We start from the raw sequence: 49,717 nt of genomic DNA on the forward strand, positions 1-49,717 counted from the left end.
TATGGTCTACTTCCCGCGCCGGTCAACGATTACACGACGACTGTTATTCCGGTTCTCATCTCGGTGCCCGTGCTATGGCAGGTGGAGCGTTTCTTTAAGCGCACTATCCCTCAGGCTGTGGCGTTTTCTTTTGTACCGTTTGCAACCATGCTTGTCATGGTTCCGGTGTCGCTGTGTGTTACGGCGCCGGCAGGCAGCTATCTGGGCATGCTGTTGGGACAGCTTATGTTTATGCTTGGCAATTCCGGTGGCATCGTGTCGCTGCTCACGCTCATGGGGCTTGCCGCGGGCTGGGAGTTTCTTAAGATCGCGGGTGTCAGCAACGTTGTCCTATCGCTCGCCTATGCGCAGTTTATGAGTGTGGGAACGGATTCGTGCATCCTGATCGCCGCGACGATGGCAACGTTCGCCGTTTGGGGTATGCCCTTTGGCGCGTCGCTCCGCGTTGCGGATAAGGACGAGAAGGCGCTCATGCTGGGCTATTCAATCTCGGGTATTCTTGGCGGCGTAAGCGAGCCAGCGCTGTACGGATGCGGCTTTAAATATGGCAGGTGTCTGACGTGCATGGCCGTTGGCGGCGCCGTCGGAGGCCTTGTTGCGGCCGTAGGCCACGTTACGGCTTATACCATCGGTATGACGAATGTTCTTATGGTCATTGGCTTTGCCACGGGCGGCATCTCGAATCTGCTGTGGTGCTGCGCTGCCGGCGGCGCAGCATTTGCGGTGTCTGAGGCGCTGAGCTGCTGTTTTGGCGTGGTGCCGACAAAGATGCAGGCGGCAGAAGACGCAGCTGATTCGCCCGAAACAGTGGCGAGCGCTGCTGAAGCAAGCGCATAAATCTGTGCGACAAAAGGACGATTCCTTTGTCATATTCCAAGGCTGCGGCCCGTGTGGGCTGCGGCCTTTTTGTATCTGGAGGACAAAGTGGCTACACTACAATCCGTTTGAGCAATAGATATATAGGTAGTACCGTGGGGGCGGATGCAGATGGTCGAGTGGATTGTTCGTCGTGCGCAGGGCGACCGTGCACGCGTGGGAACGTTGACGGGCATGGTGTGTATTCTCGCCAATGTGGCACTATGCGCTGCGAAGGGTGCAATTGGCGTGCTGTCGGGATCGGTTTCAATCGTGGCGGACGCTATGAACAACCTGTCCGATGCCAGCTCGAACATCGTGAGCGTGCTTGGCTTTAAGCTGGCGGGCAAGCCGGCAGACCCCGAGCATCCTTACGGCCATGGCCGCTACGAGTATCTCTCGGGTCTGGTCGTGGCGGCGCTCGTGCTGCTGATCGGCCTTGAGCTTATCAAGTCCTCGGTTGAGCGCGTCATCCACCCCGAACCTGTCGAGTTCTCGCTTGCCCTGGTGGCAGTCCTTGCGCTTTCGATGGTCGTAAAGCTTTGGATGGCGGCCCTCAACCAAAAACTCGGCGATCGCATTGAGTCCGAGACGCTGCATGCGACCGCGCAGGATTCCAAGAACGATGTTCTAGCCACGGGCGCCGTGTTGGCGTGCGCGATTGTTTCGCAGGTGACGCATATCAATCTAGATGCATGGGTCGGCCTTGCCGTTGGCGCCTATATCGGCTGGAGCGGTTTTGAGCTCATCCAGGATACGGTGAGCCCGCTTTTGGGCCAGGCGCCCGATCCCAAGCTGGTCAAGCACATTCGAGACAAAATCATGAGCTACCCCGGCGTTTTGGGCGTCCACGACCTTATGGTTCACGATTACGGTCCGGGCAGGAAGTTTGCAAGTGCGCACGCCGAGATGGCGGCCGAGGCCAGCCCGCTGGAAAGTCACGACACGCTCGATAACATCGAGCAGTCGTTTAGGAACGAAGACGGTATGATCGTCACGCTCCATTACGACCCCATCGTGACCGACGATCCAAAGGTGGCGAGTATGCGTCTGCGCATCAACGCTATGGCTCAAGAGGTCGATAGCCGCCTCTCGATCCACGACCTACGCTGTGTTCCGGGCCCCACGCATACCAACGTGATCTTTGACTGCGCGCGGCCCTCGGATTTGACGATGAACGCCGAGGACCTAAAGCGCGCGTTGGCGAAACATGTCGAATCCGAATATCCCAAGTCGATTGCCAAGATCACGATCGACGAAGACTATGTCGGCCATACCCACGAGTAGGGCCGAGCCGATAAAGCAACTGATGCAGAAGGGGAGAGCATGAAGCGCCTATACCTACTCCGCCACGGTCAGACGGAGTTCAACGTCAAAAAGCTGGTCCAGGGCCGCTGCGATTCACCGTTGACCGACCTGGGCCGCAAACAAGCGGGAATGGCAGCCGCATGGCTCAAGGCCCACAACGTCGTTCCCGACAAAGTGGTCTCTTCGCCCTTAGGCCGAGCCATGGACACGGCAAGTCTCGTCGCAACCGAACTCCTCGGCCCGGATGCAGCAGTCGAGCCCTGCGAAGGCATCATCGAGCGCAGCTACGGCACCTTCGAAGAAGGCCCCCACGATGCCCTTCCCACCGACGTCTGGGACCCCGGCGAGGACCTGATCCCATTTGGCGGAGAAGGAAGCCATGCCCTGCAGGAGCGCATGGTGGGCGCCCTCACCAATCTCATGGGCGCCGAGGGCATCGAAACCCTCCTAGCAGTAAGCCACGGCAGTGCCAGCCGCCAATTCATCAAGGCTGCAGCCCCAGAGGGCTTCGAGCTCCCAACAAAACTCCCCAACTGCGCCATTATGATTTTCGATTTTGATGAGGCGGAGCCACAAGTAGAGGGCGAGCCAATGCAATGCAAGTTCACCCTCCAGCAAATAGTGGACCCCCAACAAAGTCATTAGCCTGAGCGAGCAGAGTTAAGCAGACATCAACGTGTCGTCTCCCGAGCACGGCGGAGGGCCGGAGAAATATATTAAGGTCATCGCGAGTTCCGCACGCAAAGGAGAGCACTTAATGTGCTCTCCGTCTTGCGCAGGACTGTAGAGCAGGGACCTTAATATATTTCTCCGGCCCTCCGACGTGCCCAGGAGCCATCCACGCACTTTACCTGCGTAAACAATGTGAGTGAAATATGAATCTCGATGGATACGCCCGCAGCCGTGTATACTAAACAGCTGTGTGAAACCAGGGGAGTATTCTGGCTGGACAAAATGCCTGCTTAATAGGGTTGTCAGGTAGTCCGGGCGCAATACAAGACTGGGGAGCACATCGTGTAAGTAGTGGTCCTCTAGGGGCGTACGCTCGGTGGTGTACGCATTGTCCCAAGACCACGCGAGAGTTGGGATCATATCTTGATCAGCATGATTCTCGGCCGCAAGATTGGCATGACCCAGGTTTGGGACGAGGACGATAACGTCGTTCCCGTCACGGTCATCCAGGCTGGCCCCTGCGCTGTCTCGCAGGTTAAAACTCAGGCAACCGACGGCTATGACGCCGTCCAGATCGGTTTCGGCGACATCAAGGCCAAGAACGTGAACAAGCCCATGGCTGGTCACTTCGCCAAGGCTGGCGTCGAGCCTGTCCGCTTCCTTCGTGAGGTCCGCGTCGAGAACGGCGAGGAGCACAAGGTCGGCGAGGTCGTCACCGTCGCTGATTTCGCTGATGTCGAGAAGGTCGACGTCATCGGTACCTCCAAGGGTAAGGGCTTCCAGGGTCGCATCAAGCGCTGGGGTCAGCGCCGCGGTCCTATGACGCATGGTTCTCACTTCCAGCGTCACCCCGGTTCTATCGGTCAGTGCGCCTATCCTGCGCGCGTCCTCAAGGGCGTCAAGATGGCCGGTCACATGGGTAACGAGCGCGTTACCGTCAAGAACCTTTCCGTTGTCCGCATCGATGCCGAGCAGAACCTCATCTTGGTCAAGGGCGCTGTCCCGGGTGCCAAGAATGGTCTCGTCGCCATCCGTATGGCCTAAGGGCCCAGCCCATTTAGCCCAGCGTCATACCAAGGAGAACACTTAAATGGCAAAGTTTGAAGTAAAGAACAGCGAGGGCAAGAAGGTCGCCGAGGCCGAGCTCGCCGCTGAGGTGTACGGCATCGAGCCGAACATCCACGTTATGCACCACATCGTCAAGTGCCAGATGGCCTCTTGGCGTCAGGGCACCCAGTCTGCTAAGGGTCGCTCTGAGGTTTCCGGTGGCGGCAAGAAGCCTTGGCGTCAGAAGGGCACCGGCCGTGCCCGCCAGGGTTCCATCCGTGCTGCCCAGTGGCGTCACGGTGGCGTCGTCTTCGCCCCCAAGCCCCGTTCTTACGCTAAGCGTATGAACAACAAGGAGGTCAAGCTGGCTATGCGCTCCGCGCTGTCCGCCAAGCTGGCCGATGGCGAGCTCGTGCTCGTCGACGACTACGGCTTCGAGAAGCCTTCCACCAAGGCTGCCGTCGCCATGCTCAAGGCTCTCGGCCTTGAGGGCAAGCGTCTGACCATCATCGTTCGCGATGAGGACGTCAACGCCTACCTGTCGTTCCGCAACATTCCCAAGACGTTCATCATCACTGCCGACGAGGCCAACACCTACGATCTCGTCAACAACAACGCCGTGCTGATGCCCGCCGACATCGCCGCTCACTTCGGGGAGGTGCTTGCATAAATGACCGCCCACGAGATCATCATCCGTCCGATCGTGTCCGAGCGTTCCTTCTCCGGTATGGAGCTGAACAAGTACACGTTCGAGGTCGCCAAGGATGCTAACAAGTATCAGATCAAGGACGCTGTCGAGGAGATCTTCGGCGTCAAGGTCGTTCGCGTGAACACCCTGACGGTCAAGCCCAAGACCAAGCGCGTGCGCTATGTCGCCGGCAAGACCCGTTCTTGGAAGAAGGCCATCGTCACGCTGGCCGAGGGCGACACCATCGAGGTCTTTGGCAACCAGGCCTAAGACTCGCTGTTGTTGAGTGAGCTCATGCCTCCCAAATAGGGGAGGCGAGAGCTCAAGGTTTTGGGCGTATAAAATGGACACGCCCGGAACCGTGTATACGTCCGGTGTCATCGCACCCGAGGCAGAACCTCGAATCCCTGTCTGCGATGGCTAACGGATTCCTATTGAAAGGGATTGTAATGGCTGTAAAGCACCTTAAGCCGACCTCCGCTGGTAGGCGTTGGCAGACGATCTCCGATTTCTCCGAGATCACCTGCACCAAGCCCGAGAAGTCTCTTCTCGAGCCCCTGCCCAAGAAGGCCGGTCGTAACAACAACGGCCGCATCACCACCCGCCACCAGGGCGGCGGCGTGAAGCGTCGTTACCGCGTGATCGACTTCAAGCGCAACAAGGACGGCGTGCCCGCCAAGGTTGCCACGATCGAGTACGATCCGAACCGTTCCGCTCGCATCGCTCTGCTGCACTACGCTGACGGTGAGAAGCGCTACATCCTGGCCCCCAAGGGCCTCGAGGTCGGTCAGACCATCATGTCCGGTTCTGACGCCGACATCAAGCCGGGCAACGCTCTGCCCCTCGCCGACATCCCCGTCGGTACGCTCATCCACGCCGTCGAGTTCCAGCCGGGCAAGGGCGCTGCTATCGCCCGTTCCGCCGGTAACTCCTGCCAGCTGATGGGTAAGGAGGGCAAGTACGCTATCGTCCGTATGCCTTCCTCCGAGATGCGCCGCATCCTCGTTACCTGCCGCGCCACCGTCGGTGAGGTCGGCAACGCCGATCACGCCAACATCGTCATCGGCAAGGCCGGCCGTAAGCGTCACATGAACGTGCGCCCGACCGTCCGCGGTACCGTCATGAACCCTGTCGACCACCCGCACGGCGGTGGCGAGGGCAAGAACCACACCTCTGGTCGTCCCTCTGTTACCCCCTGGGGTAAGCCGACGAAGGGCCTTCGTACGCGCAAGAAGAAGAAGGTCTCGAACCAGCACATCATTCGTCGCCGTAAGAAGTAATTTCGGATACCGAGTTTTAGGAGAAAGCACTTATGAGCAGAAGTCTCAAAAAGGGCCCGTTCGTGGAGACTCGCCTTCTCTCGCGTATCACCGCGATGAACGAGGCTGGCAAGAAGGACGTCGTGAAGACCTGGTCCCGCGCGTCCACCATCTTCCCCGAGATGGTTGGTCACACCATCGCCGTCCACGACGGCCGCAAGCATGTGCCCGTGTATGTTACCGAGTCCATGGTTGGTCACAAGCTCGGCGAGTTCGCGCCGACTCGTACGTTCCGTGGCCACAAGGCCAAATAGGGGGTTAACCGTAAATGGCAACTAAGTCTATTGAAACTGAGGCCACCGAGGTTCGCGCCGTCGCTAAGTACGTGCGTGTTTCCCCCAGCAAGGCCCGCCTGGTGGTCGATCTGATCCGCCGCAAGCCTGTCGCTCAGGCCTTCGACATCCTCCACTTCTGCGACCGCGCCGTCGCCGTGGATGTCGAGAAGGTTCTCCGTTCCGCCGTTGCGAACGCCGAGAACAACAACGGTCTGCGTGCCGACAACCTGGTTGTCGCCGCTGCCTATGTTGACGAGGGTCCGACGCTTAAGCGCATCCGTCCCCGCGCCAAGGGTTCCGCTTCTCGCATTCTGAAGCGTACTTCCCACATCACCGTCGTCGTTGCTCCTCGAAAGGAGGCGTAAAGCTGTATGGGTCAGAAAGTCTACCCCACCGGCTTCCGTCTTGGCATCACCGAGAACTGGCGCTCCCGCTGGTTCGCAGAGAAGGATTACGCTAAGACCCTCGGTAACGATCTCGAGATCCGCAAGTACCTCGAGAAGCGTCTTTCCCGCGCAGCTGTCTCCCGCGTCGAGATCGAGCGCGCTGGCGACAAGGTGAAGGTCATCATCCTCACCGCTCGCCCCGGCGTTGTCATCGGTAAGAAGGGTGCCGAGATCGATACCCTCCGCACCGAGCTCGAGAAGGTTGCTGGCGTCTCCAAGGGTCAGCTCTCCGTCGACGTTGTCGAGATCAAGCGCCCCGAGCTCGACGCCAACCTCGTTGCTCAGTCCATCGCCGAGCAGCTCGAGGGCCGCGTTGCCTTCCGTCGCGCTATGCGCAAGGCTGTCCAGTCCGCCCGCAAGGCCGGCGCTAAGGGCATCCGTATCCAGTGCTCCGGTCGTCTCGGCGGCGCCGAGATGGGCCGTCGTGAGTGGTACCGTGAGGGTCGCGTGCCTCTGCACACCCTCCGCGCCAAGATCGACTATGGCACGGCTGTCGCCAGCACCACCATGGGCGCTTGCGGCGTGAAGGTCTGGATCTACCTGGGCGAGAAGCTCCCGGGCCAGCCCGTTCCCAACCCTGCACTCGAGGGCTCTTCCCGTCCTCGTCGTCGTAACTCCGAGAGGAGGGGTCAGTAGTGCTTGCCCCTAAGCGTATTCTTCACCGCAAGGTGCAGCGTGGCTCCATGAAGGGCCAGGCCAAGGGTAATACCGAGCTGCATTTCGGCGAGTTTGGTATCCAGGCTCTCGAGGCCCATTGGATCACCAACCGTCAGATCGAGGCCGCTCGTATTGCCATGACCCGCTACATGAAGCGTGGCGGTCGTGTCTACATCACGATCTTCCCCGATAAGCCCATCACCAAGAAGCCTGCCGAGACTCGCATGGGTTCTGGTAAGGGTAACCCCGAGGAGTGGGTGGCCGTCGTCAAGCCCGGCCGCATCATGTTCGAGGTCAAGGGTGTTCCCGAGGAGGTCGCTCGCGAGGCTCTGCGTCTTGCACAGCACAAGCTTCCCATCAAGACCAAGATTGTTGCTGCTAAGAACGCTGAGCAGCGCATCGAGAAGGAGATGGCTGAGGAGGCCGCTCTCGAGGCCAAGTGGGCTGCTGAGGACGCCGCCGCCGCCAAGGAGGAGAACTAATGAAGCCCGCAGAGATTCGTGAGCTCTCGGACGCTCAGCTCGTTGAGAAGCTGAAGGAAATGCGCGCCGAGCTCTTTAACCTTCGTTTCCAGATGGCCACCAGCCAGCTGGACAACACCGCTCGCGTCAACACCGTGAAGAAGGACATCGCTCGCGTCCTCACGGAGCAGCGCGCCCGCGAGATCGCAGCGGAGAAGTCCGCTGTCGCCGAGTAGGACCTAAGGAGAGAACATGACTGATTCGCGTAACTCGCGTAAGGTCCGTACGGGTGTCGTTACCTCCGTCTCCGGTGCCAAGACCATTGTTGTCACCATCACCGAGCGCAAGCGTCACCCCAAGTACGGCAAGATGATGACCAGCTCCAAGAAGCTGCACGCTCACGACGAGGAGTGCACGGCTGGCGTGGGCGACACCGTCCGCGTTATGGAGACCCGTCCTATGTCCAAGATGAAGCGTTGGCGCCTCATCGAGGTCGTCGAGCGCGCTAAATAAGCAGTCGCTCTTACGACTTGTACGTTTCCGAAGATGTGCGTATGCCTGGCTTGCATACCACGGGCCGTATAAAGGCTGCGCACCTCTCTTCGGTTCTTAGTTCGGAGGAACATCTACCATGATTCAGATGCAAACCATGCTGAACGTCGCCGACAACTCCGGCGCTCGCAAGATTCGCTGCATCAAGGTGCTTGGCGGTTCCAAGCGTCGTTATGCAGGCATCGGCGATGTGTTCATCGGTGCTGTCCAGGAGGCTACCCCTGGCGCCAACGTCAAGAAGAAGGACGTTGTCCGTTGCGTCGTCGTTCGCACCGTTAAGGAGATCCGCCGCAAGGATGGCTCCTACATTCGCTTTGATGAGAACGCCTGCGTTGTCATCAACAACGATGGTTCGCCCGTCGGCACCCGTATCTTCGGGCCCGTCGCTCGCGAGCTTCGTGACAAGAAGTACATGAAGATCGTCTCGCTCGCTCCCGAGACCCTGTAGTTAGGGGAGATATATGTATATCAAGAAGGGCGATAAGGTCCAGGTTCTCTCTGGTAAGGATCGCGGCAAGCAGGGCGTTGTCCTGCGTGCTCTCCCCGCCGAGAACAAGGTCGTTGTCGAGGGCGTTTCGGTCGTCAAGAAGGCCGTCAAGCCCAACGCTGCCAACCAGCAGGGCGGTATCGTTTCGCAGGAGGCTCCCATCGACGCCTCCAACGTCAATCTCGTTTGCCCCGAGTGCGGTAAGGTTACCCGCGTCGGTCACGAGAAGGACGGCAAGAACAAGCTGCGCGTCTGCAAGAAGTGCGGTCACAAGTTCTAAGCTGCCCGCAACATCAAGTTGCTAGCAAAGGCCCGGATGCCACGGCACCCGGGCCTTTTTCTATCCCTACTCGATGGCTTCGGTTCTGCCGTCCCGTCATTCCGGTTGCATCCAGTTTTCGGTGCCGTCTCGAATCGAGTGCTGCCAGGTGACACCCTGTCGCGTTTCGTCGGCTTCGGGGACAAAAGTCGGGACAACTCCAAAAACTATTTTCGAACTCAGGGCTTTGAGTTTTTGTTTTTGTCCCAAAGGGCGCGGCGGGATGCCTTTGGAGGCTCGATAGCGCCGAAAACGCCCGTTTTGAAACTTAAATGCCTTTTCGCGTGCAAGCCGCCAGCTGCAATAGGAAGTGAATCAACGCAGGTGGCTTTCAAGCAGTTTGCAAAACTGCAGGTCGCAGGTTTTCATTGCCAGTAGGAGAAATGAGTAGTCTCAGGTGGCTTGCCCATGAGTTGACGAACGGGATTTGAGATTACGCTGACGTCCGGAAACGCTTCGAGCACGTCGTTACGTTTTTGGGATTTGGGCGTAGCCCCTGCACCCGCGAGCGCGGGCCTTAAGCCCGCCGAGAGGGTGACGCGTCGAAAACGAAGGGGAAAGAGAGAAGGGGCCGTCCCTATCATTCAGGTTGCGACCGAAGAAGACAAGGAGACCCCCTGAGCCTGAATGATGCCCCACAGGCCGCGTCCGACCGAGCTCAAGCCGAGCTTTTCCTGACGTCCGCCTTCGCGTTGATGATGGCTGGATCGGCTATGGATTGGCAACACTTATTTGGACGATTCCGGGAGGGACGGCCCCGCCTCCCTGAACTCGACCGGCGACATGTAGCCCAGCGTCGAGTGGATCCTGAAGTTGTTGTACCAGTGCACGTAATCCAAGAGCTTGGCTCGGCGCTCGTGCGTCCCTCCTCGGTCCTTCGGAGTGGCCGACGATCTCCCCGTTGCAGAGGTCGACGAGCAGGCAGACGTAGTTCCACGACGCCCCGACGCGCACGCAGGCCAAGTCGCTGCATATATGGGTGCACGGCGCCCTGCCGCCGAAGCCGCGCGCGACGACGTTCGACACGTCGGCCTCGTTGACCGCCCCGGGGTGCACCTTGAACCTCTTCCTGCCGTATGCGCCGGCCAGGCCGTTCTCCCTCATGATGCGGCAGACGCGGCGCCGGCTGACGGTAACGCCCGACCTCCCGGGCGACGCCTTGATCTTGCGCGATCCGTTCCGGCCCTTGCTGGCGGCGTGCGCCGCCGCGGCCGCCGTCGCCCCCGACATTAAGGTCCTCAAGGGCCGCGTCGTCTCCGGCGACCAGTTCGTCTCGCCCGCGGAACAGAAGGAGCGAATCCTCGCGACCTTCGGCGGCCTGTGCTGCGAGATGGAGGGCTGCACCATCGCGCAGGCCGCCTATCTCAACGGCGTGCCCCTCGTCGTCGTGCGCGCCATCAGCGACAAGCCCTGCGCCGAGGGCCGGGTCGTCGACTACAACACCTTCGAGAAGAAGGCCGCCTGCGACTGCGCCCGCATCGCCGCGCGCATGGTTAAGCTTTAGGCCCTGCGCGCCGGGGCCCTTCTTTATGTTGGGACCCCGGCGCGCCGGGGCCCTTTCCAAAGCGAAGTGTCGAGCCGAAGTGTTGAGCGTCGGCCCTGAATGTTCAATGGCCGTTGTTTTCTGCCCCTCAAGTGGTGGACTTTTCCTCGGAGCTGTTGATTCCCCCACGCGCCCCCTTCCGTTCTCTGTTCTCCCCTTATACTCCTTGTACGAGGAGGTAAGAAGTCATGGACAAGACCACACAGGACAGCTTGGCAAAGAAACCCGTCGACATGAGGGACAGGATTCTCGAGCATCTCGAGGCCCTCACCTCTGCCGTCTCCCTCGACGACCTTGCCCGTCTGTCCACCTCCGACATCGCCGAGACACTCATCATCTCCAGGAGCCTGGCGAGCCAGTACCTCAACGACCTTGTTCGCGCCGGTCTTGTGGTTAAGGTGGCGGGCAGGCCTGTCCGTTATTTTCATCGCCGCGCGTTCCAGAAGCGTTTTCAGGTAAAGCTCTCTGCAAGCGAGTACGCCTCGCTCGCCGACCTCATCCAGGCGACGGGAATCGCCGATCACCGCGACTTCGCGCGTGCCGTGGGCTTCGACATGAGCCTCAGCTCCGTTGTCGAGCAGTGCAAGGCTGCGGTTCAGTACCCTCCGTTTGGCCTGCCCATCCTCTTGAGCGGCGGCGTGGGTGTCGGTAAGTCTTTCCTTTCTCGCCTTGTGTACGAGTACGGCAAGAACCAGGGCTTGCTGTCCCGCGACTCCTCCTATGTGCGCATCGACTGCGCCGGGGTCCCGGACGCCGCCTCGTTCAACGGGCTTCTTGACGAGTCGATCGCGAATGCGCGCGGGGGTGTGGTCTTTGTCAACGGCATCGAGGCACTCTCTCCCTCTGCGATGGAGCACTGCCTTGCGACGGCCCTCGGGCTCGATGCCTCCCAGGATGCGCCGCGCGCTCGCCTCGTTCTTTCGACGACGCTATCCGCCGATGACCTGAAGGTTTCCTCGGCCTACAGCAAAATGCCCATCTGTGCCCGCGTCCCCTCACTCAAGGAGCGGACCCCCGAGGAGCGCGAGGATCTCATCTTGAGCTTCCTGCGCAGCGAGGGGTGCCGAATCGGTTCTGATGTGAAGATCAGCCGCGGCGCATACCGTTGCCTCGTGAACGCGGACTTTTCCGATAACATCGCCGGCTTGCGCGCCTGCGTGACGAACTGCTGCGCCAAAGCGTTCCTCAATCGCGAGGGCGACTACGTCGTCGTTCGCCCGTATCTTCTTCCCAGCGGGCTCCTCTCCTCCGCGCAGATCGATCAACAGCCCGACGATGGCGTTCTGATCGACGCGTCTCTGGATGCCGCCGAGAGCACAGGGCCGGTCGAGCAGGCGCTCGATGCCCTGTGCTCCCTCGATGAGCGATTCTGCGCCGGAGAGCTCTCTGTCTCCGAGCTTGTCTCGCAAGCTGTCTCCGCTGTGCGCGGCGTTGAGGATCACTTGATCTTCGACCACGGCGTCGCCTCCTCGAGGTCGCGCGCCTTCGAGCGCGTCGTGGGCGCGGTCCTTGCCGACGCAGGCTCTTCTTATGGCATCGAGCTTTCGAGGAAGGTCGCTTTTCTACTGGCCCAGGAGATTTGCCTGCAGTTGTGGCCGGGTATCGGCCTGGCTAAGCGAAAGTCTGCCTGTGCGGAGCAAATCTCCCATCTCCTCGGTGCCGTGACCTCCGAATTGCCGTTTGCCTCGAGTGTCTCCGATCAGGTCGCCGCAGACGTGGAAGGGGCGCTGGGAATCTCGCTCGATCACTTCACGAAGACGCTTCTGACGCTGTGCGTCGCATCGGAGTCTCGCGATGCGAAGGCCCTTCGGACGCTCTGCGTCATCTTGTCCCACGGCTACTCAACGGCGACGAGCATCGCCGACGCGGCGAACCGTATGCTCGGCATGCATGTGTACGAGGCTGTTGACATGCCCTACGACCAGCAGCTGAAGGACATCGTCGGTCCGCTCCAGCGCCTCGTCGACCGCCATTCCTACTGCACCGGGGTCGTGTTCCTCGTCGACATGGGCTCCTTGGAGGAGGCCTATAAGGCCCTCGAGAACGTTACCGACTCCACTATCGGCGTGGTGAACAACGTCTCTACCGGTCTTGCGCTCGAGATCGGGGTCGGGCTGCTCGGCGGCAAGTCCATCGCCGAGGTTCTTGGCGATGCGACCGCCGCGTGCGTGACGCACTGCAAGGTGATCGAGCGCGTCAACCGTGAGGACGCCATCGTCTTCTGCTCCGAGTCCGGGGTCGACGCCGCGGAGAGGATACGCCAGCTCGTCTCGCAGAGCCTCCCGCGCACCATAGGCGCGCGCCTGCTCACGAGGCCCTTCAAGCAGCTCGTCGCGAACGGGTCGAACGACGCCGTTTTCTCCGAGCACCGCGTCTGTGCCGTCATCGGCACGGGAGACCCCGGGGTCGCCTCCGTCCCCTTCGTCGCCCTCGAGGACATCATGTCGACGGCGTCCGCCTCTAAGGTTGATGCCGTGTTCGGCAGGTGGCTTGACGCTTCCGAGCTCTCTTCTTTCCACGAGAAGCTGCTCTCGAACATGACGCTGCAGAACGTCATCCGCTCCATCACCATCCTCGACCCGGAGCGGCTATTCCATGAGATCGAGAGCGCCGTGCACGAGCTTCAGCGCAGGACAGGCGAGAAGATCGGCAGCAACGCCATCATTGGGCTCTACGTTCACCTCTGCTGTCTCGTCGAGCGCCTTGTTACCAGAAACCCCATTGAGACCTACGTTGGCCAGGACCGCTTCGAGGAGGAACGCGCCGATTTCATCGAGTCCTTCAGGCAGAGCTTCTCGAGCATCTCGACGCGCTATCGCGTAGAGGTTCCCGTAAGCGAGATCGCATATGTCTTCGACTACATAAGCGTGAGTGCCGCCCCGGCGCGAGAAGAGCGCCTCGGCTCCTCGGACCTCCTGCTCGACGAGTGACCTTCCCCGCGCCGCCGCAAGCTGACCGCGCGTCCTCAATAATCCGATAACCCCTTGCCCGGCGCGAATCCGGATAGCGCCGAGGCAGTACCGAACGCAAAACTTCATTTGATAGGAGCAAACATGAGTGTTGTTATGGCACGAATCGACAATCGCCTGCTTCACGGCATCATCGTGACGCAGTGGGCCCCGGTGTCGGGCGCGACCCGAGTCATGGTCATCGACGACAAGGTCGCCGGCGACGAGGTCCTGAAGTCCACCATGAGGATGGCGCGCCCCGCGGGCATGGCCGTTTCGATCATCTCCGAGCAGACCGCGCTCAAGAACTTCGCCGCGGGCAAGTACGACCGCGAGAAGGTCTTCGTCATCGCCAAGGAGCCCGAGACGATGCTTCGCCTGGTCGAGTCGGGCGTCGAGCTCCCGTCGCTGGTCGTCGGCGGCTCGCTCGTCAAGGAGGACGGCATCCAGCTCACCCAGCGCGCCTACGCCTCCGCCGAGAACGTCCAGAGCTACAAGGCGCTCATCGCCCGTGGCGTCAAGGTGACGGCCCAGTTCGTGCCCGCCGACAAGCCCGTCTCCGTCGCAGACCTCATCTAAGGGGGAAATATGGTCAACTTCACTATCCTGCAGGTCGTCCTTTTGACCCTACTGGCCTTCATCAAGCACGTGGACTACTACGGCATCCCGATGATCTTCGTCAATTACGCCGTTTTCTGGGGCCTCATCACCGGAGTCGTCATGGGCGACTGGAAGACCGGCCTTGTCATCGGCGGCACCATTCAGCTCATGCAGCTCGGCGTCGCGGGCTTCGGCGGCTCCTCCATTCCCGACTACGGCACGATGGCCATCATCGCCACCGCCTACGGCGTGACCCTGGGCTCCGACACGGGCCTCGCCATCGGCCTGCCGGTCGGCATGCTCGGCATCCAGCTCGACGTCGTCGCCAAGATCCTCAACGGCTTTGTCGTCGAGAAGTCCCAGAAGTTCTGCAACGAGGGTAAGTTCAATCAGATGAACGCCATCCTGTGGGTCTGCCCCGCGCTCTTCGGCCTGTGCGCCGCCCTGCCCGTCTTTGTCTCCGTGACGCTCGGCCAGCCCGCCGTCAACTGGCTCCTCGAGGTCATGCCCCAGTGGTTCCTCTCCGGCCTCACCCTCGCCGGCAAGATGCTCCCGGCCGTCGGTATCGCCATGCTGCTCCGCTACATGCCAACCGCCAAGTACTTCCAGTACCTGCTCGCCGGCTTCTTCCTCTCGGCCTTCCTGAACGTGCCCATCATCGGCGCCGCCATCGTCGGCGTTGCCCTCGCGATTGCGTTCTACCAGCGTGCCGAGAGGGACACCGAGCTCGCCGCCCACGCTTCCGCAGACGCCTTCATCGGAGAGGATGAGTAACCATGGAAAACGAGAACATCACCGCCGTCGCCGAGGGCAAGCCCTCCGGCTACAAGGTCACCAAGAAGGACCTGCGCAACGCGAACTGGCGCTGGCTCATGAGCGTGTGCACCTTCAACTACCAGACCCAGCAGGGCGCCTCAGTCGCCTACGCCCTCTCGCCGGTCCTGAGGAAGATCTACACGAACGACGAGGACTATAAGCAAGCGCTCAACAACCACTTCCGCTACTACAACACCCAGCCTTGGCTCGCCGCCATCATCCTTGGCGCCTGCGTGGCCATGGAGGAGCGCGACGGCCTAGCGGCGGCGGACGCCGTCCAAGACCTGAAGATCGGCACCATGGGACCGCTCGCCGGCGTCGGCGACTCCCTGCTCATGACCATGATCCCGACCATCATGGGCTCCATCGCCGCCTACATGGCCATCGAGGGCAACCCCGTGGGAGCCGGCATCTGGTTCGCGCTCATCCTGGCCATCTTCTGGGTCCGCATGCACGCCCTCGAGTTCGGCTACAAGCAGGGCGTGAAGCTCGTCACCGACTTCAGCGAGAAGCTTCCCAACCTCACTGCCGCCGCCTCCGTGCTCGGCCTCACCGTGGTCGGCTGCCTCATCGCCTCGGTCATCGGCGTCACCTGCCCGATTAGCTTCAGCTTCGGCGACGTCGCGATGGAGATTCAGCCGCTGCTCGACAAGATCCTGCCTGCCATGATCCCCGCCGCCATCACGGGAAGCGCGTATTACCTTCTTACCAAGAAGAACGCGAGCATGACGGCCCTCATCCTCGTGGTGATCGTCCTCGCGATGGTCGCCTCCGCCGCCGGCATCCTCGCCTAGCTTCGACCCAAGAGATTGGTGAATCAATGAGAAAGATAGTTGTGGCGAGCCATTCCCTTCTCGCCCAGGGCTTCAAGGACACCCTCGAGTTCCTTACGGGTAAGGGCGACGCCGTCAACGCCGTGTGCGCCTACGTGAACGACAACGGCGAGGGGCTCGACGCGGCGGTCGAGGCGGCTCTTTCGGGCACTGACGAGGTCGTCGTCCTCACCGACGCGTACGGCGGCAGCGTGAACCAGCGCTTTTCCCGCTTCGCCTCCGACCGGATCCACGTGATCGCGGGTGTCAACCTCCCGCTCGCCATGACGGTCGCGCTCGCGCGCCCCGACGAGAAACTCGACTTCGACGCCCTCGTCAACGAGGCGCGCCAGCAGATCATCTACGTGAACGGTGCCAGTTCCGCCGAGTGCGACGACGACGAATAGAGGAGGTCGACGATGAGAGAGTTCCTTAAGGACGTGTGGATGCACGGCGGTGAGGAAAGCCGCGCCATCACCCCCGAGAACATCACGGGCGAGAAGGGCCGCGCCGCCATGTCGGCCAGCCACCTCGGCGTCGGCCGCAAGGGCTCGTGCTGCGTGCCCCTTGAGTCCGGCGAGACCATCACGCTCGCGGACATCGAGGGCCCCGGCATCATCCGCCACATCTGGATGACCGTCCCCGACAAGACCGCCGCCGGCAGCTTCGTCATGCGTGACCTCGTGCTGCGCTTCTACTGGGACGACGAGGAGACCCCCTCGGTCGAGTGCCCTGTCGGCGACTTCTTCTGCAACGGCTTCGGTGAGCGCGCCATCGTCAACTCGATGCCCATCTGCGTGAACCCGACGGGCGGCATGAACTGCTACTTCGAGATGCCCTTCAGGAAGCACGCCAAGGTCACGCTTACGAGCGAGCACCCCGGGTTCATTAAGTACATCTTCTACACGTTCAACTACGCGCTCACCGACGTGCCGGACGACGCCATGTACTTCCACGCCCGCTTTAACCGCGAGCGCAGCACCCGCAGGGGCGTCGACTACACCGTGCTCGACGGCGTGCGCGGCAAGGGCTACTACGTCGGCACCTACATGGCCCTGTGCGCCCTGGAGCGCTATTGGTGGGGCGAGGGCGAGATGAAGTTCTTCCTCGACGGCGACGAGGAGTTCCCCACGGTCACCTCGACGGGAGCCGAGGACTACTTCGGCGGTGCCTGGGCCTTCCTCGACAGGCCGCCCCACGCGTTGCCCGAGGCGCAGTGCTTCAACACGCTGTTCGCCGGCTACCCGTACCGCTCGACGCGCGACGCCACGCGCGACCGCTTCAGCGCGGGCAAGCCGAACCCGAATCCGATGCTCGCGACTAACGACGACGCGCTGCCCAGGCACGGCCTCTACAGGTGGCACCTTCCCGACCCGATCTCGTTCAAGGAGGACCTGCGCGTGACGTTCCAGGACCTCGGCAACGACGACATCAAGCTCTACGAGCGCGAGGACGACATCTCCACCGTCGCCTACTGGTACCAAAGCGAGCCGCACGCCGTGCTCGCCCCGTTTGCCGCAAGGCAGGACCGCGTGCCCAGGTAGGGTCGCCTCGAAACAAGCCAACGTTATGGGCGCCCGCGGTTGACCATGACTGCGGGCGTCCCTTTGTAAGGAGGATCACATGAGCGAAAAGCAAATGAGGCTCGGCGCCCTCGAAGCCGGCGGGACCAAGATGGTCTGTGCCGTGGTGTCCGGCGACGGCGAGGTCCTCGACCGTATGGAGACCCCGACGCTTACGCCCGCCGAGACCGTTCCGCAGATGATCGAGTGGTTCACCGCCCGCGATGTGGACGCGTTGGGCATCGGCGCCTTCGGCCCGACCTGCGTCGACCCCAACGACGAGCGCTACGGCTCCATCCTCCAGACGCCCAAGCTCGCGTGGCGAGGCCATGGTCTTCGCGCCGCGTTCGCCGACGCCCTCGGGATTCCGGTGGCCTACGACACGGACGTGAACGTTGCCTGCCTCGGCGAAGTGGTCTTCGGCTGCTGCAAGGGGCTCGAGGACGCCGTCTACGTGACCATCGGCACCGGCGTGGGCGCGGGCGTCATGTGCGCGGGCAGACTCCTTCACGGCATGCTGCACCCCGAGGCCGGTCACATGCTGGTAAGGACCCGTCCCACCGAGGAGGGACGCTGCGTCTGCCCGAGCCACGCGAGCTGTCTCGAGGGGCTCGCCTCCGGCCCCGCCATCGCCGCGCGCTGGGGAAAGCCCGCGGCCGAGCTCGCGGACAACGATGAGGTGTGGGCGCTCGAGGGGGATTATCTGGGGCAGATGTGCGCGAACCTCGTGCTCATGTACTCGCCTCGCCGCATCGTCCTCGGCGGCGGCGTGATGCACCAGGAGCAGCTCTACGGCATCGTCCGCAAGAAGACCCTCGAATATCTGGGTGGCTACATCCAGACCGCCGAGCTTAAGGACATGGAGAGCTACATCTGCGCCCCGGGCTGCGGCGGCGACCAAGGAATCCTCGGCGCGGCCGAGCTGGCAAGAAGGGCGCTCGCGTAACTTGCGCTCTCTCCGCCATACAACGCGTTAAGAAAAGACGAGCGCTTCTTGCCAATTGAGCGGCAAGAAGTGCTCGTCTTTTGCATTTGTTTTTGGGGCAGGACGCCCCGCCTCCGCTAGAGTCCCTGGACCGCCACACTCACGAGGTTTGGACCGGTGTGGACAAGAAGCGCGGGGCTGATGTCGGAGCGGACGACCTCCACCGCGTTGGCCACGCACTCGCACAGGGCCTGCTCCATGCGGTCGTAGAGGTCGGCGTGGGCCGAGGTGCGGCTCGCGGCAAAGCGCACCTTGGGGTGCTTCTCGACGATGGCGGCGATGAGCTTGACCTCGGTGCGATGCGGTACTTGCACAGCCATTTCGTGTACGCGAGGCTGTTGGCTTTCTGGGCCACAGCAATCACCTTCCCCCTAGTATGATGACCTGAACAATCCTCATGCTAGGGGGAAGGTTTTTGTCGCGTAGCGGAAATTGGCCTCCACCCGCTGAGCGGGTGGCTTTCTATGCCGCGCGTGCCGCGCGGCACGGACTAAAGTCCATGAATAAAAACGAGGAAGGCCACGTCCGGCCTCCCTCGCAAAGGGTCTCTGATTACTCCCACTCATTGGGGACAGACTTAAATGAGTGCTCTTGAAATGCCGGCGCCTGGGGACGTTCTTTTTCTGTCTGCAGTTTGGAACGTTCCTTTTCTGTCGGCAGTTTGGGACGGTCCTTAGAGCTGCAGCGCGCCATGAGCGAAGGCGAAGCGGATCATCCTGTCTTTTGAGTTCTAAGCATAAGCCCCTGTCTCTGAGCAATGACCGGTTCGCATTTGTGCGTATTTGCGTGCGTGGGATTGCGTGAATATGCGTATAGATGCGCCGTTTACGGGACAAAAATGACCGTTTAGCGGTGAGATACGCAAAAACGCGCACAGACGCGCGTGTTTGTGCGAATATAGAGCTATCCGAAATGCAAGACGTTCTATGACACAGGAGGCACATATGGTAGATTCCAAGCAGGCTCCACTCGACTCCGCGGCAGCCGCAAAAGCAGCGTTCGCTTCGGTCCAGGACAAGCCATTCCCCGATGATATCTTTACGGCTCCCGAGCTTCGTTGGGCTGTGATCGGGTGCGGCGTTATCGCCAACCAGATGGCCCAGTCTCTCGCTCTTGCCGGCCGCAAGCTTGCGGGCGTCGCCAACCGTACGCTGTCCAAGGCTCAGGCTTTTGCTGAGCAGTATGGCATCGAGAAGGTCTATGAATCGGTTGAGGACCTCTACGCCGATCCGGGCATCGACGCCGTCTATATCACCACGCCGCACAACACGCATATCACCTATCTGCGTGACGCGCTGGCCGCCGGCAAGCACGTGCTCTGCGAGAAAGCCATTACCCTCAATTCCGCTGAGCTCGACGAGGCGCGTGCCATCGCCGACGAGCACAACGTCGTCCTCATGGACGCCACCACGGTGCTTCATATGCCCTTGTATCAAGAGCTGCGCCGTCGCATGGATGCCGGCGAGTTTGGTCGCATGAACCTCGCCCAGCTCAACTTTGGTAGCTACAAGGAGTACGGCGATCTGACCAATCGCTTCTACAACCGCAACCTTGCTGGCGGTGCCATGCTCGACATTGGCGTGTATGCCCTGTCCGTCATGCGTCTCTTTATGGCAAGCCAGCCCATTGAGGTCGTTTCGTTGGGCAACACCTGTGAGACCGGTGTTGACGTTGCGGGCGGCATCGTCTGCCGTAATGCCGAGCAGCAGCTGGGTGTTGTGAGCCTCACGCTCCACTCCAAGCAACCCAAGCGCTCGATTATTAGCTTCGATAAGTGCTATATCGAGGTCAACGAGTATCCGCGCGCCGATCACGCGACCATCGTGTGGACTGCGGACGGCCACCGCGAGGAGGTCCACGCCGGCACCGAGGCTTACGCCCTTTGCTATGAGATGGCCGATCTTGAGAAGGCCGTTGCCGGCGACGACTCTAAGCGTGAGCTGCTGGATTATGCTTCTGATGTTATGGAGCTGATGACCAAGCTACGCGCCGACTGGGGAGTCGTGTACCCCGAGGAGGAGTAAGCGATGCTAGCGGAAGATAGGCTCAACGCGATCGTGTCGATGGTTCAGCAGACCGGCTCGGTTACCGTGCCGGAGCTTGCCGAAGCCCTGGGCGTGACGGCGTCTACCATTCGGCGCGACCTGCAGACGCTCAATCGCGCACACCGTATCGCCAAGGTGCACGGTGGGGCGACGAGCCTTGAGCGCGCGCACGTGACGCGCGACCTAACGCTTAATGAGCGCAGCGATCTCCATAACGACGACAAGGAACGTATCTGCGCCCGTGCGGCGGCGCTGGTAGAGCCCGAGAGCTTTGTGTACATCGATTCGGGTTCGACGACGCTCAGGCTCATCGAGCATCTTCCGCATCTCGAAGGGGTCACCTATGTGACTGATTCCGTGCTCCATGCTCAGCATCTCGCTTTGCGCGGCATGCGTACCGTGGTGCTGGGCGGCGAGCTCAAACCCGAGACCGAGGCGCTCGTTGGCCCCGATGCCTTGGCAACTCTAGACCGCTACAACTTCAACTGCGGCTTTTGGGGCTCTAACGGCATTGCCGCCGAGCAGGGTTTTACGACTCCCGATATCGAGGAAGCGCAGGTCAAGCGTATCTCGATGCGCCATACGGCCAAACGCTTCGTAATCTCGGACGCCAGCAAATTTGGCATGGTGGCGCCCGTCAAGTTCGCGGACTTCCGCGATGCAACGATTATTACCGCAGGCGAGGTCCCCGCCAAGTACCGGGCAATGGACAACGTCGTCACGGTCTAACGGCAGGGACGGGCTAAGGCCAAAACCACCGCGAAGGTGCCCGTCCCCATTGTGGTGGTTAGTAATGAAAACTGAGTAGTTTTCTCAATAGAAAAGCGGCAACGTCCATTACGGGCGTTGCCGCTTTCGTTGTCTACCGGTTTAGTCTAAATCTGTAACAACTGGACCGCTTAAAGTGGGCTAGGTGTTACTGATTGAAATACTTCCGAATTGCGCCGTTCCTTTGTCTCAATCTGTAACATTTGGGATCGATTTTGCCGAGTTATTGTTACAGATTGAGATTTTCCCTTGAGGGGGATTCGAATGTCTCGATCTGTAACAGATAGACCGGAAAATGGGCTCTAACTGTTACAGATCGAGACGTTTTGGGACCGCGGCTGAGTCATCGTGGCGGCATGACGTTTGTCCAGATAAAACCTGCCAAAATAAACCTGTCCCTTTTTGGCAGGTTTTAGGGCTCCCAGGGGCAGGGGGCTTCGATGTGGATGTGCTCGCCGGTTACGGGATGCGTAAAGGACACGCTGTGGGCATGGAGCATGAGGCCGCAGGGACGCGGCGTTCCGTACAGGTCGTCGCCAACCAGGGGATGATGCTCGCTTGCCAGGTGCACGCGAATCTGATGCTTGCGGCCGGTGAGCAGCTCGACATCAATATACGAGCGCGTGGGCAGGCCGCGGCGGCTCTTAAGGCGCTTGAGTACCTTGACGCGCGTCTGAGACGGCTTGCCGCTGGCGCCGACGCGCATCTTGCGGCTGTCGTGACGGTCGCGGGCGATAGGCTTGTCGATGAGCTTCTCGTTCCAGTCGATCTTGCCCTCGGCGAGCGCCAGATAGTGCTTTTCGAATGCGTGGTCGATGACCATCTGGTCAAAGGCGGGCTGCGTCTGCTTGTCGAGCGAGAACAGCACCACGCCGGTGGTGTTGCGGTCCAGGCGATTGAGCGGCTGCATGTCGGTCGCGGCAAAGCCGTCGCCCATCGCCAGCAGCAGGTCGCTGGCGTAGTCGGTAAGTGTGCGCTCGCCGGTGCCGTCACCGTGGACGATCATGCCGGCGGGCTTGTCGATGGCCATGAGCCAGGCGTCGCAGTAGAGGACTTGAGGTTCTTCGTTCACGTGTAAGCCTTTCGGTTAGCTAATTCCCACAAACATGCAGCCCGAGGTCGCGCCGCGCAGGCGGGCAGCGGGCTTGCGGCCGGCTTGCGCGGCCTCGACGGCGCGACGGACGCGAGCGACGGCACGGCCAATCTCATCGGCCTCGAGCAAGGTTCCGTCGACCATAAGACGGCGCACGCCGGCGTCGAGCAGCTGTGGAACCTGCGGTGTGAGGTCGATGGGGTAGGCGTCGTACAGGCGAGAGCGGCCGTGGATGTCGGTGCGGACGGGCATGACCTTTCCGTCGATATTCTTGAGCGAGAGCTTGCGGGCACGCAGGCGGCAGTTGGCACAATCGTGGATGCAGCCGTTGGCAACCTGCAGAATGCAATGCTCGCTTGTCATGACGCGCGGGCGGCCAAAGACGGTGATGCCTAGAGCCGCGGGCGCGGCGGCGCCGAGCGAGACAATCTCGTCGAGCGTGATCTCGGGCGAGAGCCAAAACGCACCGGCTCCGCGCTCGGCAAGCGCCTCCATGCAGGGCGTGTTGTGCACCGGCAGGCAAGAGCGAATCTCGGCCGTGGCGCCAACCTGGGCGGCCAGGGCAAGCTCAGAGATGTTGCCAATAGCGACCGTGGCGCCGGCAACAACCCATGGGTCAACGCGGACGTGGTCAACGGCGCGGCAGACCTCATCGAGCACGGGTACGATGTCCTGCTCAAACGTATCGGCGGGGGAGAGCTTGGCCGCATCGAGCGCGTCGGTGGTCATGTAGATGCGCGTTGCACCCTCCGCCCGCGCTGCCTCGGCGGCCTCGAGCGAGGTGACGGTGGCGCAGATCTGCGGCTCGTCGCGGTAGTGCTCGGGCGCGGGGCGGGAATCACTGGTGACAATCGCCGGCAGCTCGAGCGTTTTCGCGCGCTCCGCGTACGGCGCCAGAATGGCCTCCTCCAATGCTTTACAGGCGGCGGCGCGCACCTTGTGCACGGCGGAGAAGCCCATGCCGCAGCCCTCATCGAGCGCCACCTCAAAGCTCGCTGCCTCAAAGGGCGAGGAGCCCATGCGGCCCACATGCTCAACCATGTCCGCCGCCTCGACGGCGCGGGTCTTGGCGGCCTCGACGGTGAAGCCCGTGGCGGTGGCGGTGAGCGCGGGGTCGTCACAGCAGGTGAGTGTGACAGTAAACGGCTTGCCCAGGCGCGCCACGACGGACACATCAACAGCGCGGCGGCGCAGCACATCGCGCTTGAGCGCGGCGCCGGCGGCGTCGATGGCACGCTGGCTGCGAATCACGCGGACACGGCAGCCCTCGGGCATGCTACGGGGCACGCGACACTCGATAACATCGCCGGCAGCGGCATCATCGGCGGCAATGGTGGTCAGGAACTGGTCAAACTCGTTATCGTGGCGAAGCTCCAGCAGGTCGCCCTTGCCCACGGGCTCAAACAGCTCAATGCGGGCGATGGCGGCGCGGCGACGGCGGTCGTCGGGCTTGAGGCCGCGCACATCGCGGTTGGCCGGGCGGCTGCCCAGCACCGTGCCCACGATCTGTCCGCGGTTGTTGGAACGCTCATAGCTCATCATCTCGTCGCCCGAGGTGCCGTCCTGATAGGCGTGCGTAAAGTCGCGGTTAAAGCAGCGCTTGAGCTGGCGCTGACGGGCGGCTTCCTCGTCCTTAGAGGTCGAAACATCGGCCAGCATATCGTCAATCTGATGACGATACACATCAACGATGGAGTACACGTAATCGGGCGCCTTCATGCGGCCCTCGAGCTTGAGCGACGCGGCGCCGGCGTCATACAGACGGCGAACAAGCTGCGAGGTGTTGGTGTCACGCGGGCACAGCGCGCGCTCGCGACCGGCAGGGGAGAGCGAGCGGCCGTTCTCGTCGATCAGCTCGTAGGGCAAGCGGCAGGGCTGGGCGCACATGCCACGGTTGGCCGATCGTCCCGCCATGGCAAAGCTCGAAAGCAGACACAGGCCCGAGTAGCAAAAGCAGATGGCGCCATGGCTAAAGACCTCAAGGTCCACATCGGGCGCGGCATCGTGAATGGCGGCAATCTCGTCGATGGAAAGCTCGCGCGAGAGGGTCACGCGGTCGGCGCCCTGCTCGCGGCACCAAAGGGTTCCGCGGTCGTCGTGGATGTTCGCCTGGGTCGAGATATGCGTCTCGATGCTGGGCATCGTGCGCTTGACCTCAAAGAACAGGCCCCAGTCCTGGATGATGAAGGCGTCGGCGCCCAGCGTGGAGCAGCGATGGATGAGCTGCAGCGCATCGCTCATCTCGGATTCCTTGATGACGATGTTGACCGTGACGTAGACGCGCGAGCCGGCCAGATGCGCGGCGCGGCAGGCCTGCTCAAAGGCCTCGTCGGTAAAGTTGGTGGCCTTGCGGCGGGCGTTGAAGCTGCCCATGCCGCAGTAGATGGCGTCTGCCCCGGCGGCGAGTGCGGCGGCAAAGGGCTCGGGCCCTCCGGCGGGCGCCAAAAGCTCGGGTCTGCGGTTGGTGGTTCGACTGGCGGTTGCGGTCATATCCTGCCTTTCAAAATGCTCAGATAATCAAAAGTATAGTGGTGCCGTCGCGGCAGGCGATGCCCGTGCTCTAAGCGGGATAAAGTCTTCAGCAGCTTGGACTGGCTGCTTCACATGAGAACCGTTCAGCGGTCCGGGGAAACCGTTGGGCGATAAAATATTCTCGCAACGTGATAATAATCTTGCATCGCGCGGAAACCTTGAGTACTATCTCAATCAAGCGCGGTGTTCAGACCGAACTGTGCCTCCCGGTGTGAACGCCGCGCTCCCGTTCCCTTTTACTTGTAAGGAGAAAAACATGAGCAAGACCGTCGTGTCTTCCGATAACGCACCCGCAGCCATCGGCCCGTATTCCCCTGGTATCCAGACCGGCAACATGGTGTTCCTGTCCGGCCAGCTGGGCATCGATCCCGCAACTGGCAAGATGCCCGAGGGCGTCGAGGCCCAGGCCAAGCAGTCCCTTGCTAACGTCGAGGCCCTGCTGACCGCTGCCGGCGCCACCTTTGCCGATGTCGTCAAGACCACAGTCTACCTGGCTGACATTGCCGACTTCGCCGCCGTGAACGAGATCTACGCCTCCAAGTTCGAGGCCCCGTTCCCCGCGCGCAGCGCTTTCCAGGTTGCCGCTCTTCCGGCTGGCGGTCTGGTCGAGATCGAGGTCGTCGCCGCTCTCTAAGGCGTTGACCACAACTAAACATGACATGCAAAAAGACCCTGCAGCGCGTGCGAGCTGCAGGGTCTTTTGTCAGGTGACGAATCGCTTGTGGAGCCGCGCTCCATTTTGCTCGTTAGCCCTCCTTGCGGACTTTTTGCAGGTAGCGGTAGACGCTGGGCTCCGAGATGCCCAGCGCGGTGGCGGCGCAGGCCACGGCGCCCTTGAGCATAAACACGCCGTTGCCGTTGAGGTGGCGAATGACGTCCACGCGGTCGCTCTGGCCAAGCGACGCTACATCCAGCCCGCGCGCGCTCAGCAACTCGGCAATGCTGCGGTCGATGAGCTCCTGTGTGGACTCCGAAAGGCTTTCGACCTCGATAGGGGCGGGCTCCGTGCGCGTCGGAGCCGCGTCGAAGCAGGCCATGAGCTGCTGTGCCATGGCGTTGATGGAGCGCACGGTCGAGAGATCGGTGTTGACGCAGAGCATGCCGACGATCTCTTTATCCTCGCGGATAAAGTACGTCGCTGACTCCAACGTCTTGCCACCGGCACCGCGCCCCTCATAGCCCGTAATAAACGGCAGGTCGCGATACTTTGGGTCGTGCATGATCTTGAGCGCCAGATCGGTGGCGGGACCGCCGACCTTACGGCCGCTCACGATGCCGTTGCGAATATCGACGATGGCGTGGTCGGGATCCGAGAAATCGTGCAGCACGATCTCGCTGTTTTTGCCGAGTATCTGCTCCAGGAAATCGACCATCGGCAAAAAGCGACGTACGGTCTCGTTCACGGGCAACTCCTTTGGGTGAAAGCGGAAGTTTCATAACAATTTTTTCTCATGGTAACACGCTGCTCATCATCTCGTATATCCGCAGGTACATGACGTAATGCAGACGAACGGTATGATTTTGGCGGTAAACGGTTGACCAAAAGAAAAGTTAGATGCTATTTTGACCAGACACTTTCCTGACCTGCGGAAATGCATTATCTCAGCTGAAGAATAGTCTGATAACAAAAAATTATTATTGAGAATGAGAATCATCTTTAATACGATATGCAACGAAGGCACAACCTCAACCCCGCACTGCGTCACAATAGAGCGTTAGATGCGAAAACAACTATTTCGAGGATTGGTGGTCAAATGACCCAGGAGACGGTTACGAACGGCACTGAAGCCCTGTTCACTCGTGAAGGCATGCCTCCCGTTAAGGAAATGATCCCGTGTGCCCTTCAGCACGTACTGGCATCGTTTGCCGGCATCATCACCCCGGCTGTCATCATGGCCGGCGTCTACGGCTTTAATAGCCAGCAGAGCACCGACATCATCCAGGTCGCGCTCATTCTTTCGGCGATCGACACGGCCCTTCAGGCCTTTGCCCCCTTCCGTCGCATCGGCGGCGGCCTGCCCATCGTCATGGGCGTTTCGTTCGCGTTCCTCCCGGCCCTGCAGGCCATGGGCGCCTCGGGCTTTAGCTTTGGCGCGCTGTTGGGCGGCGAGATTGTCGGCGGTGCCGTCGCGGTCCTCTTTGGTCTGGCCTACAGCAAGATTAAGTGGCTGTTCCCACCCGTCGTGACCGGTACGGTCATCTTCTCCATCGGCGTTTCGCTGTATCCCACGGCCGTCAAGTATATGGCCGGCGGTATGGGTACGCCACTGTGGGGCACCCCGCAGGCCTGGTGCGTCGCTCTTATCACCTTCGCCGTGGTCTTTGCGCTCGCCAACTTTGGCAAGGGCACGCTCAAGCTGGGATCCGTGTTCTTTGGCATGATCGTTGGCATGATCGTCTCCATCCCCTTTGGCATGATCGACTTCTCAAGCGTCGCCACCGCTCAGGTCTTCGCCCTTCCCAAGCTCATGCCCTACGCGCTCGAGTTTGATCCCGAAGTCTGCATTACCCTCGCTGTTGTGTTCCCCATGGTTGCCATCCAGGTTATCGGTGACGTCTCCGCCGCCTGCCTGGGCTCCATCGACCGTATGCCCACCGAGCGCGAGCTCTCCGGCGCTATCGTGTCCCAGGGCCTCACCTCTATGGTCGGCGGCCTGCTGGGCGGTCTTCCCACCAGCGCCCTTGGCCAGAACGTGGGCATCATCTGCTCCAACAAGGTCGTCAACAAGTGGGTCTTTGTGATCATCGCGGCCGTCTTTGCCATCGCCGGTCTGTTCCCGCAGCTCTCTGCCGTCCTTTCCGCTATCCCGCAGCCCGTTATCGGCGGCGCGACCGTCGGCGTCTTTGGCACCATCACCATGAACGGCGTGCGCATGTTCACTCGCGAGGGCCTCACGCAGCGCACTACCACCATCGTCGGCACCTCCGTCGTCTTTGGCCTGGGTATCTGGATGGCCAGCGGTTGCCTTGCCGGCGAGGGTATGCCCGCCTGGGTGTCCACCGTCATCGGCTCCAATGCCGTGACCCCCACCGCCATCATGGCCATTGTCCTTAACCTGATCCTTCCGCAGACGCCGGTCGTGGCTCAGCACATCGATGCTGCCAAGGACGCTGCCGTGGATCTGGTCTTGCCCGAGAGCAAGAAGTAACCAATTCGGTGCTATTCGTCGGCGGACGCATCGCCTCGTCCGCCGACGTCATGCGGCGCCAAGCCGCACTTCAAAGGGTTTGTCCCTTTGGTGAAGCGTTGACGGGAGAGGGCCCGTTTCCGGTGTAGGCCGGCGCTTCGCACTCCGCTATGTCAGAGGTGTCAAACCCCGCCCCTGATGTTGAAGGGAGCATTCATGCTTCTGGTCGCTAACGGTTCCGTCTTTACCCGCAACGCTCAGGCCCCGTTCATTCCCAACGGTGCGGTCGCCATTGACGGAGATACGATCGTCGAAGTGGGCCTCGAGCTCGAGCTCAAGGCCAAGTACCCGGATGCCGAGTACGTCGACGCCCAGGGCAACCTCATCATGCCCGGACTCATCAACTGCCACACCCACATCTACTCGGGTCTGGCCCGTGGCCTTGCCATTAAGGGCTGCAACCCCACCAACTTCCTGGAGAATCTTGAGCAGCAGTGGTGGAAGATCGACGATAACCTGACGCTCGACGGTACCAAGGCCAGCGCCTATGCCACAATCCTTGACTCCATCCGCGATGGCGTCACCACGATCTTCGATCACCATGCGAGCTTCTGCGAGATCCCGGGAAGCCTCTTTACCATTAAGGATGCAGCTCAGGAGCTGGGCATGCGTTCGTGCCTGTGCTACGAGGTCTCCGATCGCCGCGGCCAGGAAAAATGCGACCAGGCCATTGCCGAGAACGCCGAATTTGCCCAGTGGGCCGCCAAGGAGCGTCGCGATAACGACAACCACATGATCGCCGCCATGTTTGGCGGACATGCCACCTTTACGCTTTCGGACGAGACCATGGACAAGATGGCCGAGGCCAACAATGGCCTGACCGGCTTCCACATCCATGTGTGTGAGGGCATGAATGACGTGTGGGATTCCCGCCTCAACCGCGGCGGCATCAGCCCCGTCGAGCGCCTGCTGCAGCACAACCTGCTGGGTCCCGACACCATGCTCGGCCACTGCATCCACGTGACGCCTGCCGAGATGGATATCGTCAAGGAGTCCGGCACCTGGCTCGTCAACAACCCCGAATCCAATATGGGCAACGCCGTGGGCTGCGCCCCCGTGCTCGAGTTCTTCCGCCGCGGCATCCCCGTGTGCATGGGCACCGACGCCTACACCCACGACATGCTCGAGAGCCTCAAGGTCTTTCTGATCATTCAGCGCCACAACGCCGCCATGCCCAACGTGGGCTGGTGCGAGGCCATGACGATGCTGTTCGAGAACAACGCCAAGATGGCGAGCAAGTACTTCGATCGCAAGCTCGGCGTGCTCGAGGCCGGCGCTGCCGCCGACGTCATCGTCATGGACTACAAGCCCTTTACGCCGCTGAGCGAGGAGAACATCGACGGCCACATGCTCTTTGGCATGATGGGCAAAAACTGCCGTACCACCATCATCAACGGCCGCGTCCTGTACAAGGATCGCGAGTTCGTTGGCATTGATGAGGAAAAGATCAACGCGTGGACCATGGCTGAGTCCAAGAAGCTCTGGAGCACGCTCAACGATCGCGTGTATTAATTCCAATTGGAGATTCGCGCGCGTCGGATGTTTCGCCGCATCCGACGCGCGCATAGGCGGCCTCCGCGGGGTCGCCGGCGCTGTGCTAGCGCTACACCGTATTTGCGCCCGCCGCGCGGTCTCGCCGGGCGTTACAGAGAGGAGCTCACTATGAGCGACATCATGAGGCCGATCCCGTTTTCGCAGCTGATGAACTGGATCATCGAGGAGCACAAGACCCAGGACGCCATCTTTGGCGTACGCAAGATGGTCGCGACCAACCAGGAGGGCGCGCTTCCCATTTTTGACGAGCGCATCGAGACTCCGTTTGGCCCGGCCGCCGGTCCCAATACGCAGCTTGCCCAGAACATCGTGGCATCCTATGTGGCCGGTTCTCGCTTCTTTGAGCTCAAGACCGTCCAGGTTATGGACGGCGAGGAGCTCTCCAAGTGCGTCAACAAGCCCTGCATCGTGGCTCAGGACGAGTGCTACAACTGCGAGTGGTCGACCGAGCTCGAGGTTCCGCAGGCCTTTGCCGAGTACGTGAAGGCATGGTTTGCCTGCCACCTGATCGCTCGCGAGTACGGTCTGGGCAGCCCGGACGGCTTTGTCTTCAACATGTCGGTGGGCTATGACCTGGAGGGCATTAAGAGCCCCAAGGTCGACGCCTACATCGAGGGCATGAAGGACGCCAGCGGCTCCGACGTCTGGAACGAGTGCCGTGCCTGGGCTCTCGCTAACCTGGACAAGTTTGAGCATGTTGACGCCGCGTTTGTCGAGTCCATCCCGGCGCGCGTCTCCAACTCCATCACCGAGTCTACCCTGCACGGCTGCCCGCCGGCGGAGATCGAGCGCATCGCGACCTATCTGATCACCGAGAAGGGCCTCAACACCTACATCAAGTGCAACCCCACGCTGTTGGGCTATGAGTTTGCCCGCCAGCGCCTCAACGAGCTGGGCTTTGACTACATCGTCTTCGATGACACGCACTTCCGCGAGGACCTGCAGTGGGCCGATGCCGTGCCTATGTTCGAGCGCCTGATTGCCCTGTGCGCCGAGCGCGGCCTGGAGTTTGGCGTCAAGCTCACCAACACCTTCCCCGTCGACGTGACGAGGAACGAGCTGCCTTCCACCGAGATGTATATGTCCGGCCGTTCGCTGTTCTCGCTGACCATCGAGGCTGCCCGCCGCATTACCGAGCAGTTCGATGGCAAGCTGCGCATCAGCTACTCCGGCGGCGCCACGGTCTACAACATCCGCGCCCTGTACGATGCCGGCATTTGGCCCGTCACCCTGGCGACCGACGTGCTCAAGCCTGGTGGCTACGAGCGCTTTAGCCAGATGGCCGGCGAGTTTACCGACCTGGATGGCAAGCCGTTTGCGGGCGTCTCTCTCGAGGCCGTGGCTGCGATCCAGACCGACTCGCTCACCAATCCGCTCTACAAGAAGCCGTTGCGCCCGCTGCCCGACCGCAAGGTCGCCGGCAAGAGCCCGCTTTCCGACTGCTTTACCACGCCGTGCCGCACGAGCTGCCCCATCCAGCAGGATATCCCTGCCTATCTGGCGGCTGTTGACGAGGGCCGCTACGAGGACGCGCTCAACATCATCATCGAGCGCAACGCCCTGCCGTTTATCACCGGCACCATCTGCCCGCATCCCTGCGGCCGTGCTTGCGAGCGTGCGTTCTACGAGCCCGAGGGTGCCCAGATCCGCGCCAGCAAGCTCAAGGCCGCCCGCGAGGCCATGACTGCCGTGCTGCCCAAGCTGCGCGCCCAGGCTATCGCCAACGACGGCGAGCGCAACGTTGCCGTTATCGGCGGCGGCCCGGCCGGCCTGGCGACGGCGTTCTTCCTGACGCGCGCCGGCGTGCCCGTCACTATCTTCGAGGCCCGCGACTCGCTCGGCGGCGTGGTCCGTCACGTGATTCCCGAGTTCCGTATCGCGAGCGACGATATCTCCCACGATGCCGAGCTCTGTCTGGCCTTTGGCGCCAAGGTGCAGCTCAACGCCCGCGTGGAGTCCATTGACGAGCTCAAGGCTCAGGGCTTTACCGACGTGGTCGTGGCCACCGGTGCCTGGATGCCCGGCTCTGCAGGCTTGGGCGAGGGCGCCGAGCTCGACGTGCTGGAGTTCCTCGAGGCCGCCAAGAAGGGCGAGAAGCTCGAGCTGGGCGAGGACGTCGTGGTCATCGGCGCCGGCAATACCGCTATGGACGCGGCCCGCGTGGCCAAGCGCCTGACTGGCGTGAAGAACGTGCGCCTGGTGTATCGCCGCACCAAGAAGCAGATGCCCGCCGACGAGGAAGAGCTCGATCTTGCTCTTGCCGACGGCGTTGAGTTCTGTGAGCTGCTGGCGCCCAAGGCGCTCAACGGCGCCGTGCTGACCTGCGACGTCATGGAGCTTGGCGAGCCGGACGCAAGCGGCCGTCGCAGCCCCGTCGCCACGGGCGAGACCGTCGAGCTGCCCGCCACCACGGTGATCTGTGCCGTGGGCGAGGGCATCGATGCCAGCCTGTACGACGCCGCGGGCGTCGAGCACGACCGTCGCGGCCGCCTTGCCGCCACCTCCACCGGCGTTGAGGGCGTCTGGGCTGCAGGTGACTGCCGTCGCGGTCCGGCCACCGTGGTCGAGGCTATCGCCGATGCCGCCGAGGTCGCCCGTGCCATCGCTGGCGTGGACTTTAACAAGTACGCCGACCAGAATGCTCAGGTCGGTCGCGAGGACGCCTGCTACGAGCGCAAGGGGTCGCTGTGCCGCGACAAGCGCAATTGCACCAAGACCCGCTGCCTGGGCTGCGGCTCGGTGTGCGAGGTCTGCTGCGACGTGTGCCCCAACCGCGCCAACGTGGCAATTAAGGTGCCGGGCCTGGCCAAGCATCAGGTCGTCCATGTCGACGGCATGTGCAACGAGTGCGGCAACTGCGCCGTGTTCTGCCCCTACCAGGAGGGTCGTCCCTACAAGGACAAGCTCACCCTGTTCTGGAGCGATCAGGACATGGAGAACTCCGAGAACGAGGGCTTCCTGGCCGTGGACGAGGACCACTTTAAGGTTCGCGTCGCCGGCACGGTCCGCACCGTCTCGGTCGATGCCGTCAACACCGGTCTGCCCGAGGCCGTCCGCCTGACCATCAAGGCCGTGCGCGACAGCTATCCGTATCTCCTTAAGAAATAGGCGAGTCTCTTATGGCCAAATCCATTCAACATAACGTGGCCTACGTTGCCTGCGGAAGCGGTTGCGCCTCCGCAGGCGGCGACGCCCGCTGCAGCGAAGGCTGCATTGGCTGTGGCGCCTGTGTCGCGGCCTGCCCCCACGGTGCCATTGCGCTGGTCGATGGCATCGCCCGCGTGGACCGCTCCAGGTGCACGGGCTGTGGCCTGTGCGGCATGGCGTGCCCGCAGCGCGTGATTGCCTTCGTTCCCGGCTACCAGAACATCCTGGTGCGCTGCAACAACACCGACAAGGGCGCCATTGCGCGCAAGATCTGCGACACGAGCTGCATCGGTTGCGGCATGTGCGCCAAAAAGTGCCCTGCCGGCGCTATCCGCATCGAGGACAACTGCGCCCATATTGATGGCGCGGATTGTCTGTCGTGCGGCATGTGCGCCGTCGTCTGCCCGCATGGCGCCATCCACGACCGCACCGGCATAGCCGCCGGCGTGTAGAAGGGAATCACCATGGCACAGGAATTCACTTTTACCGTTAACGGCGTCGAGCGCACGACGACCCAAAACAAACCGTTGCTGCGCTACCTGCGCGACGACCTGCACATTCACTCCGCCAAGGACGGCTGCTCCGAGGGCGCGTGCGGTACCTGCACCATCCACGTGGACGGTGCGGCCGTCAAGGCGTGCGTGCTGACCACCGCCCTTGCCGCCGGCCGCAACATCGTGACCGTCGAGGGCCTGCCCGAGGACGTGCGCGAGGCCTTTGTGTACGCCTTTGGCGCCGTGGGTGCCGTGCAGTGCGGTTTTTGCATCCCCGGCATGGTCATGGCGGGTGCCGCGCTCATAGCCGAGGATCCCGAGCCCACCGAGGAGCAGATCAAGTACGCCATCCGCGGTAACGTCTGCCGCTGCACCGGCTACAAGAAGATCATCGAGGGCATTTCGCTGGCAGCTGCGGTGCTCCGCGGCGAAAAGCAGATCGACGAGGACCTGGAGCGCGGCGACGACTACGGCGTGGGCAAGCGCGCCTTCCGTATCGACGTGCGCAAGAAGGTGCTCGGCGAGGGCAAGTATCCCGATGACATCGACGAGCTCGATCAGCCGGGTCTGACCTACGCCAGCGCCGTGCGCTCCAAGTATCCGCGCGCCCGCGTGCTCTCCATCGATACCTCCAAGGCCGAGGCCCTGCCCGGCGTGGTGGGGATCCTGCGCGCCGAGGACGTGCCGGTCAACCAGGTCGGCCACCTTATCCAGGACTGGGACGTCATGATCGCCCAGGGCGATATCACCCGCTGCGTGGGTGACGCCATCGTGCTGGTGGTTGCCGAGGACGAGGCGACGCTCGAGAAGGCCAAGAAGCTCGTAAAGATCGATTACGAGCCGCTGAAGCCCGTGCGCAACATTGTCGAGGCCAGGGCTGCCGACGCCCCGCGTCTGCACGACAGCTTCTTTGCCTTTGGCAACACGGTGGAGCTCAAGGACAACGTGTGCCAGAGCCGCCATGTGACGCGCGGCGACGCCGCCAAGGCGCTGGCAGAGAGCGCGTTCACCGTGACGCAGCGCTTTACCACGCCCTTTACCGAGCATGCCTTCTTGGAGCCCGAGTGCGCCGTTGCCTTCCCGTACAAGAACGGCGTCAAGGTGCAGTCGACCGACCAGGGTGCCTACGACACACGCAAAGAGTGCGCCCACATGTTTGGCTGGGACAACGAGCCCGAGCGCGTGGTCGTCGAGACCATGCTCGTGGGTGGCGGCTTTGGCGGCAAGGAGGACGTGTCCATCCAGCACTTGGCCGCGCTCGCCGCCTATAAGTTCCAGCGTCCTGTGAAGTGCAAGCTCACACGTGCCGAGTCGCTCGCTTTCCATCCCAAGCGCCACGCCATGGACGGCACCTTTACGCTGGGCTGCGACGCCGAGGGCAACTTTACCGGCCTGGACTGCGAGATCAACTTTGACACCGGCGCCTACGCGTCGCTGTGCGGCCCGGTGCTCGAGCGCGCCTGCACGCATGCCGTCGGCCCCTACAAGTACCAGAACACCGACATTCGCGGCTTTGGCTACTACACCAACAACCCGCCCGCCGGCGCGTACCGCGGCTTTGGCGTTTGCCAGTCCGAGTTTGCGCTCGAGAGCTTGATCGACTTGCTGGCAGAGAAGGTCGGCCTGGACCCGTGGGAGATTCGTTACAGAAACGCCATCGAGCCGGGCGAGGTTTTGCCCAACGGCCAGATTGCCGATTGCTCCACGGCGCTTAAGGAGACGCTGCTCGAGGTCAAGGATGCCTACTATGCGCATCCCGGACACGCCGGTATCGCCTGCGCCATGAAGAACGCCGGCGTGGGCGTGGGCCTGCCCGATGCCGGCCGCTGCAAGATTCGCGTCGAGGATGGCGTGGCCGTGGTCTATGCCGCCACGTCCGACATCGGCCAGGGCTGCAACACCGTCTTTTTGCAGGACGTTGCCGAGGCCTGCGGTCTGCCGCTGAGCTGCATCGCCAACGGCGAGTGCTCTACCGAGAACGCTCCCGACTCCGGCACCACGTCTGGCTCGCGTCAGACGGTCGTGACCGGCGAGGCTGTGCGCGGCGCCGCTTTCCTGCTGCGCGATGCCATGGTTGGCATCGAGGCCGGCAAGCCTGCGCCCGCCGCTCCCGTGAGCGCGCATGGCGACGGCGTCAAGATCGAGTACGACGACGGTCGCGCCTATCAGCTGCGCGCGCAGGAGCTCGTCGCTGGTCAGGGTATGCATCCTCAGGACCCCGCGACCGCCATCAAGGCGCTCGAGGGATGCGAGTTTGGCTACGTGTATCTGGAGCCGACCGACAAACTGGGCGCCGACGTCCCCAACCCCAAGAGCCACATCTGCTACGGCTTTGCCACGCATGTGGTCATTCTGGATGATGACGGCCGCGTGAGCGAGGTCTATGCCGCGCACGATTCCGGCAAGGTGGTCAACCCCATCTCCATCCAGGGTCAGATCGAAGGCGGCGTGCTCATGGGTATGGGCTATGCGCTTACCGAGGATTGGCCGCTCAAGGACTGCGTGCCCCAGGCAAGGTACGGCACGCTCGGGCTGTTCCGTGCGCCCGAGATTCCGGATATCCACGCCATCTACGTGGAGAAGGACGAGCTACTGCCCGTGGCATACGGCGGCAAGGGCATCGGCGAGATCGCAACGATCCCCACAGCGCCCGCCGTACAGAATGCCTATCGCGCATTTGACGGCAAGCTGCGTCCGGATCTGCCCATGGTGGATACGCCGTACAGCCGCGCCCGTCACCGCGGGTAGGGTAGAGCGCGGATGGCATTTCTGACGGGCTGTTCGCGCTCACCATCAACTGCATATGCTGTGCCTTTTGTTTGGAGCGGAAACTGCGTCCCGGAATTGGCGCTCAGAATGGGATGCAGTTTCTGGATCGGCTCTCAGGCGGAAACTGCGACCCGGAATCGATGCTCAGAATGGGATGCGCTTTCCGGTAGAGCCTCTGGCGGAAAGCGTGTCCCGGAATTCGGCTCCAGAGTGGGACGCGCTTTCCGGTTGGAGCTTCAAACGGAAAGTGCGTCCCGGAATCCGCGCCTGGAATGGGACACACTTTCCGGAACAGCCCTCAACCGGAAACTGCGTCCCAGAATTTTGCTTCAGAGTGGGATGCCGTTTCCGGCTGAACCCTCTGGCGGAAAGTTCATCCCAGAATTGACGCTCGGAGTGGGACACGGTTTCCGGATCGGCCCTCAGCGGAAAATGTATCCCAGTTTGAGCGTCTATTCCGGGATGTAATTTCCGCTGGGCGTTCAACCGGAAAGCGTGTCCCGTTCTAGGCCTTGATTCCGGGATACGCTTTCCGCTAGGCATGCCATCTGGAAAGCGCGTCCCGTTTTGAGCACTCAGTCTGGGACATGGTTTCCGCGGGTGCTGCCAACCGGAAAGCGTGTCCCGGTTTGGTAGGCAGGCGGGCATAAGCTCGGTAGCCCCTACAGCTCAATATCGTTGAGCCATGTCGGCAGCGCGGTCTGCCGGATGCCTGCCGTCTGCAGCTTTTTCGCGAACATGCCTGCCGAACGGACTTCGTTCATGGTAAAGCGCAGCAAGGGATGACCGTAAAGCGATAGATGCGCCTCACGCTGTCGTTCGGCAACGAGCGCCTCGGCGGTGGTGCGTCCGGCCAGCATGGTCTGGTCGGTATATTTGATGAGCCCATCGAGTTCGCCCAGCGTGAGCTCCCTGGCTTGACGCTCCCAGGCAAAATCCGTTCGCATGCTTTCGGTCGAATCGAAGGGATCCGTCAGCTCGTATTGAAGTTGGTCGGGTGCAAAGCCGGTCTCGATCATGACGGCTCGGGCGACCGATTCCCCGCCGCTCTCGGCGCGGGCGTCGGCATATCGAAGCGTTGTGAGGGCGGTGCGAATCGCGCGACCATTGCGGGCAGTCGCTCGTTGCTCAACGGCCTCCATCAGCTGTTCCGGCGCAAGGCCGAGCTTTGAGATCGCCGAATCGGCAATGGGCATGCCGTCGGCAAAACCGGTCTGCAACAGACAATCCGTCACCGTTTGAATGGGCGGCGTTACCGATATGCCGGACAGGCGGATTGCTCCGACCGGCTCGATCTGATGCCGCTGAATATGCGCGCCCGGGCGAGCCGACGGCTTGGTGGCGCTGCAGACATGCACGACATTCAGGTGTCGCCACGAGACCTCGAGCCCCAGCAGACAGGCGGCCGAAAACGAGCAGAACGTCCAATCGGGGTGGATGATCGCAAGGGCGCGGAGGATTTCGCAATGGCGTTGCGCTCGGTTGAGTTCATTCCAGCGCGTTTTTCGCGCAAACAACCCCGGCATGGGCGAGACAACCGTGCCGCCGGTGCGCCGAAGGAGCGCTTTTCGGATCGCCGAGCTCGGGGGAATCAGACAGCGCCCCTCTTGTTCGGCTTGAGTGAGCAGTTGGTCGATGAGCTGGTCATTGCAATGGGTCATGAGCTACCGCCTCCTTTTGGGTAGCAAAAACGTATCAGCTGGAACTTGCCGCTCAGCTGACCAAAAGCTGACCAAAATCTAACCATGCAGGTAGATGACCTGCTTTTGGCGACATATTTCTTGTTTGAATCGGTGGGCGGTAATCGGCGACCGTGAACGGTAGCTAGACATGAAACCTTGGTAAGTTTAGGGACGTGTACTTTTTTGAAAAAGAGCATTCTATCTGCTGTTTTGTGTTTCTGGATCGCATGTTTGAAGGCATGTGATAAGGGCGGCGGACTGTCGCCTTGTATCTGCGGAAACTGTGACCAGGAATTGCCACTCGGAATGGGACGTGCTTTTCGGATCGCCCTTCAAGCGGAAACTACATCCCAGATTTCGGCTCCAAACCGGGATGTGCTTTCCCGGCGGCGTCTCTGGCGGAAATTGCACCCCGGAATGAGCGCTCAGAGTAGAACATGCTTTCCTAACGAAGCCGCATGCGGAAACTACGTCCCGGATTCGATGCTCAGGACGGGATGCCGTTTCCGATAGAGGCATGGGGTGGAAAGCCTCCCATTTCTAATGTTCAAGAAATGGGAGGCAGCTCATCGCGAGTCGGGGCCTTTTGTTTGGAGCGGAGGCAGCATCCCGGAATTCGGGCAATCCGGTGGTCAGGGGTTGAGCGAGCGTCGCGCTAAGGATGCCAAGCATAAAACCTTCAATGAGAATGGCGTAAAAACTACATTGAAAGTAGCGTAAAATCCGCATTGAGAATGGCGTAATTTCGCATATCGCATGATCGCCCGAGCTTGCACACGGCCTTTTGCGAGCTCTTGCCATGAACGAGAGCCAGGCTGTCACGTACAAGACGCTCATGAAGGATGCCTCGTACGGCGAGGCGGGTCCCGACGAGAGGACCATCGCTGCGTACCTGGACCTCTTCAACAGGCTCAAGCTGACCGAGGACCTGTGCGGATGGGAGCCGCCCATGCGCTCGAAGGCCCGCGTTCGCGTGCGCCCCAAGCGCTACTTCTGCGACCCGTTACTTGCGGCGACGTTGCTGGGGGCTACCCCTGAGCGGCTGCTTGGCGATATGCAAACGTTTGGGATGCTCTTTGAGAACCTCGTTCTGCGCGACGTGCGCGTGTTCCTTTCCACCTACGGCGGTGTCGACAACAGTGTCCATTATTTCCGAGATGAGAAGGGCCTTGAGGTCGATCTGATCGTTGAGCACGACGGGCGCTGAGGAGCCATCGAGGTCAAGCTGAGCGATGCGAAAGCAGACGATGGAGCGAGAAATCTCAAGGCGCTGGAGAGGAAAGTGCTCTCCAATCCTGACGCCCAGAATGCCGCGCCGGCGTTTTTGCCGGTCGTGGTTGGAAAGGGGAGCATTGCCTACACACGCGACGACGGCGTGGCGGTGATCCCCGTGGCGGCACTTGGGGCGTAGTGTTTTTGCGGGCGTGCCGTGCTTCCTTTACCGAAAATCCATTTGGTAAACCCGGTGCCCGTGGGTAAAATAAGGTCGACGGCAGCCCAAGTAGTGAAGAGCTGGGCAGCGCCGTTGCTTGGATTAAGGGGTCATCGCCTTAGCGGCGTCGACCCCTCTTTTTATGCTTCGTATGCTGCTTGAGTGCCTCGGTAAGTCCGATAAGCGCCGTGAGGAGCGAGACCAAAGCGGTCAGGAGCTTCACAAAATCAGTCAGATCGGTCATGGGCATCACCTCCCGTCGCATGGAGGGCGCTGCCCGGCACATGGAACTGCCGTCAACAATAACCAGTCTATCAAACTGCAGCCATAAATACGAATATATGTTCGATAATAACAGCGACGTGACCATCTCAAAGCGCAGCTTTACGCAAGGATGCCGGAAAGCTGCACTGTGCGATTTCATGTCCGCACGGGCGCCTATCTTTACGGCAATGTAGCCGCCTATGTAGCAAGCGGCAGGCAACGGAGAAAGGCCCTAACCGTGCCAGCTAAAAAGACGCCGTGCATCTCGGCTATCGATACGACGAACTTTGCGCGCCAGATCGTGCTGGACTTTGAGTTTGCGCCGGTGCCAAAGCAGCGCCAGCGCCGTGGACTGCACAATGAGATTATCGAGGTCGGCGCCGTCGAGCTCGATTACCACGGCAACGTGATGGGCGAGTTCTCGCAGTTTGTGCAGACGGAATTTACCGAAGGCGTTGCGTTTCCCGTCCGCGAGCTTACAGGGATATCGACCGTGGACACCGCGATGGCCGATCCGCTCTACACGGTGATCAAAAGGCTCAGCGATTGGATCGGTCGCTACTCCGCTCAGATAGTTTGCTGGAGCGGGACGGATCGTCGACAGCTTTTGACCGAGTGCCAGGCAAAGCACATCGACCTTGCCGCATTTCCTTCGGACTGGGCCGACCTGCAGGCGTTTTACACCTCGATTATGGACGTGGGCAGCCATGGGCGCGTCTCGTTGGGCGACGCGGCGACGTGGTCTGGCATCGAGTTTGACGAGTCGACGGGGCACGCCCACAGCGCTCTGGCCGATGCGCGCGTGACCGCCAAGCTGCTCAAGCAGATGATGGACGGGGACTACCGCGTGAGCCCGCGCGCCCAGGAAGTCCGCCAGCGGTGGGGGATGGGCGAGCGAGCCCGGATGCGCCTTTCCGACAAGTGCCCCGGGTCGAGCGACCTGCTGCTGAAGCTGAAGGCGGAGGGGGTAGGCCTTTTGAGAACGCCATTCGGTTTGGCATGGCAGCGCTGTAAGCGCGACTCCGCCCTGCTGTTTGAATCGAAGCGTCAATCAGTATGACGAGTGGCTCGGTCCGCCTACCTGCACTTCCGCAATCCCGCCCGCTGCACTCAGCAGCTCGTACTCCCTTTGGCTCCACTGACGCAGCTCGGCTGTGCGTACGGCGTCGCGACACAGGTCCAGAAACACCTCAGCGCCCTCGCAGAAGCGCTCGCGGGCAAAGGCTCCGGACCCGCTTGCGACACACGCGCCGTCGGCAAAGAGCTTCCAGCTAGACGGCTCGCGTGAGTCGTCTCCGAGTGGCTTGATCTGCAACACATGTGGATTGCCAGCAGCACAGAGTTCCTCCTCGAGCTTCTGTACCGTAAAGCGCATCTGGTGGGAGAGACTACTCTTGACCATGGCCGAGGTGTAGCCGCTCGGCTCGTCTAGAAGATGCATTCGTTTTGGCTTGACGATCAGGTTGTGGAAATTGCGCTCGCTGCGCACGGAGAAATTGTCCATACGGACTCCTTTCATCGATGTTGGCAGGGCCACCGTGCCTCTTGGCCGGTTGGCGTCGGGATCGTGGAGCCAACTCTCTACCCCGACTCTGGATAAAACGCGCCCGCTCCTTGCGGGCAAGAGGAAGTCTATCAACGTGTACGGACAGAAATCAAGCGCCATCCGCGAAATGACGAGCGGACTGCGTTGGTTTCCCAAGTGATTATTCGGCTTTCATCCGGAAAAGTGTCGAAATAGGCACCTTAAAACTTCGGAAAAGTGTCAAATTCGATAGGCAAATTATCCGGAAAAGTGTAGCTGGATGACAAAACAGCACTTAGAAGCCGGTGCTGGATGCGGGATCCTGCGGCCGCCTTCAGCTCTCGCTACTCATCGTCTCCGTCGTTGGGGTCGCCCTTGAGGGTGTTGATGTCCAGGTACTGGTTATCGTCCTCTTTTTGCTGGGTCTCCGACTCCGCTTGGGTGGGGCCGCGGAACAGCTGGAATCCCTCAAACGCAATGACGCCGAGCAGGGCAATGACAATGGCGATAAAGGCAACCTTGACTGCCTGCGGAAATTCCGAGAAACGCAGCGCCTTTTCCTCGGCGTAATAATCGGCGAAGCGCTCTTCGCCCGTGCTTTTGGTATACGCCGGCGCGGACGCGGCCTCCGGGTCATATTCCGGTGCAGGCGCGGCAGCGTACGGATCGTTGAGATAATTGCTCGATGCGGTGCCATAATCCTCGGTCTCGATGCGACCGGTGCCAGTATAGCTATCGGAATAATCGGAATATGCCGCACCGCCCTCATAATCCGCGGCGCTCGTGTTGGCGGCAAAAAGCGGGTTAACTGGAACGTCGAGCACCGGCATGCCGGTTGAGGTCTCATCCAGATCGGCTGCAGCCCAGGAATCGTAGGCAACCTGATGGGCAACGGGCTCATCGAGCCTTGTGATCGGAGGCTTGCGTGCCGCAGGAACAGGCAACTGCTGGGCGCTGTACATAACGGTGCTGTCGGCCGATTTGCCCTGCGTCGCTGCAGCGAGAAATGCCGCCGTCTCGGACGGGTCGCTTGCGGGGCGGGGAGCGGGCGCGGGCGCCGAAATGGGTGCGGGCGTAGATGCGGGCGTCGAAACAGGCGGCTGCGCAGGAGTCGGCGCAGATGCGGGCTTAGGCGCAAGTGCGGGATTGGGGCTTGACGGGCGAGCCCCACCGCCCATGAGTTCGTCGGCGGTCCACGGGCGATCATCCATCACGTCGTCAAGGCTCAGCGAAAACAGGTCGTCTTCACCCTCATCGAACATGCGGTGCACATGTCCACCAATTGCCGGAATCAATCCGCGACCGGTGCATGATGCCTTGCTCAACGCCATTCTATTCCACCCTTTCGAAATACTAATGACATCGATTATATGGAACTTCCCAAGCGGCTCGGTCTTGGATTCGAGCTTTCCAGAACTCGCGCCCAAAAGGGGAGGGGCAATCTAGGCGAGTGCCTACTTGTCGTCGGCCGCCGCCTTGGCCTCATTGAGGTAGCTATAGAAGCTGTACTTGGAGATGCCAAAGAACTCGCAGGCGCGCTCGCTCGACTTGGAAATGAGGAAGGCGCCGCGACGGTCGAGGTAGCCAATGGCACGAATGCGCTCGTCTTTGGTCATGAGCGCCGCGGGCTTGCCCACAAACTGCTCGCACTCGTGCAGCAGGTCCTCGAGCAGGTCGCCGATGTTCTTGGTAATGGGCTCGGGCTCGGTGTAGCCCGTGCCGCCGGTGCCGGTAAAGGCGTCGAGCGAACGCTCAAAAGCCTTCATAAGCGTAATGTCAAAGTTGATGCCCAAAATGCCGACGGGCTTGCCTTCGTCGTTGCGGATAAAGATGGTCGAGGACTTGAGCAGCTTGCCATCGGTGGTTTTAGTGAGGTACGGCTCGCGGTCGTGTACGTCGGTGGTGCCCTCGTGCATGGACTCAAACACGATATGGCTGGGGCCGTCACCCAGTTTGCGCCCGCTGACGTGGCCATTTTCGATCACTACGATGGAGTGGTCCACGTCCTCGGTCTCCAGATCGTGGACGACGACTTCGCAGTTGGGGCCAAATTGGAGCGCCAGACCGTGTGCAAGGCGCTTGTAAAACTCAATCTGTGCGGGGGTCATGGGTGCCTTCCTAAAAATTAGTTTGGGCACACTTTGCCATAAACCACACTTGTTCGCAAATAACGAAAGCGTTGCTGCGTTATGTGACCGTTCGGCGGCGAAAAGGTACCGATTGCGGCAACTAACAATTTGTTAGGTTATCCAATCAAAAAGTGTGATAGAACATTACTAACAAACTTTTTGTTTGGCATCCACATAAAAGTTCAGCCGTGTGAATGGGATCGGGCTGAAACGCGTATGCGGGGGCCGGCAAGAGAGGACTTAAGGAGTTCACCGTATGGCCGATAAGATCCAGTGGGCGGGCAACACGATGCCCAAGAGCGATGACAAGCACTTGGGAATCATGAGCCTCGACCACGTGAAGAAGGCCCGCGCCTTCCACCAGTCGTTCCCTCAGTACACCGTTACTCCGCTTGCCCGCCTGGACGGCCAGGCCGCGCGCCTGGGCCTGTCCAACCTGTGCGTTAAGGACGAGAGCTATCGCTTTGGCCTCAACGCCTTTAAGGTCCTGGGCGGCTCGTTTGCCATGGCCAACTATATTGCCGACGAGACCGGCAAGGACGTTGCCGACTGCACCTTCGATTACCTGACCTCCGATCAGCTGGCCGAGGACTTTGGCCAGGCTACCTTCTTTACCGCCACCGACGGCAACCATGGCCGCGGCGTGGCATGGGCTGCCAACAAGCTGGGCCAGAAGGCCGTCGTGCACATGCCCAAGGGTTCCACCAAGCCCCGCTTCGATAACATTGCCGCCGAGGGCGCCACGGTGACCATCGAAGAGGTCAACTACGACGAGTGCGTGCGCATGGCCGCCGCCGAGGCCGACGCCTGCGAGCGCGGCGTCATCGTTCAGGACACCGCCTGGGAGGGCTACGAGAAGATCCCGTCCTGGATCATGGAGGGTTACGGCACCATGGCTTCCGAGGCTGCCGAGCAGCTGCGCGAGATGGCTATCAACCGCCCGACGCACGTCTTTGTCCAGGCTGGCGTGGGCTCGCTGGCCGGCGCCGTGGTGGGCTACTTCACCAACCTGTATCCCGATAACCCGCCCACCTTCGTCGTGGTTGAGTGCGCACCGGCCGCCTGCCTGTACAAGGGCGCTGCCGCCGGCGACGGCGACCCGCGTATCGTGGACGGCGACATGCCCTCCATCATGGCCGGCCTGTGCTGCGGCGAGCCCAACATCCTTGGCTGGGATATCCTGCGCAACCACACCACCGCCTTCGTGTCCTGCCCCGACTGGGTCACCGCTCGCGGCATGCGCACCCTGGGCGCTCCCGAGAAGGGCGACCCGCGCGTCATCTCCGGCGAGTCCGGCGCCGTGACCACCGGCCTGGTCGAGACCCTCATGCTCGATCCCGAGTACGCCGAGCTCAAAGAGCTCATCGGTCTGGACAAGACAAGCTCCGTGCTCTGCTTCTCCACGGAAGGTGACACGGACCCCGACCAGTATCGCCGCATTGTTTGGGAAGGCGAATATCCCACTTGTTAATCGTTGGGCGGCGCAACGCGCCGCGCCAAATTCCTATTAGACCCCCTATGTCCTGCAGATGTATGAACCCGGGAGGCGGAGCGATACCTATTTGCTCCGTCGCGAGTCCCGCACGCAAAGGAAAGCACTTAATGTGCTTTCCGTCTTGCGCAGGACTGTCCGAGCAGCGGAGCAAATAGGTATCGCTCCGCCACCTCACAGGTAGATTCCTTCGTTTGAAAGGTTATGAACAATGGCTAAAGAACTCGATTTCGACGCTATCAAGGCTGCGGCTGAGTCTCATCGTGCTGATATGACTCGCTTCCTGCGCGCTATGATCTCCCATCCCTCTGAGTCCTGCGAGGAGGGTGAGGTTGTCGCTTGCATCAAGGCCGAGATGGAGAGCCTTGGCTATGACGAGGTCAAGGTCGACGGCCTGGGCAACGTTATGGGCTTTATGGGCGAGGGCGACAAGATCATCGCTATCGACTCTCACATCGACACCGTCGGCATCGGCAACATCGAGAACTGGGATGCCGATCCCTATGAGGGCTACGAGACCGACGAGATCATCTACGGCCGCGGCGGTTCTGACCAGGAGGGCGGCATGGCTTCCGCTACCTACGCTGCCAAGATGATGAAGGACATGGGCCTCATCCCCGAGGGCTACAAGATCATGGTCGTCGGCACCGTCCAGGAAGAGGACTGCGACGGCATGTGCTGGCAGTACATCTACAACAAGGACGGCATTAAGCCCGAGTTCGTCATTTCCACTGAGCCCACCGACGGCGGCATCTATCGCGGTCACCGCGGCCGCATGGAGATCCGCGTCGATGTTCACGGCACCTCCTGCCACGGTTCCGCTCCCGACCGCGGCGATAACGCCATCTACAAGATGGCCGACATCATCGCCGACGTCCGCGCCCTCAACAACAACGGCTGCGACGAGTCGACCGACATCAAGGGCCTCGTCAAGATGCTCGACCCCAAGTACAACCCCGAGCACTTTGAGGACGCTCGCTTCCTGGGCCGCGGCACCTGCACCGTCAGCCAGATCTTCTACACCAGCCCCAGCCGCTGCGCTGTCGCTGACTCCTGCGCCATCTCCATCGACCGTCGTATGACCGCCGGCGAGACCTGGGAGTCCTGCCTGGACGAGATCCGCAACCTGCCGGCCGCCAAGAAGTACGGCGACGACGTGAAGGTCTCCATGTACATGTACGACCGTCCGTCCTGGACCGGCGAGGTCTACGAGACCGAGGCTTACTTCCCCACGTGGATCAACAAGGAGACCGCTCCGCACGTCAAGGCCCTCGTCGACGCCCACAAGGCCATGTTCGGTGACGAGCGCATCGGCTGCGAGCCCAGCATGGACAAGCGCACCGGTCGCCCGCTGTGCGACAAGTGGACCTTCTCCACGAACTGCGTCTCCATCCAGGGCCGCTATGGCATCCCCTGCGTTGGCTTTGGCCCGGGTGCCGAGTCTCAGGCTCACGCTCCCAACGAGGTCACCTACAAGGACGACCTGGTCACCGCTGCCGCCATGTATGTGGCTGCCCTGAACCTCTACGATCCGAGCCAGGCCGATGGCGACGCCACCGTGTTCCGCGCCGGTCTGACCAACAACAAGATCGACTAGTCCCATTCCTTGATCTTGTTGAGCCGGGGGGCGCTCGTGTCCCCGGCACCCCCTGTTGACTTGGGGCCCGCGGTCGTTAACTCCCATGCTTCCTCAACGGTAGCGGGTCCTCGTCATAGCGCTCTGCATGTTCTAGCCACACGCGCATGCCGGAGCACATCTACTCATTGCAATCGTTTCATCTTTGGAAAGGATATTTACATGGACGCTAAGTTTACCGAGCTCGTCGAGCAGCTGAACGGCCTCGATTTTAAGGGTATGTACGGCAGCGACTTCCTGCACACCTGGGACAAGACCACCGATGAGCTCAAGGCGCTCTACATCGTCGCCGACGCCCTGCGCGAGCTGCGCGAGAACAACGTTTCGTCCAAGATCTTCGACTCGGGTCTGGCCGTCTCCCTGTTCCGTGACAACTCCACCCGTACGCGCTTCTCCTTCTCTAAGGCAGCCAACCTGCTCGGTCTTGAGCTGCAGGACCTGGACGAGAAGAAGTCCCAGATCGCTCACGGCGAGACCGTCCGCGAGACCGCTACCATGATCTCCTTCATGGCCGACGTCATCGGCATCCGCGACGACATGTACATCGGCAAGGGCGACGCCTACATGGCCGAGGTCTCCGAGTCTGTCCAGCAGGCCTACGAGGATGGCGTTCTGGATCACCGTCCCACGCTCATCTCCCTGCAGTCCGATTCCGACCACCCCACGCAGTCCTCTGCCGACATGCTCTACCTCATCAACGAGTTTGGCGGCCTCGAGAACCTCAAGGGCAAGAAGGTTGCCGTCACCTGGGCCTATTCGCCTTCTTACGGCAAGCCGCTGTCCTGCCCGCAGTCGCTGATCAGCCTGCTGCCCCGTTTTGGCATGGACGTCACCCTGGCCCACCCCGAGGGCTACGATCTCATGCCCGAGGTCGTCGAGCGCGCCAAGGGCTATGCCGCCGAGTCCGGCACCACCTTTAAGCAGGTCAACACCATGGCTGAGGCCTTCGAGGGCGCCGACATCGTGATCCCCAAGAGCTGGGCTCCGTTTGCCGCCATGGAGAAGCGCACCAACCTGTACGCCGAGGGCGACGACGCCGGCATCGCTGCGCTCGAGAAGGAGCTGCTCGCTCAGAACGCCACCCATCAGGATTGGTGCTCCACGACCGAGCTCATGGAGAAGACCGCCAACGGCCAGGACACCATCTTTATGCATCCGCTGCCCGCCGACATCTCTGGTGTCTCTTGCGAGCACGGCGAGGTCAACGCCGACGTCTTTGACATGCACCGCGTGGGCATGTACAAGGAGGCCAGCTACAAGCCGTACGCGATCACAGCCATGATGTTCCTGCAGAAGGTTGCCGATCCCGCCGCTACCCTCAAGGCCCTCGACGAGCGCAACACCGCCCGTTGGTTCCAGGCCTAAAGCCGCGCTGAGGTAAGCCATGTAAAGGGGGCGCTCTGCCAACCGGCGGGGTGCCCCTTTTTGCATCGTGGGCGTGCGGGATAAGCGCTTTCGATGTAGATGCCCCGCGACGCGAGTTATGGGTACGATGGTTTCAGGGGAGGTATCGCCATGAAACTCGGTTGCGTCATTATGGCTTCGGGCGAGGGCAAGCGGTTTGGCTCTAACAAGATGCTTGCCGATATCTATGGCAAGCCGCTGATTGCCCGGACTATCGATTCGGTTCCCCGGGGCTTTGACGTCGTGGTTTCGACGCGTTGGCCCGAGGTCGCCCAGATTTGCGAGGACAAGCATTGCCCGTGCGTGCTGCACGATGGCAAGCTCAGGAGCGAAAGCGTCCGTGCGGGCCTTTCGTGGGGGGCGAGCCGCGGCTGGAAGGGTTGCCTCTTTTTGCCGGGCGACCAGCCGCTCGTGAGTTCGGATTCTTTTGAGGCCATGGTTCGCGCGTTTGATGAGCGTGGCCGCAAGTATCCGGTGCGTCTTGCGTGCAACGGTGAGCCTTCGAGCCCGGTGCTCTTTCCGGCGGAACTGTTCGATGCACTTATGTGTCTTGAGGGTAAGGACGGCGGCGGTTCGATCCTCAAGGACCGTACCGACGTGGTGCTGGTCGAGGCGCGTGCCTACGAGCTGTGGGACGTCGATACCGTCAAGGGACAGCGACGCATAACGGAGCATATCGCCGCCTGCTCGTATTTTGATCGCGTGGCCAACTGCATCAATCAATAAGGAGCAATTATGATCATCATCAAAAACGGCGCACTCGTGACGCCCCAAGGGCTTCGCCGCGCCGATCTTGCCATGGATGGCGATAAGATCGTACGGATTGCCGCGGCGATTGAGCCGGCCGAGGGCGATACCGTCGAGGATGCTGCGGGCTGCTGGGTGTTCCCGGGCTTTATCGATGGGCACACGCACATGCAGTGCTGGACCGGCATGGACTGGACGGCCGATAGCTTTGAGACCGGTACGCGTGCGGCTGCCTGCGGCGGTACGACGACCATCGTGGACTACGCGACGGCCGATCGCGGCGTGACCATGCCCGATGCCTTGGCCGAGTGGCATCGCCGCGCCGACGGAACCTGCACGGCCAACTACGCCTTTCATATGGCACTCGCCGAGTGGAACGAGCGCAACCGCGCCGACCTCTCGGCCATGCGCGAGGCGGGCGTATCGTCGTTCAAGACCTACTTTGCCTACGATCATCTGCGCCTGGACGATGCCGAGACGCTCGAGGTGCTGGAGGAACTCAAGCGTATTGGCGGCATACTGTGCGTGCATTGCGAGAACGGTACGCTGGTGAATGAGCTGCAGAAGCGCGTGTTTGAGCAGGGTATCCACGGGCCCGAGGGCCATGCGCTCAGCCGTCCGGATGTGTGCGAGGCCGAGGCCGTGAGCCGTCTGCTGTATCTGGCACACCTGGCCGGCGACGCACCGGTCAACGTGGTACACCTTTCGACCAAGTTGGGGCTCGAGGCCATTCGCGCTGCCAAAGCGCGCGGGCAGAAGAACATCTATGTCGAGACCTGTCCTCAATATCTGATGCTCGACGATACGCGCTACTTGGAGCAGGGCGAGGACGGCTTTGCGGGCGCCAAGTATGTGATGAGCCCGCCGCTGCGCCATGCCGGCGACCGTGCGGCACTGCGCGAGGCGCTTGTGGCCGGCGAGATCGATACGATTGCGACCGACCACTGCAGCTTTAACCTGCACGGGCAAAAGGACCGCGGGCGCGATGACTTCCGCGCGATTCCCAACGGCGGGCCCGGTGTGGAGCATCGCCCCGTCGCGATCGCTACGAGTTTTGAGGGACAGCTGGGCCCCGAGGATCTGTGCCGCTTGATGAGCGAGAACCCGGCGCGCGTCTTTGGCATGTATCCGCGCAAGGGCTGTCTTGCCGAGGGCTCCGATGCCGACGTGTGCGTGTGGGATCCCAAGGCGCGCTGGACGATTAGCGCCGCGACGCAGCATCAGGCTGTGGACTATACGCCGCTCGAGGGCTTTGAAGCGCACGGCCGCGCCAAGGCCGTGTTTGTGAACGGCGTGCTGGCTGCGCGCGACGGCGAGCCCACCGGAGCCCAACCCGGCCGCTACGTGCCCCGCTAACGGGAAGACCGCCGGGGTAGCTAATTTGGGAGATGATTTTTTGGGACGGGGTAGCAAAAAGAGCCCCATTACAGTTTGAGTCGTCCGAAAGGGCGGCTCTTTTCCGTT

Annotated in this window: 48 protein-coding genes, 2 pseudogenes and 1 riboswitch (1 of these 51 only partly in view); of the genes and pseudogenes, 39 read left to right on the forward strand and 11 right to left on the reverse strand. The window is 61.4% G+C overall.

The features are described from left to right. The 15 genes and pseudogenes from DXA43_RS02115 to rplX all read left to right on the forward strand — a co-directional run. Positions 1-837, forward strand: the 3' portion of a protein-coding gene (locus DXA43_RS02115) for a PTS fructose transporter subunit IIB (protein ID WP_147344712.1). Its footprint begins 378 nt before the window's first position; 837 of the gene's 1,215 nt are visible here — the last part of the coding sequence; its start codon lies beyond the left edge, outside the window; its stop codon occupies positions 835-837. Positions 838-987: 150 nt separating this feature from the next. Continuing rightward, the gene (locus DXA43_RS02120) at positions 988-2,142 is read left to right on the forward strand and encodes a cation diffusion facilitator family transporter (protein WP_233504169.1); all 1,155 of its coding nucleotides are present in this window, start codon (positions 988-990) and stop codon (positions 2,140-2,142) included. A 39-nt stretch (positions 2,143-2,181) separates the two neighbouring features. After that, the gene (locus DXA43_RS02125; RefSeq protein WP_117806125.1) at positions 2,182-2,808 is read left to right on the forward strand and encodes a histidine phosphatase family protein; all 627 of its coding nucleotides are present in this window, start codon (positions 2,182-2,184) and stop codon (positions 2,806-2,808) included. 450 nt (positions 2,809-3,258) lie between these two features. Then, positions 3,259-3,879, forward strand: coding sequence for a 50S ribosomal protein L3 (gene rplC / locus DXA43_RS02130; protein ID WP_035137484.1), 621 nt, complete (start codon positions 3,259-3,261; stop codon positions 3,877-3,879). Between the two features lie 46 nt (positions 3,880-3,925). Further along, complete coding sequence (gene rplD, locus DXA43_RS02135) at positions 3,926-4,552, forward strand: 50S ribosomal protein L4 (protein WP_006235032.1); 627 nt, start codon at positions 3,926-3,928, stop codon at positions 4,550-4,552. After that, a complete protein-coding gene (gene rplW, locus DXA43_RS02140) occupies positions 4,553-4,840 on the forward strand; it encodes a 50S ribosomal protein L23 (RefSeq protein ID WP_022094197.1) in 288 nt (95 codons plus the stop codon). A gap of 179 nt (positions 4,841-5,019) precedes the next feature. Beyond that, positions 5,020-5,850: a 50S ribosomal protein L2 gene (gene rplB, locus DXA43_RS02145; RefSeq protein ID WP_055250219.1), complete on the forward strand. Its 831-nt coding sequence runs from the start codon at positions 5,020-5,022 to the stop codon at positions 5,848-5,850. Positions 5,851-5,882: 32 nt separating this feature from the next. Next, positions 5,883-6,143, forward strand: coding sequence for a 30S ribosomal protein S19 (rpsS, locus tag DXA43_RS02150; RefSeq protein ID WP_006235035.1), 261 nt, complete (start codon positions 5,883-5,885; stop codon positions 6,141-6,143). A 14-nt stretch (positions 6,144-6,157) separates the two neighbouring features. Further along, on the forward strand, positions 6,158-6,529 hold the full coding sequence (rplV, locus tag DXA43_RS02155; RefSeq protein ID WP_006235036.1) for a 50S ribosomal protein L22: 372 nt from the start codon (positions 6,158-6,160) through the stop codon (positions 6,527-6,529). 6 nt (positions 6,530-6,535) lie between these two features. Then, positions 6,536-7,246, forward strand: a complete 711-nt coding sequence (gene rpsC, locus DXA43_RS02160) for a 30S ribosomal protein S3 (RefSeq protein ID WP_006235037.1) — start codon at positions 6,536-6,538, stop codon at positions 7,244-7,246. After that, a pseudogene (rplP, locus tag DXA43_RS02165) lies at positions 7,246-7,641 on the forward strand (50S ribosomal protein L16); the annotation flags it as partial. The gene rpsC and the pseudogene rplP, both read left to right, overlap by 1 nt. A gap of 107 nt (positions 7,642-7,748) precedes the next feature. Next, positions 7,749-7,964, forward strand: a complete 216-nt coding sequence (gene rpmC / locus DXA43_RS02170; RefSeq protein WP_006235039.1) for a 50S ribosomal protein L29 — start codon at positions 7,749-7,751, stop codon at positions 7,962-7,964. 16 nt (positions 7,965-7,980) lie between these two features. Then, a complete protein-coding gene (gene rpsQ / locus DXA43_RS02175) occupies positions 7,981-8,241 on the forward strand; it encodes a 30S ribosomal protein S17 (protein WP_006235040.1) in 261 nt (86 codons plus the stop codon). A 118-nt stretch (positions 8,242-8,359) separates the two neighbouring features. Continuing rightward, the gene (gene rplN / locus DXA43_RS02180; RefSeq protein ID WP_006235041.1) at positions 8,360-8,728 is read left to right on the forward strand and encodes a 50S ribosomal protein L14; all 369 of its coding nucleotides are present in this window, start codon (positions 8,360-8,362) and stop codon (positions 8,726-8,728) included. A 13-nt stretch (positions 8,729-8,741) separates the two neighbouring features. After that, positions 8,742-9,047: a 50S ribosomal protein L24 gene (gene rplX, locus DXA43_RS02185; RefSeq protein WP_006235043.1), complete on the forward strand. Its 306-nt coding sequence runs from the start codon at positions 8,742-8,744 to the stop codon at positions 9,045-9,047. 767 nt (positions 9,048-9,814) lie between these two features. Here rplX and DXA43_RS10420 read toward each other — a convergent pair. Together DXA43_RS10420 and DXA43_RS10425 are read right to left on the reverse strand one after the other, a co-directional pair. Further along, the gene (locus tag DXA43_RS10420) at positions 9,815-9,916 is read right to left on the reverse strand and encodes an IS3 family transposase (protein WP_231501554.1); all 102 of its coding nucleotides are present in this window, start codon (positions 9,914-9,916) and stop codon (positions 9,815-9,817) included. A 292-nt stretch (positions 9,917-10,208) separates the two neighbouring features. After that, positions 10,209-10,316 (reverse strand): annotated as a pseudogene (locus DXA43_RS10425) (hypothetical protein); the annotation flags it as partial. Between DXA43_RS10425 and DXA43_RS02195 the strand changes: the two are divergent. The 8 genes from DXA43_RS02195 to DXA43_RS02230 all read left to right on the forward strand — a co-directional run bounded on the left by DXA43_RS02195 (position 10,273) and on the right by DXA43_RS02230 (position 18,313). Beyond that, entirely contained in the window at positions 10,273-10,590 is a 318-nt protein-coding gene (locus tag DXA43_RS02195; protein WP_233539996.1) for a 5'-methylthioadenosine/S-adenosylhomocysteine nucleosidase, read from the forward strand. The pseudogene DXA43_RS10425 and the gene DXA43_RS02195 sit on opposite strands and share 44 nt — an antisense overlap. Positions 10,591-10,817: 227 nt before the next feature. After that, positions 10,818-13,559: a PRD domain-containing protein gene (locus DXA43_RS02200; protein ID WP_117806126.1), complete on the forward strand. Its 2,742-nt coding sequence runs from the start codon at positions 10,818-10,820 to the stop codon at positions 13,557-13,559. Between the two features lie 123 nt (positions 13,560-13,682). Next, positions 13,683-14,156, forward strand: coding sequence for a PTS sugar transporter subunit IIB (locus DXA43_RS02205; protein WP_089572478.1), 474 nt, complete (start codon positions 13,683-13,685; stop codon positions 14,154-14,156). Between the two features lie 9 nt (positions 14,157-14,165). After that, entirely contained in the window at positions 14,166-14,951 is a 786-nt protein-coding gene (locus DXA43_RS02210; protein ID WP_089572477.1) for a PTS sugar transporter subunit IIC, read from the forward strand. A gap of 2 nt (positions 14,952-14,953) precedes the next feature. Then, positions 14,954-15,787, forward strand: a complete 834-nt coding sequence (locus DXA43_RS02215) for a PTS system mannose/fructose/sorbose family transporter subunit IID (RefSeq protein ID WP_089572476.1) — start codon at positions 14,954-14,956, stop codon at positions 15,785-15,787. A gap of 26 nt (positions 15,788-15,813) precedes the next feature. Further along, complete coding sequence (locus DXA43_RS02220) at positions 15,814-16,212, forward strand: PTS sugar transporter subunit IIA (RefSeq protein ID WP_089572475.1); 399 nt, start codon at positions 15,814-15,816, stop codon at positions 16,210-16,212. A gap of 12 nt (positions 16,213-16,224) precedes the next feature. After that, positions 16,225-17,349 carry a glycoside hydrolase family 172 protein gene (locus DXA43_RS02225; RefSeq protein ID WP_172676343.1) on the forward strand — a complete coding sequence of 375 codons (1,125 nt, stop codon included), beginning with the start codon at positions 16,225-16,227 and terminating at the stop codon, positions 17,347-17,349. 79 nt (positions 17,350-17,428) lie between these two features. Further along, a complete protein-coding gene (locus DXA43_RS02230; RefSeq protein ID WP_199407873.1) occupies positions 17,429-18,313 on the forward strand; it encodes an ROK family protein in 885 nt (294 codons plus the stop codon). 116 nt (positions 18,314-18,429) lie between these two features. Here the strand turns inward: DXA43_RS02230 and DXA43_RS02235 are convergent, their stop codons facing one another. Further along, positions 18,430-18,672 carry a hypothetical protein gene (locus tag DXA43_RS02235; RefSeq protein WP_117806127.1) on the reverse strand — a complete coding sequence of 81 codons (243 nt, stop codon included), beginning with the start codon at positions 18,670-18,672 and terminating at the stop codon, positions 18,430-18,432. A 624-nt stretch (positions 18,673-19,296) separates the two neighbouring features. Between DXA43_RS02235 and DXA43_RS02240 the strand changes: the two genes are divergently transcribed. Both DXA43_RS02240 and DXA43_RS02245 read left to right on the forward strand, forming a co-directional pair. Then, positions 19,297-20,376, forward strand: a complete 1,080-nt coding sequence (locus tag DXA43_RS02240; protein WP_117647565.1) for a Gfo/Idh/MocA family protein — start codon at positions 19,297-19,299, stop codon at positions 20,374-20,376. Positions 20,377-20,379: 3 nt separating this feature from the next. Beyond that, positions 20,380-21,126, forward strand: a complete 747-nt coding sequence (locus tag DXA43_RS02245; RefSeq protein WP_117806128.1) for a DeoR/GlpR family DNA-binding transcription regulator — start codon at positions 20,380-20,382, stop codon at positions 21,124-21,126. A gap of 451 nt (positions 21,127-21,577) precedes the next feature. Here the strand turns inward: DXA43_RS02245 and DXA43_RS02250 are convergent, their stop codons facing one another. Both DXA43_RS02250 and DXA43_RS02255 read right to left on the reverse strand, forming a co-directional pair. Beyond that, on the reverse strand, positions 21,578-22,237 hold the full coding sequence (locus DXA43_RS02250) for an RluA family pseudouridine synthase (protein ID WP_233508892.1): 660 nt from the start codon (positions 22,235-22,237) through the stop codon (positions 21,578-21,580). Between the two features lie 15 nt (positions 22,238-22,252). Next, entirely contained in the window at positions 22,253-24,748 is a 2,496-nt protein-coding gene (locus DXA43_RS02255; RefSeq protein ID WP_117655024.1) for a U32 family peptidase, read from the reverse strand. Between the two features lie 298 nt (positions 24,749-25,046). Between DXA43_RS02255 and DXA43_RS02260 the strand changes: the two genes are divergently transcribed. Continuing rightward, on the forward strand, positions 25,047-25,424 hold the full coding sequence (locus tag DXA43_RS02260; protein WP_035137477.1) for a RidA family protein: 378 nt from the start codon (positions 25,047-25,049) through the stop codon (positions 25,422-25,424). Between the two features lie 112 nt (positions 25,425-25,536). Here DXA43_RS02260 and DXA43_RS02265 read toward each other — a convergent pair whose 3' ends face one another. Then, positions 25,537-26,193: a transcriptional regulator gene (locus DXA43_RS02265; protein WP_233502309.1), complete on the reverse strand. Its 657-nt coding sequence runs from the start codon at positions 26,191-26,193 to the stop codon at positions 25,537-25,539. A 351-nt stretch (positions 26,194-26,544) separates the two neighbouring features. Here DXA43_RS02265 and DXA43_RS02270 point away from each other — a divergent pair, with 351 nt between their 5' ends. From DXA43_RS02270 to xdh, 5 genes are all read left to right on the forward strand, one after another. Continuing rightward, positions 26,545-27,939, forward strand: coding sequence for a uracil-xanthine permease family protein (locus DXA43_RS02270; protein ID WP_055285183.1), 1,395 nt, complete (start codon positions 26,545-26,547; stop codon positions 27,937-27,939). A 195-nt stretch (positions 27,940-28,134) separates the two neighbouring features. Next, a complete protein-coding gene (gene ssnA / locus DXA43_RS02275) occupies positions 28,135-29,490 on the forward strand; it encodes a putative aminohydrolase SsnA (RefSeq protein WP_117806129.1) in 1,356 nt (451 codons plus the stop codon). 150 nt (positions 29,491-29,640) lie between these two features. Next, on the forward strand, positions 29,641-32,640 hold the full coding sequence (ygfK, locus tag DXA43_RS02280; RefSeq protein ID WP_117806130.1) for a putative selenate reductase subunit YgfK: 3,000 nt from the start codon (positions 29,641-29,643) through the stop codon (positions 32,638-32,640). 11 nt (positions 32,641-32,651) lie between these two features. Beyond that, entirely contained in the window at positions 32,652-33,131 is a 480-nt protein-coding gene (locus DXA43_RS02285; protein WP_117778544.1) for a 4Fe-4S binding protein, read from the forward strand. A gap of 12 nt (positions 33,132-33,143) precedes the next feature. Next, a complete protein-coding gene (gene xdh / locus DXA43_RS02290) occupies positions 33,144-35,921 on the forward strand; it encodes a selenium-dependent xanthine dehydrogenase (RefSeq protein ID WP_117806131.1) in 2,778 nt (925 codons plus the stop codon). 683 nt (positions 35,922-36,604) lie between these two features. Here the strand turns inward: xdh and DXA43_RS02295 are convergent. Next, positions 36,605-37,603 (reverse strand): hypothetical protein, encoded by a 999-nt coding sequence (locus tag DXA43_RS02295; protein WP_117757090.1) that lies wholly within the window; start codon positions 37,601-37,603, stop codon positions 36,605-36,607. An 820-nt stretch (positions 37,604-38,423) separates the two neighbouring features. On the opposite strand from DXA43_RS02295, the gene DXA43_RS10430 reads away from it, so the two are divergent. Continuing rightward, a complete protein-coding gene (locus tag DXA43_RS10430; protein ID WP_233508999.1) occupies positions 38,424-38,831 on the forward strand; it encodes a DUF4143 domain-containing protein in 408 nt (135 codons plus the stop codon). Positions 38,832-38,906: 75 nt separating this feature from the next. Continuing rightward, on the forward strand, positions 38,907-39,035 hold the full coding sequence (locus tag DXA43_RS10540; RefSeq protein ID WP_255413173.1) for a hypothetical protein: 129 nt from the start codon (positions 38,907-38,909) through the stop codon (positions 39,033-39,035). A 139-nt stretch (positions 39,036-39,174) separates the two neighbouring features. Here DXA43_RS10540 and DXA43_RS10545 read toward each other — a convergent pair whose 3' ends face one another. After that, a complete protein-coding gene (locus DXA43_RS10545) occupies positions 39,175-39,300 on the reverse strand; it encodes a hypothetical protein (RefSeq protein WP_255413174.1) in 126 nt (41 codons plus the stop codon). 258 nt (positions 39,301-39,558) lie between these two features. On the opposite strand from DXA43_RS10545, the gene DXA43_RS02305 reads away from it, so the two are divergent. After that, the gene (locus tag DXA43_RS02305; protein ID WP_158555261.1) at positions 39,559-40,380 is read left to right on the forward strand and encodes a 3'-5' exonuclease; all 822 of its coding nucleotides are present in this window, start codon (positions 39,559-39,561) and stop codon (positions 40,378-40,380) included. Here DXA43_RS02305 and DXA43_RS02310 read toward each other — a convergent pair. The 3 genes from DXA43_RS02310 to DXA43_RS02325 form a co-directional block, all read right to left on the reverse strand. Beyond that, the gene (locus DXA43_RS02310) at positions 40,372-40,824 is read right to left on the reverse strand and encodes a hypothetical protein (RefSeq protein WP_117806133.1); all 453 of its coding nucleotides are present in this window, start codon (positions 40,822-40,824) and stop codon (positions 40,372-40,374) included. The two genes, DXA43_RS02305 and DXA43_RS02310, sit on opposite strands and share 9 nt — an antisense overlap. A gap of 8 nt (positions 40,825-40,832) precedes the next feature. Then, positions 40,833-40,923: riboswitch (SAM riboswitch) on the reverse strand. Between the two features lie 266 nt (positions 40,924-41,189). Further along, the gene (locus DXA43_RS10255; protein WP_158564925.1) at positions 41,190-42,176 is read right to left on the reverse strand and encodes a hypothetical protein; all 987 of its coding nucleotides are present in this window, start codon (positions 42,174-42,176) and stop codon (positions 41,190-41,192) included. A 123-nt stretch (positions 42,177-42,299) separates the two neighbouring features. Then, positions 42,300-42,953 (reverse strand): transcriptional regulator, encoded by a 654-nt coding sequence (locus tag DXA43_RS02325; RefSeq protein WP_117583047.1) that lies wholly within the window; start codon positions 42,951-42,953, stop codon positions 42,300-42,302. 277 nt (positions 42,954-43,230) lie between these two features. On the opposite strand from DXA43_RS02325, the gene dpaL reads away from it, so the two are divergent. The 5 genes from dpaL to hydA all read left to right on the forward strand — a co-directional run bounded on the left by dpaL (position 43,231) and on the right by hydA (position 49,609). Further along, on the forward strand, positions 43,231-44,445 hold the full coding sequence (gene dpaL, locus DXA43_RS02330) for a diaminopropionate ammonia-lyase (protein WP_117583046.1): 1,215 nt from the start codon (positions 43,231-43,233) through the stop codon (positions 44,443-44,445). Between the two features lie 232 nt (positions 44,446-44,677). After that, positions 44,678-46,063 carry a YgeY family selenium metabolism-linked hydrolase gene (locus tag DXA43_RS02335; protein WP_055252228.1) on the forward strand — a complete coding sequence of 462 codons (1,386 nt, stop codon included), beginning with the start codon at positions 44,678-44,680 and terminating at the stop codon, positions 46,061-46,063. A gap of 201 nt (positions 46,064-46,264) precedes the next feature. Beyond that, complete coding sequence (ygeW, locus tag DXA43_RS02340) at positions 46,265-47,467, forward strand: knotted carbamoyltransferase YgeW (protein ID WP_117806135.1); 1,203 nt, start codon at positions 46,265-46,267, stop codon at positions 47,465-47,467. Between the two features lie 150 nt (positions 47,468-47,617). Beyond that, positions 47,618-48,232 carry a nucleotidyltransferase family protein gene (locus tag DXA43_RS02345; protein ID WP_158564926.1) on the forward strand — a complete coding sequence of 205 codons (615 nt, stop codon included), beginning with the start codon at positions 47,618-47,620 and terminating at the stop codon, positions 48,230-48,232. A gap of 9 nt (positions 48,233-48,241) precedes the next feature. Further along, positions 48,242-49,609 (forward strand): dihydropyrimidinase, encoded by a 1,368-nt coding sequence (gene hydA, locus DXA43_RS02350; RefSeq protein ID WP_117806137.1) that lies wholly within the window; start codon positions 48,242-48,244, stop codon positions 49,607-49,609. Positions 49,610-49,717: the final 108 nt, after the last annotated feature.

It is taken from the genome of Collinsella sp. OF02-10 (assembly GCF_003463445.1).
Taxonomy (GTDB): domain Bacteria; phylum Actinomycetota; class Coriobacteriia; order Coriobacteriales; family Coriobacteriaceae; genus Collinsella.

Excerpts from the sequence above, each read along its gene's own strand:
- DXA43_RS02120 (WP_233504169.1), top strand. The coding sequence starts at position 988 with ATGGTCGAGTGGATTGTTCGTCGTGCGCAGGGCGACCGTGCACGCGTG.
- DXA43_RS02125 (WP_117806125.1), top strand. The coding sequence starts at position 2,182 with ATGAAGCGCCTATACCTACTCCGCCACGGTCAGACGGAGTTCAACGTC.
- rplD (WP_006235032.1), top strand. The coding sequence starts at position 3,926 with ATGGCAAAGTTTGAAGTAAAGAACAGCGAGGGCAAGAAGGTCGCCGAG.
- rplW (WP_022094197.1), top strand. The coding sequence starts at position 4,553 with ATGACCGCCCACGAGATCATCATCCGTCCGATCGTGTCCGAGCGTTCC.
- rplB (WP_055250219.1), top strand. The coding sequence starts at position 5,020 with ATGGCTGTAAAGCACCTTAAGCCGACCTCCGCTGGTAGGCGTTGGCAG.
- rpsS (WP_006235035.1), top strand. The coding sequence starts at position 5,883 with ATGAGCAGAAGTCTCAAAAAGGGCCCGTTCGTGGAGACTCGCCTTCTC.
- rplV (WP_006235036.1), top strand. The coding sequence starts at position 6,158 with ATGGCAACTAAGTCTATTGAAACTGAGGCCACCGAGGTTCGCGCCGTC.
- rpsC (WP_006235037.1), top strand. The coding sequence starts at position 6,536 with ATGGGTCAGAAAGTCTACCCCACCGGCTTCCGTCTTGGCATCACCGAG.
- rpmC (WP_006235039.1), top strand. The coding sequence starts at position 7,749 with ATGAAGCCCGCAGAGATTCGTGAGCTCTCGGACGCTCAGCTCGTTGAG.
- rpsQ (WP_006235040.1), top strand. The coding sequence starts at position 7,981 with ATGACTGATTCGCGTAACTCGCGTAAGGTCCGTACGGGTGTCGTTACC.
- rplN (WP_006235041.1), top strand. The coding sequence starts at position 8,360 with ATGATTCAGATGCAAACCATGCTGAACGTCGCCGACAACTCCGGCGCT.
- rplX (WP_006235043.1), top strand. The coding sequence starts at position 8,742 with ATGTATATCAAGAAGGGCGATAAGGTCCAGGTTCTCTCTGGTAAGGAT.
- DXA43_RS02200 (WP_117806126.1), top strand. The coding sequence starts at position 10,818 with ATGGACAAGACCACACAGGACAGCTTGGCAAAGAAACCCGTCGACATG.
- DXA43_RS02205 (WP_089572478.1), top strand. The coding sequence starts at position 13,683 with ATGAGTGTTGTTATGGCACGAATCGACAATCGCCTGCTTCACGGCATC.
- DXA43_RS02210 (WP_089572477.1), top strand. The coding sequence starts at position 14,166 with ATGGTCAACTTCACTATCCTGCAGGTCGTCCTTTTGACCCTACTGGCC.
- DXA43_RS02215 (WP_089572476.1), top strand. The coding sequence starts at position 14,954 with ATGGAAAACGAGAACATCACCGCCGTCGCCGAGGGCAAGCCCTCCGGC.
- DXA43_RS02220 (WP_089572475.1), top strand. The coding sequence starts at position 15,814 with ATGAGAAAGATAGTTGTGGCGAGCCATTCCCTTCTCGCCCAGGGCTTC.
- DXA43_RS02225 (WP_172676343.1), top strand. The coding sequence starts at position 16,225 with ATGAGAGAGTTCCTTAAGGACGTGTGGATGCACGGCGGTGAGGAAAGC.
- DXA43_RS02230 (WP_199407873.1), top strand. The coding sequence starts at position 17,429 with ATGAGCGAAAAGCAAATGAGGCTCGGCGCCCTCGAAGCCGGCGGGACC.
- DXA43_RS02235 (WP_117806127.1), bottom strand. The coding sequence starts at position 18,672 with ATGGCTGTGCAAGTACCGCATCGCACCGAGGTCAAGCTCATCGCCGCC.
- DXA43_RS02240 (WP_117647565.1), top strand. The coding sequence starts at position 19,297 with ATGGTAGATTCCAAGCAGGCTCCACTCGACTCCGCGGCAGCCGCAAAA.
- DXA43_RS02245 (WP_117806128.1), top strand. The coding sequence starts at position 20,380 with ATGCTAGCGGAAGATAGGCTCAACGCGATCGTGTCGATGGTTCAGCAG.
- DXA43_RS02255 (WP_117655024.1), bottom strand. The coding sequence starts at position 24,748 with ATGACCGCAACCGCCAGTCGAACCACCAACCGCAGACCCGAGCTTTTG.
- DXA43_RS02260 (WP_035137477.1), top strand. The coding sequence starts at position 25,047 with ATGAGCAAGACCGTCGTGTCTTCCGATAACGCACCCGCAGCCATCGGC.
- DXA43_RS02270 (WP_055285183.1), top strand. The coding sequence starts at position 26,545 with ATGACCCAGGAGACGGTTACGAACGGCACTGAAGCCCTGTTCACTCGT.
- ssnA (WP_117806129.1), top strand. The coding sequence starts at position 28,135 with ATGCTTCTGGTCGCTAACGGTTCCGTCTTTACCCGCAACGCTCAGGCC.
- ygfK (WP_117806130.1), top strand. The coding sequence starts at position 29,641 with ATGAGCGACATCATGAGGCCGATCCCGTTTTCGCAGCTGATGAACTGG.
- DXA43_RS02285 (WP_117778544.1), top strand. The coding sequence starts at position 32,652 with ATGGCCAAATCCATTCAACATAACGTGGCCTACGTTGCCTGCGGAAGC.
- xdh (WP_117806131.1), top strand. The coding sequence starts at position 33,144 with ATGGCACAGGAATTCACTTTTACCGTTAACGGCGTCGAGCGCACGACG.
- DXA43_RS02295 (WP_117757090.1), bottom strand. The coding sequence starts at position 37,603 with ATGACCCATTGCAATGACCAGCTCATCGACCAACTGCTCACTCAAGCC.
- DXA43_RS10430 (WP_233508999.1), top strand. The coding sequence starts at position 38,424 with ATGAACGAGAGCCAGGCTGTCACGTACAAGACGCTCATGAAGGATGCC.
- DXA43_RS10545 (WP_255413174.1), bottom strand. The coding sequence starts at position 39,300 with ATGACCGATCTGACTGATTTTGTGAAGCTCCTGACCGCTTTGGTCTCG.
- DXA43_RS02310 (WP_117806133.1), bottom strand. The coding sequence starts at position 40,824 with ATGGACAATTTCTCCGTGCGCAGCGAGCGCAATTTCCACAACCTGATC.
- DXA43_RS10255 (WP_158564925.1), bottom strand. The coding sequence starts at position 42,176 with ATGGCGTTGAGCAAGGCATCATGCACCGGTCGCGGATTGATTCCGGCA.
- DXA43_RS02325 (WP_117583047.1), bottom strand. The coding sequence starts at position 42,953 with ATGACCCCCGCACAGATTGAGTTTTACAAGCGCCTTGCACACGGTCTG.
- dpaL (WP_117583046.1), top strand. The coding sequence starts at position 43,231 with ATGGCCGATAAGATCCAGTGGGCGGGCAACACGATGCCCAAGAGCGAT.
- DXA43_RS02335 (WP_055252228.1), top strand. The coding sequence starts at position 44,678 with ATGGCTAAAGAACTCGATTTCGACGCTATCAAGGCTGCGGCTGAGTCT.
- ygeW (WP_117806135.1), top strand. The coding sequence starts at position 46,265 with ATGGACGCTAAGTTTACCGAGCTCGTCGAGCAGCTGAACGGCCTCGAT.
- DXA43_RS02345 (WP_158564926.1), top strand. The coding sequence starts at position 47,618 with ATGAAACTCGGTTGCGTCATTATGGCTTCGGGCGAGGGCAAGCGGTTT.
- hydA (WP_117806137.1), top strand. The coding sequence starts at position 48,242 with ATGATCATCATCAAAAACGGCGCACTCGTGACGCCCCAAGGGCTTCGC.